The sequence below is a fragment of the Acetobacterium sp. genome (genome assembly GCF_030652775.1).
GTDB lineage: Bacteria > Bacillota > Clostridia > Eubacteriales > Eubacteriaceae > Acetobacterium.
Window position 1 is genome coordinate 1 of record NZ_JAUSPS010000052.1, and the last position, 57,671, is coordinate 57,671.

Genomic DNA, 57,671 nt, shown 5'->3' on the forward strand with positions numbered 1-57,671 from the left:
TGTTTTTGCGCTTTTTTTCTCATCTTCTGCAACATTTTCTTCGCTTTGTTGTTCGTTTCCCTTCTGACTTCATGAAGTCTGTCTGTTTCTTACCGCCGAATTCTCTGTGCTCTAAATCTTTTTCATTTCGCAATTACCTAATTTAATTTATAATAATTTTAAACTAAAGCTGTCCAATAATCAAGTACTATTACCTAATGTTTATGTAAAAACCTCAACTTTCCCAGCTTAATTGACCGAATAAAGCCTTTATAAAAAAGGCCTGAGAGTCAATCCATTGCCGGAGTTGATTTTTTAACAGTGTAGACTTTCTAGATCCTACCGAATTCAATTGTTCAACAAATAAGCTCATCAAACTTTGAAGAGCGGTTGAGAGTGCCATATCCTGGATGTCATCACAAAGCCTGAAGAATAATTCGCACAAGGTTTTATCATCATTTTCGTTTCTGCGAAGCCATTCCAGCAGGATGTATCGGGTAAAAACAATGGTGGTGTGGCTGATCATCTTGTCATAGCTTCGCCCCTGAAATTCGGTGCCAAGCTTCATCAGGGACTTGGTGGATTTGAAGAAAACTTCAATGCTCCATCGATTCCCATAAATGCGGATGATTTCTTCATCCGACAAGGATAAATCGGTACTGAGCACCGTCAGCCAATCCCTTTTATTATTGCGGTTTCTGACAAAAACAAGTTTAACCGGGATCCCATTTTTGGTTGTTACAATAATGGAACCAAACTGATTCCCGGCTGAATATTCCGGTAACAGTCGTCGCAGTTGCGGGAGGGTATAAAATCCCCCGTTGTAGTTATAACGTTGTTTTAACTGTTTGACCATCCCAATGACATCCAGTTCTTCATCAAGAATAGCACGAATCATCGGTTCATGAATAAACCAGGTATCCATTAAGACATAATCTGCTAGGATACCCTGTTTTAGAGCGTTACGGATCATTTGGACAGCGACGTCGGTTTTCTTTCTCACGGCTTCACTTCGCCGTTTGTAACCACTGGTGCGTTTGTCAATTGCTTCTGAAACTTCCTGTATCCGATTTTTGGGGCTGGCGGAGGACATCATCGCAAAATCGATTGGAACAAAACTGTAACCATCGGTCCAGCCAAGCGCCAGCATGGTAAAGCCTTTGATAAAACGATGATTGGCGTGATCATAGAGATTTGCCAGCAATTCGACATGTTTACTCCGGTTCCGGCTGATGACCGAATCATCGAGAACAAAAACCTTAATCCGATCCGGACGAGTCAACCGGCTGAATGACGAAATGACTTTAGCAGACAGCGAGGTCAGAAACCGCCGCCAGTTGTAAGTTGCGGTATTCAAAAAACGATAGTAAGTATTTTTGGATGCCGCTGTTTCCTGATATTTTGAATCCAGGTAGCGATACAGATTTTTTCCCTGAAACGCAAGCAGTAACAGTAATTCGAAAACTTCGGATACTTTTATCCCTTGTGCTTTGCGGATCCCGGAATCTCTGAGTAACCCCGCCAGTTTCAATGTCTTAAAAGCTTTTAAAAATGCAATTTTTGTCTGTTCAGATGGGTTGTTTTGGTTTATCATAGTGGTATGCACCTTTCCTGTCTGATTTTTGTTAGTTTGCATTTTCATTATATCAGATGTTAGGTGCATTTTTCTGTCAACTTCCGTTTTTTAGAAGCTGCAGCGTGTGTTGTTGTAAAGTCTCAGCTGATTTTTAGAGCTGGGAAAGTTGAGTAATAAAGAAATTAAAACGCCACTGAATAATTGAAGCGGCAAGACAATATGAAAAAAACAATAGGCAAAAGTGAAAGGGAACACCATGAGCAACGAATATAAAACAAAAATAGGAACATTGGTTGACAGCATTTCAGAAAGTTATAAAAAGGAGTGCTATATTGCCCCCCATGATTTAGGCTTTTTACCAAACCGAACCGTAATTATTGATACAACCAAAGCTTTGCGACAGCTTGTTTTTCCCAGTTATTTCGGGAGAACTAATTTTCGCCGAGAAATTCAGGACTATCACATTGGCGAGTTACTGGTTTGCATCATCGAAAGTCTGACCAAACAGTTTACCCTGGCGCTAAAACATCAGGCTGGTAAATCCAAAGATTTGGGTGAAGACGATTGTCAACAGGAAGCAGAAAGAATTTGTTATGAATTTATGAGTAAAATTCCCCAAATCCGGGAGTATCTGGCAACCGATGTGATTGCCGCCTTTGATGGCGACCCGGCGGCAAAGAGTAAAGATGAGATTATTTTTTGCTATCCCGGCGTTTTTGCCATCAGTATTCACCGGTTGGCCCATGAACTTTACAAGCTTTCAGTGCCGCTGATACCCCGAATCATGAGCGAATATGCCCATAATATTACCGGTATTGATATCCATCCCGGAGCCACCATCGGTAAGTATTTTTTTATTGACCATGGTACCGGAGTCGTTATTGGGGAAACCGCTGTTATTGGTGAGCATGTCAAAATTTACCAGGGGGTGACCCTGGGGGCGCTGTCCACCAGAGGCGGACAGAAACTCAGAGGGGTACGGCGTCATCCCTGTCTGGAAGACGAGGTAACGGTTTATTCCGGAGCATCTATCTTAGGCGGAGAAACGGTTGTGGGAAAAGGTGTTGTCATTGGTAGTAATGTATTTATTACAAAGTCGGTACCAGAGGGGACAAAAGTCAGTATTAAAACCCCGGAACTCCAATTTTCTGGTCATGCCACAAAGGAAGTTTCTATGGAAGCTTTTGATTGGGTGATTTAAATTGGCTAATCAATGATTGTGGTAGTTATTACCGGCTGAAACTGCAAGGATTGCCTGGGTTGATAAAATCCAGGTAAATATAAGGTGCAAAGTTTCAGAATCCGTTTGGATTCTGAAACTTTGTTGTTTAGCCCGTGTAACAAAGGGAATTACTGCAAAAATTGATCCAGACTTTAACAATTGGCAATGGGGTAGCAATGATTATTTAAAATCAACGCCATATAAAAACTTCAGCATATCATTTTTTATTTTTTCAAGATCAATCGTTGTGAATTCATCAGGATATAAAGATTTTGCCAAAAACTGAATCGAATACATATACTTGACAGTCCACAGGTCACAATAAAAGGGGTGAGGCAATTCAAAAACCTGTTTATTTTGAATGGCTTTGATCCCGGCCCACGGTGCATCATCATAATAGCTTTGCGGAGTAAGCTCCGGCAGATACCACATCAGCATGGTATCGGGGTTCCAATCCACGATATCTTCCATATTTGCGACAAAATGCTCTTCACGGACGCTGTCAGCCGCATTTTTCCCACCAGCCTTTTCAATAATACTGTCACCAGTACTGTTATTCCCGGCCAGATCAAATTTTGACGGCCCCCAGACAAACAGCGACGACAGTTTTTTGCTTTCATTTATTCCCGAAATGATATCCGTAACACTTTTGAGCTGTTTTCTCGTGTATGTGACAATTTCTGCGGCTCGATCTTCTTTTCCTGAAATTTTACCAAGAATATTGAGTTTTGTATAGACATCTTCAAAATTATCAACCTGAATACCGACAACTTTGATGCCATTATCTTCAAGCACTTTGATATCTTCAGCCTGATCTGCCCAGATTACAACAACATCCGGATTCATTGCGACGACGTCTTCAATATTGCGATCAATTGCTGGCAAGGTTTTATTCTTTACCCGTTCATCGATTTGAGCGGTGAAATCATACACTTCTTTTGTATCATAGGTCCACTGATCAATGGCGATGACCTGATCTTTCGCTCCCAACATATACAGATCATTGAGGGCGCTGTTTAACAGGCACACAATTTTTTGAGCAGGGTAATTAACCTCAACTTCGTTCCCTCTTGAATCGATAACTTTCACTGTTTCCTGAGTTTTTGATTTGTCTCCTGCAACCGTGGCCTTGTTGCAACCGGCAACCAGGGGGCATAACATCGCCACCATCAGAATTAACACAACAATTCTTTTCATTTTTTCTCCTCCAGGTTTTTCGATTAGGCAGTTACAAAACTTAGATACAATGAACAAAGCTTAGAATAATATATAATTACCCACTTTTCTTTGATATAAATAGTTGTCGAGAAAAATCGCCATCATTTATTTGTGTTTAAATGTTATTAAAGGTGGTATTATGGTTATAATCAGGTTGACTTTGTAAATTGTCCTTACAGATTATAAAAAATACAAAAAATAGATTTATAATTCAAGCCGATTAGGCAAAAAAGGCTCTGAGGAGGGAACGATGAGCACAAAGATATTGATTGTGGATGATTCAACCACCGATCGTCTGATTATCAGCACCATGTTAGCAGACTATCAGACGCTGACCGCCTGCGATGGATGTGATGCGATGGAATTGATCGCCAGAAATCCGGACATAGATCTGGTCATTCTTGACTTAAACATGCCCAGAATGAATGGCTTTGAGGTGCTTGAGGCGCTGCAGAAGAATCAAGAATATCGCAAGATTCGCACGATTATTCTGACCAATTATGATGAAATCGATAATGAGGTCAAAGGCCTGGAATTAGGGGCGGTGGATTATATCAGGAAGCCACTCAATATTCAATCACTGCTGATCCGGATCAATATTCATATTAAATTAAAACGGATCCAAAATATGATCGAACAAGATAATCAACGGCTGGATGCGATGGTGTTAAAGAAAACCAGAGAAGTGGCAGCCACCAGGGATATTACCATCCAGGCTTTAGTCGGTCTGCTGGAAGTCCGTAATGTAGAATCGTCAAAACATACCATTCGCACCCAATTGATTATGAAAATTTTGTGTGCTCATTTAAGAACAAAAGTCAAGTATCAAGACATTCTGACAGAAGCCTATGTCCAGGAGCTGGTGACCACCACCCCGCTTCATGATATCGGCAAGGTCGGTATTCCTGATAATATCTTATTAAAACCAGGCAGACTCACAGTCGATGAATTCGTTATTATGAAAAAACATGTGAAGTATGGGGTCAATGCCCTGGAAAACGAAATCTACTGCGATGAGGACGTGCCCAGCTTTATCAAAACGGCGATGGAAATTGTCGGTGCGCATCACGAAAAATATGATGGCAGTGGTTATCCGCAAGGATTAAGCGGCGAAGATATTCCGCTACCGGGGCGTCTGATGGCGATAATTGATGTTTATGATGCTCTGACCAGTAAGCGGGTCTATAAGCCGGCCTATGATTTTGATTATAGCATCGATCTGATTAAAAGTGAAAGCGGCAAGCATTTTGATCCGGATATTGTGACGGGATTTTTGGAAATCAAGGAAAATGTCATTGAGATTTCCCGTAAATTTCTACAGGAGACCGATGAAACGGAGGCACAGTGATGAAAAGACTGACCCGGTTAATCATTTTATTAGTTTTTATTCTGGGATGGCCTTCTTTTTGTTATGCCCGCGATGACACCATCGACTGGACCCCGGAAGAACTGACCTTTATGGAAGAACATCCGGTGATTCGTCTGGGGGTTGATCCCAAGTTTGTGCCGTTTGAGTTTTTTGATGAGGATGGCACCTATCAGGGTATTGCCTCTGACTATCTGGAAATAATAAGCGAAAAAACGGGATTAGAGATGCAAGTAATCCCGGGACTGACCTGGACCGAAGCCTATGAAAAAGCGCTTCAAGGTGAAGTTGATATGCTCCCGGCAGTTTCTAAAACGCCAGCCCGAGAACAGAATTTTTTATTCTCAGAAGCCTATTATTACTTTAAACGCGTGATTGTCGTTCGGGATTCCACCCAAGGCATCAACAGCATTGAAGATCTGTATGGACAAACAGTGGCAGTTCAAAGAAACAGTTCCCACCAAGGTTACCTGGAACAATATCCCCAGATTAATCTGAGTCTGTACGACTCGGCAGAAGCTGCGATAACGGCTGTTGCCAATGGAACGGAAACGGTTTGTGTGGGAAATCTGGCCACGAGTAATTTTATCATTCAATCAACGGGTATGACCAATCTGAAGTATGTCGCCTTTGAAGCTGAAAATCAGCAGGGGTTATATTTTGCCGTGCGTAAAGACTGGCCAGTGCTGATTGATATCACGAATAAAGTGTTGGCAACGATCACCAAGGAAGAACGGATTGCAATTAATAGCAAGTGGATTGGGGTTGATGTAGAACCAAACTACGAACCCATTTATCAGGTGGTTATCGTTATCAGCGGGGTGATTATTCTGATCTGGCTGGTCTCCATTTACTGGATTTTGCGGCTCCGTCGGGAAATCGACAAGCGCAAGAAAATTCAGAATGACCTGGAGTTGGCCAAATTGGAAGCCGAAGCGGCCAATAATATTAAATCCAGTTTTCTGGCGCGGATGTCCCATGAAATCAGAACCCCCCTCAATGCTATTACCGGGATGGCCTATCTGGTCAAAAAAACCCAGGTGACGCTGACCCAGAAGATGTATCTGGACCGCATTACCCAATCGGCTAATACGATGCTTAGTATCATTAATGACATTCTCGATTTTTCCAAAATTGAAGCTGGGAAAATCGAGCTGGAACGGGTTTCTTTTAATCTGGATCTGGTGATTCAGGATGTCATCAATATTGTTTCCTATAAAATTGAAGAGCAGCGGATCGGCTTTAAGCTGAGCAAAGACCCCAAAATACCAAACTGTTATTTTGGTGATGCTAAACGAATTGAACAGATCTTACTGAACCTGATTAATAATGCCACCAAATTTACCAATGCCGGGGAAGTCGCCCTTGATATCCGACTGGTGGCCAAGGAATCCAATTGTTACCATCTGGCTTTTACCGTCAGGGATACGGGAATCGGCATGTCTGACGAGCAGATAAAAAATCTTTTCGAGCCCTTTGCCCAGGGGGATGCCAGCATTAACCGGCGCTTTGGCGGAACCGGGCTGGGACTTTCGATCGTTAAAAGTCTGGTGGAAATGATGAATGGCGAGATTCAGGTTTACAGCACCGTCGGCGAAGGATCAACCTTTATTGTCGAATTGTCGCTGGAAAAAGATCAGCAAAAAGAACAGGAATATCAGCAACAGGTCTCGTCACTGTATTTTAATGACATCAAGACGCTGGTACTGGAAAAAACCGGATCAAACATGAATATTATTGGCAGTTATTTAGGAGCCTTTGGGATGCATTGCGAATTGACAACTTCCCCAAGCAGTGCTGTCAATATGCTGGAACTGGAGAATGGCAAGTTTTCAGAGCCCTTTGATCTGCTGATCCTGGATTACAATACCCCCGCTGGCGGGGGCTTTAAATTTATTGAAATGATCCAGGAAAATAAGAAAATCCTGAAAAAACCCCGGGTCATTATGCTGTTGCCAATGATGCGGGAGGACTTATTTGACCAACTGGATACCCAGGGGGTTGATATCGGCATCGGAAAACCGATTATCCCATCGGTTTTATACAACGGTATTCTGGAAATCTTCAGGACCAAAGCGATCGTTGCCAATCAGGAGTTTAAACAGGAAGATATTGATAAGGAGATAATGGAAAGTAATTATGGCATTTTGGTGGTGGAAGACAACAAAACCAATCAACTGATTGCAAAATCACTACTGGAACCGGTAGGATTTCAGATTTGGCTGGGTAATGACGGGCAGGAGGGAATTGATCTGTTTAAGGCTCACCGTAGCGATATTGATTTAATTCTGATGGATCTGCACATGCCAGTGCTCAACGGTTATGAAGCGGCGGAGCAAATCAGAGCGCTTTCGGTGGATATTCCGATTGTCGCCATGACGGCTGACGTCATCGAGGGGGTCAAGGAAAAATGCGAATCCAGCGGTATTCATCACTATATCAGCAAACCCTTTGATCCCGAACAATTTGTAGAAACCATCAGCAACATTGTGAGTGCCGAAACAAGGAACAAAAAAGAATCGCACAGCCAGAGCGATGATCAGAAAAATGAAGACGTAGAGGATGACATGATCTTGGATCGCGAAGAAGGACTCCGATATATGGGAAACAATACGGCTCTCTATCAGAATGTTCTGGAAGCTTATTTCAACGAAAACCAGGGTGTGGCTGAAAACCTGGATCTTGACATCAAAGCCCGGCGCTATCAGGAAGCCGCTCAGACGGTGCATAAGGTTAAAAGCAGCTCTGGCAGCATTGGTGCAAAGCAAATTTTTGAGATCGCAAAGCAGTTGCAAAAAGCCCTTGAATTCAGTGCAGAAAAGGAAATAGCCAGTCTTCATCCGCAATTTGCGGAGGCCATGAAGCAATTGCTGGCGGCGATAAAGGGCGATTAATAACTAAAAGGACAATGCGATTGAGTCAGCATCGGTGGCGGTGCTGAGTGTCAAATACAAACAAATTCTCCGAATTCGTACCGGGATTTTGTAGCAAAAAAAAATAGGTGTGCTATAATAATCACAAGTTAAAGTATGATGAGGAGGGTAACATGTTAAATATTGCTTCGCGGATTGACCAGCTGCCGATGACCCCGATGTTAAAGAAGGTTTTGCTGTTAACCGGGATCGGATGGATGTTTGATGCGATGGATCAGGGGATGGTTTCCGGTGTGATGGCAGCCATTGGTAAAGAATGGGCCTTAGATCCCGGTCAGCTGGGTTTGCTGGGCAGCATCGGGATGCTGGGGATGGCTTTGGGCGCCGGATTATCCGGCATGGCCGCTGACAAATGGGGCCGCCGGACGGTGATTATGTGGACTCTGGTTATTTATGGAGTCTCCAGTGCGCTTTCCGGTTTTGCGGTGAATTTTACGATGCTGCTGGCGTTAAGATTTTGCACCGGTTTTGGCCTGGGCGGAGAACTGCCGGCGGCATCGACCCTGGTCAGTGAGTTTTCGCCGACCCGAATGCGGGGTCGAAATGTAATTATTCTAGAAAGTTTCTGGGCCTGGGGATGGCTCATTGCGGCCTTCGTAGCGTACTTGTTTATTCCTGTATACGGTTGGCGGATGGCTTTTTTAGTGGGTGGAATACCAGCCCTGTTTGCGGCTTTCTTTCGCATGGCGGTGCCCGAATCGCCCCGTTATCTGGAATCAGTGGGTAAAATCAGTGAAGCTGAAGATCTGCTGATGACCATGGAAAAACAGGCCAATATCACCAGCCAGGCGAAAGCTGCTGAGTCAGCAAGCGATAAGTTCAGCCATATAAAGGCATCGTTTCTGGATTTATGGGGCAAAGAATACATCCGTTCCACCATCGTTTTATGGGTGATCTGGTTTGGTATCAACTTTGGTTATTACGGCTTTGTGTTATGGACCCCAACCCTGTTAGTAGCCAAGGGCTTTACCCTGACCAAAAGTTTTGAGTTTACCCTGATTATGTGTCTGGCTCAGCTACCGGGATACTTCAGTGCCGCCTACCTGATCGAAAAGGTGGGGCGAAAAAAAGTACTGGCCATTTATTTTGCCGGAACGGCGCTGGCGGCCTGGCTGTTTGGCCATGCGGGCAGTGTGGAACAAATTCTGATCTATGGTTCGATGCTTTATTTCTTTAGTCTGGGCGCCTGGGGCTGCGTTTATGCCTATACCCCAGAAGTCTATCCAACATTTTTCCGGGCTACCGGTTCCGGCTGGGCAGCAGCATTTGGTCGCATTGGAGCCTTTTCAGCACCCTTTGTTGTGCCGGTGATCTATAATTATTATGGCACCGAAATCGGCTATACCAATGTGTTTATAACCCTGACGCTGGTATTTGCGGTGGTGGCTATTGTGGTGGCGGTGTTCGGCAAGGAAACGATGGGGAAAACCCTGGAAGAGATTAATACGACACAAGTGTAATTTCAATAAAAAAACCTGCTGTCCATTATTGGGCAACAGGTTTTTTGTCAGCTAGCGAGTAGTATGGTTAAATACCGGAGCCTAGTCGGGGGCATTATTTTCATTATTGGGATAAGGCGTTTTCAATGGCTTTGAGATAGGCTTTGCTTGATACAGTGGCGCCGCTGACGGTATCGACGGTGGTATTCTGCTTCTTAATGACACTATTGATGATCGTGCTGGTCATTTCCGGAGATTCGATGGTGACGGTCTTGACCACATCGATGTTTGAAATTTGATGATCCGCCACGTTGACGGCGACCTCATTGGTCCAACGGCCAGCTTTGTAAACACCGGCATAGGTGCCGTCTTCAATCTTGGTCAGATCGACGGGGTTGATCGCCAGGTTTTCACCGGCCTCCAGGCCGTTGGTGATGTAAAAAACGCCACCGGCACCGACCAGTACCAGTACGCCCAGAATGCTGAGAATAATAATCATTGCTTTTTTCATGTGTTTTTCCTCCTGTTATTTTGATTCCTGATCCATTTTTTCCAGGTTTATCAGCAATTTTTCCAGTGCTGATCGGGTCATTGCCATTTCTTCTGCCGAAATATTTTTAAATAAATTTTTGGTGAAGCGTTCTGATTTTTCCAAAATTTCTTGTCCAAAAGAATCAACTGCAGCGGTTAGTTTAATCCGGGTGATCCGGGCATCATGGGAATCTTTTTCCATCACGACGAAACCTTTTTGTTCTAATTTAAGTGCTACTTGCTTGATATTCTGATGGGAACTGCCCATTCCTTTGGCTACTTCTTTAATGGTTGGATCGTGGTCAAAAATATTCTGCACCACAATGGTCAGTAACCATTGCTTGGTTGTCAAATTGTGTTCTTTCAGTTCCCGCTCCAGCATCGTATCCATCTGGTTGGCAACAACTTGAACACCGCCAAAGATGAATTTTTGATCGGGCATTGAATCGATAGTATCCAAATAATAACCTCCAATTATCTATTAAGGTAATGTGTTACATTAATAGATAATACATTACCTTTTTATGTCTGTCAATACATTTCAGGAAAATTAATTTGTTTTAGATAAAAGTTATCGGCTATATAAATTTGAAAGGGTTTGCAGTCATTTAAGAGGAAGAAATATTCAAATTTATGTTATTATAGATAGGCACTAGAAAGAGGAGACGTTTATGCCAAAAATAGGAATGCGCATTTTAAAAACATTTATAGCGGTCTATCTTTGTTTTTTAATCTATTTATTAAGAGGCGAGCAAGGTTCTCCTTTCTATTCAGCGATTGCGGCGATTTTGTGTATGCAGCCCTATGTTTCAAATAGTTTTAAGGTAGCGATGAACCGAACCCTGGGAACCTTTATCGGCGGCGCTATGGGGTTGGTTCTGCTTATCTTCGAGCGGCAGTTTATACCGGTGAATATGCCGGCACTACAGTATTTAATTGTATCACTGTCTGTCATCCCACTGATTTACTTTACGGTCAGCATCAAAAAACCGACTGCATCCTATATTACCTGTGTAGTTTTTTTAAGTATTACGGTGACCCATGGAGCAGATGTGAATCCCCTGATCTTTACGATTGATCGAATCATGGATACGCTGATTGGGATCTTTGTGTCTTTGGGTGTGAATGCCTTTCGTCTGCCCCGGCGAAAAAACCAAAAGACATTATTTGTTACCAATCTGGATGGGTCGCTGCTAAATTCTCAGGGTGAAATTAGCAGTTATTCCCGGATTAAATTAAATACAATGACCAAGCAGGGCGCTCTGATTACCATTGCGACGACAAGAAGTGTGGAGACCCTGTTGCCTTTATTAGACGGGGTAGAAATGAACGTTCCAATTATCATTATGAATGGGGCAGCCCAGTATGATTTAAAAAAGAGAACCTATCTGGCATGCAAAAAAATGAAGGCCAATACGGCAAGGCAGATCATTGATGTTTTTGAAAAGCGTGATCTTAATTGTTTTACCCATACCATCATCAATGATGTTCTGCATGTTTACTATACCAGACTCATTAATCCAGTTGAGGAAAAAATCTATCACTCAAAAAAGCGACTCCCGGAACAGAGCTATGTGTGCGGGGTAGTGCCAAATGATCAAAGTGTTTTGTCGATTATGGCGGTGGATTTGTTGGATACCATCCGGCCGGTGAAAGATGCCATCATGAGCCTGGCAATCGCCCCCGCCATTAATGTTGAGACTTACCCGGACGACGAACATGCGGGCTATTACTTTATCGAAATAACCAGTCGTGGAGCCTCAGTAAAAAATGCCATCGTGGACATGAAAGCGCAATATGCGATTGACAAAGTGGTTGCCTTTGGCAATGATATCCGGAATTCAGCGATGCTGGCGGCCGCCGATTTTTCTTATCTGGTGGGAAATGCAGCGGATGGGCTTGAAAAAATGGACGGGACGAGTATTGGCAGCAATGACAGTGATGCGGTGGTTAAGACCATCATCCGGCATTTTTATGTCAAATCTTTTGAGCCTAAATAATGATGAGCGTTTGCAGATAAGAACCAGTTTGACACCACATCTTGTATGTGGTAATATAGATATAACAAAATAAGATAGTAATGGTGCTGCGCTAGCCGGTGCAGTTTAAGGAGAAGCAGGTGTAAATCCCGCACGGTCCCGCCGCTGTAAGGGGGAGATTTTTAGCAGAATGCAAACAGATAAACCTGTGAGTTTTCATAAAATCAAACCTAAGTCAGATTACCCACCTTTATTAGACCGATCAGACTCTACGCGTGATAGAGGGTGTTCGAGCCAAGCAAATCTTATGCCTCTTGACCACGCCGTCGAGGGGTTTTTCAATGCCCATTATAATAAACAAACAAGTAAAAAGATTAGCAGGAAAGAAGGAAATAAACCAGCATGATTACTAAAATCAAGAAAAGAGACGGACGAGAAGCTCCTTTTAATATTGAAAAAATTGCCAATGCGATTTTTAAAGCGGCCAGTGAAATCGGCGGACAGAATTACCAGACAGCCATGGATCTGGCTGAAAAAGTTACCATCTATATCGAGCAGGAAATGAATACCAATGCGCCAACAGTGGAAGAAATTCAGGATGCGGTTGAAAAAATTCTCATCGAAACCGGACACGCTAAAACCGCCAAGAAATATATTCTCTACCGGGCCGAACGCACCCGAATCCGGGAAATGGATACCCGGCTGATGAAAATATATGAAGACCTAACCTTTAAAGAGGCCAAAGACAACGATGTAAAGCGGGAAAACGCCAACATTGACGGCGATACTGCCATGGGCACGATGCTGAAGTATGGATCTGAGGGCGCCAAGCAGTTTTATGAAATGTTTGTCCTGAATCCAAAACATTCAGCAGCCCATAAAGCTGGCGAAATCCACATCCATGATATGGACTTTCTGACCCTGACCACTACCTGCTGTCAGATTGATTTAGAACGGCTGTTCAAAAATGGTTTTTCCACCGGCCACGGCCATCTGCGCGAACCCAATGATATCCAGAGTTATTCAGCCCTGGCCTGCATTGCCATCCAGTCGAATCAAAACGATCAGCATGGCGGTCAGAGTATTCCCAATTTTGAATATGCCATGGTTCCCGGGGTGAAAAAAACCTTTATCCGGCTTTATCGGGAGAATCTTGCCAAGGCCTTAACCTTATTGACCGATACACAAAACGCTTTAGTCAAGGTAAAGGCCATCAGTGAAGATATCGAAAAGAAACTGGGCTTGAGTCCCGAGCTGAATCAGCCCCAAAACTACCAGGAAGCAGAAGCCCGGAGTCTGACCCAGTGGATTCCCGATGCCAACATCATCAGTCGGGTTCAGAACTTTGCTACAGAAAATGCCGAACGGGAGATCGACCGTAGCGTGTATCAAGCGATGGAAGCTTTTGTCCATAATCTGAATACCATGCACAGCCGGGCTGGGGCTCAAATCCCCTTTAGTTCGATCAATTACGGCATGGATACCTCCACCGAAGGGCGGTTGGTGATTAAAAACCTGCTGCTTGCTACTGAGGCCGGGTTGGGAAATGGCGAAACCCCAATCTTTCCGATCCATATTTTCAAGGTTAAGGAAGGCGTGAATTACAATCCCTGGGATCCCAACTATGATTTATTTAAATTGGCCTGCCGGGTCAGTGCCAAGCGCCTGTTCCCCAATTTCTCCTTTCTGGATGCGCCCTATAACCTGAAATATTACAAGGAAGGCCAGCCGGAAACCGAAATAGCTTATATGGGCTGCCGTACCCGGGTGATTGGCAATGTTCACGATACCAATCGGGAAATTACCTATGGTCGCGGCAACCTGAGTTTTACCACCATTAATCTGCCCCGCATTGCCTTAAACAGTAAGGGAAACAAAGAACAGTTTTTGGCGGAGTTGGATCAGAAAATTGATCTGGTTATTGAGCAGCTACTGGAGCGGTTTGAAATTCAGGCTCATAAAAAAGTTAAGAATTTTCCATTTCTGATGGGTCAAGGGGTCTGGATTGACTCGGATGATCTTACGGCCGAGATGGATATCCGGGAAGTGCTGAAACATGGCACTCTGAGCATGGGCTTTATCGGACTGGCGGAATGTTTGACCGTCTTAACCGGAAAACACCATGGCGAAGCGGTCGAAGTTCAGGAACTGGGTCTGGAAATTATTGGCCAGATGCGAAAACGAATGGACGCAACCAGCGAGGAGTACCAGCTGAATTTCACTCTGCTGGGTACCCCCGCCGAAGGCACCGCCGGACGATTTGTCAAGCTGGATAAAGAGGTGTTTGGAGAAATCCCCGGCGTAACCGACCGGGAATACTACACCAATTCTTTTCACATTCCCGTTTACTATGCGACCAGTGCCTATCAAAAAATCACGCTGGAAGCCCCCTATCATGAGCTCACCAATGCCGGACACATCACCTACGTGGAAATGGATGGGGATCCTCTCGATAATCTGGAAGCCTTTGAGAAAGTGGTTCGGACCATGAAGGAAGCGGGCATCGGCTATGGCTCCATCAACCACCCGGTGGATCGGGATCCGGTTTGCGGCTATACCGGAATCATTGGCGATGCGTGTCCCAACTGCGGACGTTCAGAAGGGGATGTTCAATTTGAGCGGATTCGTCGGATCACCGGTTATCTGGTGGGCACTCTGGATCGCTTCAATGATGCCAAAAAAGCTGAGGTAAAAGATCGAATCAAGCACTTCAATGCCGATGGGCAAATGGATACCAGGAACCTGATGGAGCAATTGCAATGAGTGAAAAGATAAGAATTGCCGGAGTGGTTAAAGAATCGATTGTCGATGGCCCGGGAATCCGCTTTGTGGTTTTTGCCCAGGGCTGTCAGCATCATTGCGACGGTTGCCATAACCCGGCCACCCATGACTTTAATGGCGGTAACCTGGTTGATATCGAAACCATCATCACTGAAATGAAAAAGAACCCTCTGCTGGACGGCATTACCTTCAGCGGCGGGGAACCCTTTGAACAGCCGGAGGCCTTTTGTGAACTGGCCAAGCGGTCAAAGGCGCTGGGTTATCATGTCATGGCCTATACCGGCTACACCTATGAAACCCTGATGGCGAAAAAGGATCAGCGGCGGCTACGGCTGCTGGAAAACACCGATCTGCTGGTCGATGGGAAATTTGAAGTGGCGAAAAAGAGCCTGATGCTGAAATTTCGGGGCTCGCAGAATCAGCGGATTATTGATGTGAATAAGTCGCATCGGGAAAATCGGCTGATGCTTAGCGAAATCGGCTAGAAATAATGAATAATCAATCAAAAAGCAATCGGGGGTTACCGGTTGCTTTTTGATTTAAGTAATTTTCATCGTTCAAGGAATAATCCAATTAAAAAAAATAGTAGTGGAAAAAAATATTAAAACGGTTAAAATAGTAAGGGTGCGAATTTGTTTGGGACTCGCGGACAAAACAAGCGAGCGAGACGCTCAAAAAAGAAAATTGAAATAGAAACGGTTGGAGGAATTGGTGTGGATAAACGCAGTGAATTTTCAAGTAAGATAGGGTTTGTGTTGGCAGCTGCCGGATCGGCAGTGGGGCTGGGAAATATCTGGCGGTTTCCCTATTTGGCAGCAAAATATGGGGGCGGTCTCTTTTTGGTGATCTACCTTATTTTTGTGGTAACCCTGGGGTTTGCTATTATGATGGCAGAATTAGCCATTGGTCGAAAAACCCAGCTTAGTCCGGTGGGTGCCTATCGGGCATTGGACAAACGCTTCAGTTTTGTAGGAATTATTTCTTCATTAGTGGCTTTTTTGATTCTTCCCTATTATAGTGTTATTGGGGGCTGGGTGATTAAATATTTTGTCGTTTTTGTGACGGGTGGCGGCATGGCAACAGCTGGTGCAGATTATTTTTCAGGCTATATATCAAGATCTGTTGAACCAATTGTATGGCAGTCTATTTTTGTTCTAGCCACAACTTTTGTGGTGATCAGAGGGGTCAAGGACGGCATTGAGAAAGCCAGTAAAATACTAATGCCGATTTTGATTGTGATGTCAGTTTTTCTGTCGATCTATTCGATCATGCAGCCCGGCGCCATGGCCGGGGTTTGGTACTTCCTGTACCCGGATTTGGCAAATTTCAGCTTTCAGGCAGTTTTGGCGGCCATGGGACAGATGTTTTACTCGTTATCGCTGGCGATGGGGATCATGGTAACCTATGGTTCTTATCTTAGCAAAAAAGATGATCTGGAAACTTCGGTCAAGCAAATTGAATGCTTTGATGCCGGCATTGCAATATTAGCGGGATTTATGATCATCCCCGCCGTTTTTGCCTTTTCCGGTGGGGATCCCACAGCGCTCAACAAGGGACCCGGTTTGATGTTTGTGACCTTGCCCAAGGTGTTTGAAACGATGGCGTTTGGAAATGTGATGGGCGGCGCCTTTTTTTTGCTGGTTTTATTTGCTGCGCTGACATCTTCTATTTCGCTGATGGAAGCAGTGGTGGCAACCGCTTGTGATCAGTTTAAATGGGAACGAAAAAAAGGGGTGCTAATTATCGCAGTTCTGGCAATTTTGGTGGGGATACCATCTACATTGGGTCAAGGGATATGGAGTAATGTGCACATTTTTGGGTTCAATTTCCTAGATTTCTTCGATTTTATCACGAACTCCATTTTGATGCCAGTAGGTGCCTTTTTCACCTGCATCCTTGTTGGTCATGTTCTGGAAACAAAGATCATTACCGACGAGGTCAAACTGTCCTCACCCTTTAAACGGGAAAAACTTTTTATCATTATGATCAAATATATTGCCCCGCTATGTATTATTGGGATCCTTATCAGTTCAATCTTAGAGGCGCTGGGGGTGATTAAATTTTGATCGTGCGGGGAAGCGTATTGCAGACGAAACGCCTCTGTATAGATGTTAGTGCTGAACACTCAAAACAAAGTATGGATAATTAATTTTCTGCTGTTAAAACGAAACAAATAAATAAAAAGAGGAAAAATCGATGGAAAACGGATATTGTTATCAAACCCAATTGGGGAAAATTGTTCTGACTGAGAATGGCACCGCCATTACCCGGCTGATTTTTAGCGAATCCTTGCCTGAAGGGGTTAGTTGCAGAGAGACGCCTCTTCTCAAATGTGGACATCAGGAAATCATCGAATATCTGGACGGAAAACGAAGAAGTTTTGATCTGCCCCTATCCCCCCAGGGCACCGACTTTCAGCTAAAGGTCTGGAAGGCGCTCCGGGATATTCCCTATGGAGCAGTTTGCAGCTATAAAGAGATCGCCCAGGCTATCGGCAATGAAAAAGCCTGCCGAGCCGTTGGCGGTGCCAATAATAAGAACCCTATTTCCATCATCATTCCCTGTCACCGGGTGATTGGTGCCGATGGCAGTTTAGTGGGGTATGGCGGCGGGTTGGAAATAAAAAAACAGCTGCTGAAATTGGAAAAACAATTGAAGGATAAGGTTTGAGCAACTAAAAACAAGCGGATTGATGCATTAAAACAGGCCTTTCAAGACAGCGAAACCATAATGAATTGTTATTTAAGAAGTGTTGATTGCCGCTTAACACAATTTTAACGGTTTCTTATCTCAAAAGTTTACCGGGAGTGTCTTTTAAACATAGTGATAATCCGGGTACAATAGTATTAATAACTAATTAATATGATCAATCCCGATGATAAAGGATGTCAAGCAACGGCAGCCTGCTTTATTGCCTCGGCCTGGAAAAGAACTTCGGACGCTTTAGAAAAGGTACATGCCGAGAACACGGTTGGCTATATACTGGAAACGAAGATTGGCTACTGTTTTGATGATGATTTCGATGGCCCGGTTGTTATCCCGGTGGATGCTTTGAAAGGTGCCAGGCCATTGAAAGAAATTTTTGAGGATGAAACACCTGAGTACTGACGCATCCCGGTATCATAAAAGAGCAACCGCCGAATCATGGGGGTGCTTTTTTATTTGCGAAAGGGTAAGAATTTTGGTGAAGTTTAACAAAAAAAGGTTTACAATAATAAAAGTATGACAAATGAGCGGGTAAGAAATGGAGGATGACAGCCTATGAAACGGATTTTTACAGAATACTTAAAGCCATTTTATGGCCGAATGGCCTTTGGGGTTTTCTTTAAATTTACCGGCTCGATCATGGATTTAATTATTCCCTCGATTCTTGCTTATATTATTGACAATGTGATTCCCCTAAATGAAACCGCCCCAATTTTCTATTGGGGCGGCGTTATGGCGGCATGTGCCAGTCTGGGAATGATTTTTAATATTATTGCCAACCGCATGGCGGCGAGAGTAGCCAGCGATGTGACCGAGGTCATCCGTCATGATTTGTTTGCCAAGGTGATGTATTTTTCCAGCCATCAAATGGATACGCTGACCAAGCCATCGCTGATTTCCCGGTTAACATCCGATACTTATATTATTCACCTGATCATCATCCGCATTCAAAGGCTGGGAGTTCGGGCTCCAATTATGCTTTTTGGCGGCATCATTATCACCATGACCCTGGATCCGCTTTTGGCAACCGTGATGATTGCAATTATGCCCATCATGGCGGTGATTATTATGTGGGTTTCTAAAAAAAGCATGCCGATTTTTGCCGGACTGCAACAGACTGTTGACAGTTTTGTTCGGCTCGTCAGAGAGGATATCAATGGGATCCGGGTAATTAAGGCGTTATCAAAAACTGATTATGAGAAAAGGCGGTTTGATGCTATCAATACCGATGTAGTCAATCGGGAGAAAAAAGCCCGGATGACAGTAGCGGTGATTTCGCCGGCCATGAATATCTGTCTGAATCTGGGTTTGGTCGGAGTAGTGGTGGTTGGAGCCTATGGTGTCAACAATGGGACATCGGAAGTGGGGATTATTCTGGCTTTTATGACTTACTTTACCATCATTCTCCATGCCGTTTTGGCTATTTCCAGGATGTTTGAGATGTGGCCGAAAGCCACGGCATCGGCAGATCGGATCATGCAAGTGCTGGAATCGGTGGATCGATTGGAAATACAGGAATTAAAAGCAGCAATGGACAATGAGCGCAGCGATACCGCTTTAGAATTCCGCCATGTCACCTTTTCCTATAATAAAGAAGACCCCGATTTGAGCAACATTTCGTTTGCGTTGAAAAAGGGTGAAACCCTGGGGATCATTGGTGAAACCGGCGCAGGGAAAACGACGTTGTTAAATTTACTGATGCGACTTTATGATGCGGACAAGGGGACGATCACCATTGATGGTCGTGATATCAGATCCCTGGATCCCCGGGAATTGCATAAAAAGTTTGGGGTGGCCTTTCAAAATGATATGATTTTTGAAGCCACCATTGAGGAAAATATTGATCTGGGCAGAAATCTGTCCCAAGAGGCCATTGCGGCGGCGATTGACTGTGCCGGCGCCAAAGGATTTGTGGATGAAAAATCTGCTAAATCTGCGGAGCAGCTGACCATTAAAGGGGCCAACCTCAGCGGAGGTCAAAAACAGCGGATCCTGATTGCCAGGGCGCTGGCTTCCCGCCCGGAAATACTGGTGCTCGATGACACCTCCAGTGCCCTCGACTATAAAACGGATGCGACCTTTCGTAAAGCGATTAAAGAAAATTTTGACAAGACCACCATTGTCATTGTAGCACAGCGGGTGAGCTCGATCAGGCATGCCGATCACATACTGGTGCTTGAAAATGGAGTCGTTATTGGTTTAGGCAAGCACAAGCACTTGCTCAAGACCTGCGAAGTCTACCGGGAAATCAGCCATTCCCAGATGGGGGTATCCTGAGATGCGACGATCACAAAAATTTGAAAAACCGCAAAACCGGAAAGGCACGCTTCGTCAATTGGGCGGCTATCTGATGCGCTATAAATGGCGATTGTTTGCGGCCATTGTTTTAACGATCGGCAGCAACCTCCTGGCATTGGTGGGTCCATTGCTTTCTGGTTACGCCATTGATGCCATTGAACTGGGAACCGGCCAGGTCAATTTTTCACAGGTGTTTTATTATGCCTGCTGGATGGTTGCTTTTTATATTGGTTCAGCCGGGTTGAGCTATGTTCTGGAAGTGCTGATGATTCGGGTGAGCCGGCAGGTTACCTATGCCATGCGCAAGGATGTGTTTAATAAACTGCTGGATTTGCCCGTGGGGTATTTTGATGTGCACCAGACCGGCGATATCATCAGCCGGATTACCTACGATGTTGATACCGTCAACAGTTCAATTTCCAGTGACCTGATCCAGGTATCCTCGGCAGTGATCACGGTACTGGGCTCATTTTTGATGATGCTGACGATCTCGCCCAAACTGGTGCTTATTTTTGCGTTTACCGTACCGGCATCGATTTTGATGTCCCGCTATCTGGTTAAAAAGACCCGTCCGCTTTTTAGTCGGCGCTCTCGAAAACTGGGAGAACTCAATGGTTTTGTGGAAGAAATGGTGTCGGGCCAAAAAACCCTGAAAATTTATGATCAGGAAGAAAATACGATTGGCAGCTTTAATATCAAGAATAAAGAGGCGGTGGATGCCTATTATCAAGCCGAATATTATGGCAGTATGATTTTTCCGACGATTAACTTTATTAACAATATGTCGCTGGCCTGCATCAGTGTCTTTGGGGCGCTGTTATATTTGGCGGGATCGATGTCGATCGGGCAGATTTCCTCCTTTGTGCTGTACTCAAGAAAGTTCTCCGGGCCGATTAATGAAATGGCCAATATCATGAACGATCTGCAATCCTCTCTGGCGGCGGCTGAGCGGGTCTTCGCCTTGCTGAATGAATTGTCTGAGGCTAAAGATACTGAAAAGATGATGGAGCTGACCAATGTGAATGGTGATATCGTTCTGGAAAATGTCCGGTTTAGCTATGATGCTAATCAGGTGATCATTGAAAACCTCAGTCTGCAGGTTGAGGCGGGCAAGCTGATTGCCATTGTCGGTCCCACTGGTGCTGGAAAAACAACCATTATTAATCTGCTGATGCGCTTTTACGATACCGACGCCGGGAATATTTATATTGATGGCAATGATGTTCAAGAGCTGACCCGGGATAGCCTGAGAAAGTCCTTTGCCATGGTTCTTCAGGATACCTGGATTTTTCATGGCAGTGTCTATGAGAATTTGACCTATGGAAGAGAAAATGTCACCATGGAAGAGGTGGTGCAGGCGGCCAAGGCAGCTCGAATCCATTCCTTTATTGAGCATCTGCCCCATGGCTATGAAACCATCTTAAAAGGTGAAGGGACCAATATTTCCAAAGGTCAGAAGCAGCTCTTAACCATTGCCCGGGCGATGCTGTTAGATGCCAAAATGCTGATCCTCGATGAAGCCACCTCCAATGTGGATACCCGTACGGAGAAAAAGATCCAGGCGGCCATGCGTCAGTTGATGAAAGATAAAACCTGTTTTGTCATCGCCCACCGGCTTTCCACCATTCAGAACGCCGATTTGATTCTGGTGGTGGAACGGGGGAATGTGGTGGAACAGGGAACCCATGAGGAACTGATGGAAAACGGTGGCAGTTACTGGCAGATGTATCAGGCGCAGTTTGAGTGAGGTGCTTGACAGTGATCGGGCGGCCGTTCTTGGTTAAAGATACCGACATCATTGATAACCGTTTGAACAAAATAAAACGACAAAAACGATTATATTTCGATAAAACGAAATAAATAAACAAAAATCGTCTATAAATATTTGCTTGCAGATGAAAGCGTTGTTGATCGAGAGTTTGGCGCATATGAATCGGTTAAGGATAATTATCCCAAATATGTATTGTCTTTAGACAAGTTTGATTTTTCAAGGAATGAAATAAAGCATCTTAATATTATTGATTTTCTGTTGGATGAGGCTTAAAGAAACTGTACTTGATGCTAGCTTATATAGCAAGAGTAAATCTGTATAAAAAGCAATTACACAAAACTCATATATACGTTCATACATTGAAAGTTTATTTAAAGTAGTTATTAAAAAACACGTATATACAACTATTGACAAGTATAGATATATATAGTATCATATTGAAGATTCGCAGATAGGCAACGATTACACTGCGAACAAAAATTGAATACGTATAATTTAGCCGTGAAGGTTGATCACCCCGCAGTAGTGGGGATCAATTTTCACGGTTTTTTTTGCAAAAAATTGTGTAGGAGGATTGTTTATTAGAGAATTGCATAATGTTGTCAAGTGGGTGAAGTTTAAAAAACAAAAAATGTTGAAAATTTGAGGAGTAATATGAAGTTTGGAATGAAAAGTTTATTGTGTTTTTGTCTGGCTGCTTTGATGATGGTTGGTTTTGTTGGCTGTAGCAACGTTGGGGCAAGTAGTAAGACCGAACAAACAGAACTGAAGGTTGCCTATGGTAAAGATACCGGAGTTGCTTCAGAAAAAGGAAATGGTGACATGCTGTTGACCATTTTTGCTGGTGAACGGCTGGTTGAGGTTGTCGACGGCGAGGTAGTACCGAGCATTGCCGAGAGCTGGGAAGTAAAAGATTCAGGCAAGACTATTTCGTTTAAAATAAAAGAGGGTTTGAAATTTTCTGATGGCAGCGATTTAACGGCGAAAGATGTTAAATTAAAATTCGATCGGAACATTGCAACCAAAAATACGAGCTGGACTGAAGTTGATCGCATTGAAAAAATTGAAGTAGCGGATGATTATACCATCAATTTTTATTATAAGGATGGCATGGATGGCTATGTTGCGCTGGCAGGATTTGCGGAATATGGAAACACCATTGTTAGTCCAAACTCGTTTCAAACACCGGGAGATCCCACAACACCAATGGTAAAATTCATTGGATCTGGACCATGGAAGGTTGCCGATTATGTAAAAGACCAATACACAACCTTTGTCCCCAATGAAAATTATTCAGGCGATCCGGTGAAACTTGAAAAAATTACGGTCAGCATGATCAAAGATGACGAAGCCAGAGTATTGGCAATTCAATCTGGCGATGTGGATGCCGTTGTTGACTATTACCATGGTGGTTCTGCCTATACCCCAAGAAACCTGTTGAGCTCACTCAAAGAAGAAGGTTTTCAGGTGTTGAAGCAGGAAATGCCGATGACAACAGTATTGGCATTTAACTATACAAACAACGAAGCATGGAAGAATCTTAAACTGAGACAAGCTCTGAATTATGCTATCAATAAAGATGAGATATCTGGGCTGTTTGATGGCTGGATCAGTCCGGCAAATGACGCTTACTTCTCGGACTGCTCACCCTATACTACGGCACTTGGCAAACAAAGCTACAAATACAACCCGGAAAAAGCGAAGAGCTTATTAACAGAAGCTGGAATAACTGGTTTTTCTCCCAAGATGATCGTCAATAGCGAAAATGCTGATGAAGTAAAATTAGCGGAATTACTACAGTCGATGTTAAAGGAATCCGATATCAATCTTCAACTGGATGTGATGGATGCAACAAAATATGCCGAAGTCAAGAAAACGGCTGACTGGGATCTATGCTCTTATTATATCGGCGGACCAGAGCGACGGATTTACTCAAGAAATGAAGGCAGATTTGACAAGACCGCTCCCGAGTTCGGTAGTTCTGGCTGTTTCACATCCGACACAATTGCGGCCTCTGTTCAAAAGGCAGTCGATCCATTTGATGAAAAAGAACGAAAAGCTGGTTTTAAAGAGTTTTATGCGGCAATCGATGCTGAAACTGCCTGTGTGCCTCTTTACTATGATGCCGTATTTGTTGTCGCCAATGAAGGCGTCGAAGGGGTTGAATTTATCGGGTCAGAACCACGATTTGATCAGGTAACTTATAAAAAATAATTAAAATTTTGTAGGCAACCTCAGATACACGAAGGTATTTGAGGTTGCCTGCGAATCAGGTGAAAAGTCAAGACCCAGTAATCAATTCTATTTACTTTAATAGTTATTGAGTTTAGTGGTTAGAAAATCAAAAAAATAATTACTTAATGGCTTATTATATGCAAGCAGTGCATTTCAACTGCAAGAGGTGAAGGATTGATAAAGTACATTTTCAGGAGATTAATCTACTTAATACCGGTGATGATCATAACATCATTTATCGCCTATATGTTAGTATATCTGTCGCCGAGTTCACCAGCACAGATTATTCTAAAAGCGCGCTATACATCGGAACCGACCCAAGAACAAGTAGAAGATTTTAATGAAGAGTATGGTTTTGACAAACCCATACTGGTTCAATATACAAGCTGGTTAAATAAAGCAATGCACGGTGATTTGGGGAAATCATTAACGGATGGATCAGATGTTCTGGAAGATTTCATCTACAGTTTTATAGCAAGTGCAAAATTGTATTTTTCCAGTCAACTATTAGCGTTACTAATTGCTTTGCCAATTGGTGTGTATTCAGCATTTAAGGCTAATTCATTGTTTGACCGGTTCAGCCGGGCTTATTCACTGGTTGGTATATCCCTTCCTGACTTTTGGTTGGGGATGGTGCTGGTCTATATTTTTTCAATTATGCTTAATATTCTGCCCTCATTTGGTTATACTTCACCCAAAAACTTAATTTTACCGATGCTGGCACTGGGACTATCCAGTTCATTCTCCTTGATCAGGCTGGTGCGAACCAGTGTGCTGGAAGTGCTGCATTTGAATTACATCAGAACAGCAAGGTCAAAAGGGTTAGGTGAAGGGCAGATCATGATGAAACATGCTCTCAGAAACGCAATGATTCCAATTGTCACGGTACTGGGAATTCATTTAACCCATTTTATTGGGGGCGCAGTGGCCATTGAATCCATGTTTGCCTGGCCGGGACTTGGAAATTTTTTTGCAAAAGCAGCGAGCAGCCAGGATATCCCGGTGATTCAGGGGTTTGTATTATTAAGTGCGATTTTCTTTATTATAGCAAATTTGATTATTGATATTATCTGTAAACAACTGGATCCAAGAATCGATTTTCATAATGAAAGTGGAAAAAACAATGGGTAATAATTTAAAAACAGGGCTAGTTTTGATTTTTGTGCTGGCAGCAATTGTCTTTGCCGGACCATTAATCGCGCCGTATGATCCCTTTGAGGTTGATATGAGCGTCAGATTGCAGGGGATTAGTTTAGCCCACATCATGGGCACCGACCAATTAGGCCGAGATCTATTCAGTCGCTTGATTTATGCAACCGGCACATCGGTAAAGATATCGCTGGTTGTGGTTGCGGCTTCAATGACTATTGGCTTTATTTTTGGTAGTGTGGCAGCCTTTTTAGGCGGGGCAGTGGATGAATTCTTAATGCGGATTATTGACGTATTCATGGCCTTTCCGACCAAGATATTCACCATTGCTATTGCCGGAGTCTTAGGTGCATCGGCCTTTAATATTACTCTGGCCTTAATCTTCACTTCATGGGCATCCTATGCCAGAATGGTTCGGGGGTGCGTACTAACCGCCAAGCAATTGCCATTTATTGATGCATCAGTTGCACTGGGGGCTAATCGCCGCTATACAATTGTTAAGCATGTCCTGCCCAGTGTTTTTCAGCCGCTGTCAACCTTTGCCTTTCAACGAATCGCCCATACCATGATGATGATTGTAGGGCTTAGCTTTATTGGACTCGGTGTCCAACCGCCAACCCCGGAACTGGGTGCGATGATTAATGAGTCGAAGAATTTCATGACCACGGCTCCGCATCTGTTTGTTTTTCCGGGGCTATTAATCAGCTATGTGGTATTCAGCTTCAATATTTTAGATGACAGTTTGAGGGATTACTGGGATCCGCGAATAAAAAGTGAGTTGGTGTTATGAAAAAAGAAAAGCTCTTAGAAGTTGAACAATTAAATATTAAATTCACCACCAGTATTGGTGATGTGAATGTCTCGGACAATATCAACTTTACCCTCAATAAAGGGGAGACTTTCTGTATTGTTGGTGAGAGTGGCTGCGGAAAAAGTGTGGTGGCATTATCATTGACACGCTTGTTGCCGGAGAATGCTGTAATTAACGGTTCGGTAAAATTTGAGGGATTCACGATTTCAGATCTGGATGATAAGGAATTCGCAAAAATTAGAGGTCAAAAAATTGCCACTATTTTTGAACAGCCGATGAGCTGTATCAATCCGGTTATGCGAATTGGCGAGCAAATTGCCGAAACCTATCGGGCGAATTTTAAGTGCTCAAAAAAAGAAGCCAAGCTTCAGGCACTTAAAAAACTGGAAGAGGTAAAACTCCCGGCTAACCGCTATAATGCTTACCCTCATGAGCTTAGTGGGGGGATGCAACAACGGGTGATGATTGCGATTGCGCTGGCCTGCAATCCCCAGCTATTAATTGCCGACGAGCCCACAACATCCCTCGATGTGACGGTGCAATATCAGATACTGGAATTACTCCAGGAACTTAAAGAAAAATATCATATGACCATTTTGATGATCACCCATGATATGGGCGTTGTCCACGATATGGCCGATCGAATTGGGGTAATGTATGCCGGCAACATGATGGAGATTGCAGAAAGGGATGCTTTTTTCAAGCAGCCGCTTCATCCTTACGCGCAAGAGCTCCTGAACGTCGTCAAGGATCCCTGTCATTACACAATACCAGGTACAGTACCAAATCTGATGGAGATCTTTAGCGGGTGTCCCTTTGAACCACGGTGTCAGAAAGCAACCGAAATGTGTAAAACCTATAAGCCTGAAAATAGTGTCAGGGATGAAAGAATGGTGAGATGTTTAAATGTCATACCTAATTGAAGCGAAGCATTTGTCGAAAGTTTTCAAGGACAAAGAGTCCACAGTATTCAAAAAAAAAGAAATTATCGCCGTGGATGATGTTTCATTGACGATTAACCGTGGCGAAAGCGTCGGGATTGTCGGTGAAAGCGGTTGTGGCAAATCGATGCTGGGGAAGATGTTAGTTGGATTGACTTTGCCCACAAAAGGAAGTGTGAATTATGATGGCAACGAGATCTCAAAACTACCCTATAGTGAGATAAAAAAACTGCGACCCCGATTGCAGCCGATTTTTCAGGATGCTGATAGCACCTTGAATCCTAAGTTTACGGTCAAAAAGCTGATCGAAGAACCATTTGTCATTAATGATATTTCAAAAAGCGATGCCAATCAGCGGATTGACGAATTGCTGTCCTATGTTAATTTGGGGAAAGAGCTTTATGGTCGATACCCCCATGAAATTTCCGGTGGCCAAAGACAACGGCTGGGATTAGCCCGTGCCTTGTCACTAAAACCGGATTTTATTGTGGCGGATGAACCAGCAGCATCTCTGGACAGTTCGGTTCAGGCCCAAATTCTGCAGTTGTTAAATCAGATGAAATCCAATCATGGCCTGGGTCTGGTCTATGTTTCGCATAATCTAAGAATCGTCAGTATGATGACCGAAAAGGTCAATGTCATGTATCTGGGCAGCTTTGTGGAAACCGGTGATACCCAAGACGTTTTTGATAATCCCGTCCATCCCTATACAAAAATGTTAATTGGTTCAGTTTTAACCATCGATGGCGATAAACGAAAACTGGGGAAAACCAAGGTATTCGGAGAACCACCAGATCCAAAGAATCGCGCAACGGGCTGCGCATTTCATCCAAGATGTGATTGTTGCACCCAAATCTGTAAAGAAGAACGGCCCATCCTGAAAAAAGTTGGTGATAAAAACCGCTTTGTGGCCTGTCACAATATGTAAATACTCATAGTATAAGCTAATAACATGAAATACACCGATATGTATGGTTGTAATATTCGAAAAATAAATTTGAATAATTAGATAGAGTAGGAGAAAGAAATGAATAATATGATACAAGCGGTTGAGGAGCGGTGGGACGTTAATGCACAGAAGTATGATAACCGTCATCAGGTGAATACGACCCCCGAAGATAAAGAATACTGGATGGAAGCATTGGCAGAAAATATCGGCCCAGACAAAAATATTAAGCTGATGGATGTGGGAGCCGGAACCGGCTTTATTACCTTAATGGCAGCGGAGTTGGGATATCAATGCCATGCTGTTGATATCTCAAGTGGGATGCTGGAAGTGGCCAGAAACCATGCTAACAATAAAGGGTTGAGGATTGATTTTATCAAAAGCAATGTCGAAAATATACCTTGTGACGATGCCAGTATGGATGTAATCGTCAACAGACACGTGATGTGGACCTTGTTAAATCCGGCTGAAGCATGTAAAGAATGGTTTCGGGTATTGAAAAATGGTGGGAAGCTATTATGCATTGTTACCATTGGTTCAATGGGAGATTCGTGTAATCATTATAGTCAGGATATTGAAGACCAACTGCCCTTAAAGGGTGCCGATGGAAATAAACTCATTGATACGCTTATTGAAGCCGGGTTCTCCAACGTTGAAGCTATTAAACTTGATAAAATCCGCAATATGAGTGATGATAAATCATGGTATATCATAAAGGGCGTAAAAGGCGTAACGACACCGGCACTGTTGGAACGAATTGAAAATCGCTGGAACGTTAATGCGGGTAGATATAATGACAATCATGGCAAGAATGAAAATTTGGAGCAATGGAAAATTGAAATAAAAATGCTTTTAGGCGATGATCTCACAAAAAAAGTTATCGATGTTGGCACCGGAACCGGATTTGTATCCTTGATCGAAGCGACAATTGGTTACCAGACAACCGGACTGGATTTATCGGTGGGCATGTTGGATTATGCCAAACAGGATGCTGATACGAGAAATTTGAAAATCAATTTTATCAAAAGTTGTGTTGAAACGATTCCATTTACCGATGAAAGTTTTGATATCGTCACTAATAAATCACTGATGTGGACCTTAACAGAGCCATTAAAAGCAGTTGTCGAGTGGCATCGATTGTTGGTTCCCGGCGGAAAGCTGTTTTGCTTTGTCCATATTAAGGATGGCCCGGTTCACAGCAGTCATTATGAACAGGACATTGAGGATTCATTACCGCTGAAAGGGGCACCCGTTTCCGCGTTTATCGATGTGATCAAATCGGCCGGGTTTTCACACGTTGAAGGGATTCCATTAATGAATCTGCCGCCAATGCATGGAGCAGAGGCAACTGAGGGCAATTGCTGGTATGTGTTTAAGGGCGAAAAATAAAAACTGGCATCAAATAAATAGGGAAAGGAACGTAAATAATGATCAACAAAACAATTAACTACTGTTTTCGCATACAGATATAACGATATTTAGTGCTACACAGAATAATATAAAATAAACTGAAACCGTGAAGGTTGATTGTCCTACTGCAGTAGGACTCAGCTTTTGCGGTTTCTTTAGATAAAAAATAATTTGTTGGAGGAAACTTTATGAAAAAGGGAGTAAGGGCATTAGCCCTACTGGTTATTGTGGCAGTTTTGGTAACAGGATTTACAGGGTGCACAGGAGCGAAGGCAAAGGATAAAGCTTCGGCTACGGAACAAACACTGGTAGTTGGGGCGGCCAAAGATTTTAAAAATGGCAGCGAGCCAAAAACGTTGATATTCGACTCATTGACAGATTCATTGGAAGATATGTCAAGTGGCCCACGGTTAGTAACTGAGTGGGAAAAGAATGCAGATTTTACTGAATATACGTTAAAACTCAAAGAGGGTGTAACCTTTTCGAACGGGGAAAAGTTCAATGCACAAGTAGCAAAATTCAACATCGAATATTGGCCGGTGTACAGAGATTGCGGTTATATTAAAAAGCTTAAAAGCATTGAAGTAATTGATGATAAAAATTTAAAGGTCAGTTTTAATGAAAGCTATGGGAACTTTATTGATGAATTATCAAAAATCTGGGTAACGCTTCCCAACGCAGTTGATGCCAAAGGAAATATTACGGATTGGACAGGAACAGGTCCCTATGTTTTAAAGGATTATCAGGCGGATATGAGCGCCACTTTGATTAGAAATGAAACCTATTGGAGAACTGACAAAATGCCGGGGATCACAAAAATTGACTACAAAGTCATCACTGATGAAAACTCCCGGGTTATGGCAGTTAAAAGTGGCGACGTGGATGTGATTGGATTAACCGAGCACTATACCGTTATGCCATTTGCCGATGTCCCGGATTTACAGGCAAATAAAGATCTGCAAGTCAGTATTTGCGAGGATTACGGAACCATCACTACTTATAGTTTAAACTGGGCGAAAGGTGTCTGTATGGATCAGAATGTCAGAAAGGCAATTGCGCTTGGAATTGATCGTGACATGCTCTGTAGCACGGTTCTTTATGGCGTAGCAGAACCAACATCGCGATTTGTGTTGCCAACGTATAAATTCTCACAACAAGAAGAAGGACTGAAATACGATCTTACCAAAGCGAAAGCGGCTCTTGAAGCATCAGGTTATAAAGACGGCGACGGTGATGGTTATGTTGAAAAAGATGGCCAAAAGTTGTCTTTGAAAATGGTCGTGAGCGATACTCAAGTCAACAGAAGTGTCGGCGTATTTTTACAGGATGCCCTTAAAAAAATCGGGATTGCTGTTGATCTACAAGTATTTGATGCAACTACAACAAAAACAATGTTAAAAGCTGGTGATTTTGATCTATCGACGTCCCATCCTTGGACAGGGACTGTGGTATCGTATCTATACTGGCGAGGGAATTTAAACACATACGATGATTATGGAATCGGTTATGGTGTGAATGATGAAATGAACACGCTGACTGAAACGGTTAGTGTAACTGGCGACGATAAAGTAAGAGAAGAAGCCTTTAATAAAATTTGGGACATCCAAAATGATTTTGTAGCCGGGGTTCCGCTCTATTTCTCGCAACGAATATTTGTTGCCCAATCAAATATTGAAGGTTTGAAATTCTGTCCGAATACAGCAGAAGTTGATTTAAGTGAAGTCGTGATTAAATAGCGAAAAGATCATAATTTAAGTCGGCGGAGTGTAGAACTCCACCGACTTAAAGTCATGTATCGAAATAAAAATAGAACAGGTTAATATTTTAGATTGGAGATAAAATGAAAAAGATAATTATTAACCGGGTACTGATGATTTTACCAACTGTTATTACGATTGCTTTTCTGGCCTTTAGCATCATGTATTTTTCCCCGGGGAACCCGGCAGAAATATTAATGCGGTATCGTAATCCGGAGGGTGGCACAGATCCGGCAGCTTTGGCGCACTATGAAGAAATGCTTGGGATTAATGATCCTTTTTTAACGCAATTTGAGAATTGGGGTGCTGGGATACTGACTGGGGATTTTGGAGAATCCTTCAAAACAGGGAATCCAGTAACGGAAGAGTTTTTTTATCGTATCGGTTACACCCTGATGTTGTCTTTTACGGGATTGGCGTTTTCACTCGTGATCGGTATTACCTTAGGATTTCTTTCGGCAGAGTTTAAAGATTCGTGGCTCGATAATTTACTAAGGTTCACCCAATCGCTTAAGATGTCTATTCCCAGTTTCTGGCTGGCGCTGTTTTTCATCTATATTTTCTCAACCCAATTGAGATGGTTTAGTGCTTTTGGATACAATAGTCCCAAAGATCTGATCCTACCAGGGCTTGTGTTGGGGTTAAGCAATTCCAGTAGGATGGTAAGACTGGTTCGAACCTGTATCCTGGAAGAAAAGGGCAGTGGCTATGTGTACACGGCCAGGGTTAAAGGGTTAAGTGAAATTCAGATTTTTTTCAAACACATTCTTAAGAATATTACCTTGCCCATTATTACCCTAACAGGAGTCAGTCTGGTTAGTATGATTGGCGGCAGTCTTATTATTGAAAATATTTTTGGCCTTCCAGGAATCGGGACCTATCTGGTATCGGCTATTGTTGCCAAGGACTATCCTGTTTCAATGGGTTTTCTTTTTGCGTATGGGGTGATCATTGTGTTCATCAATTTGTTTATCGATATTGTATACCAGTTTGTTGATCCAAGAGTGAGGGATTGTGCCAATGCGGAAATATAAAGTCAAAACAAAAAAGCAGCAAAAAAATCTCATCTGGATATGGAGCGGCCTATTATTGATACTGCTTATTCTTATTGTTTTCTCGCCCTATATTTTCCCTGATTCCAATACCATCAATTACGAACTGCAATTGCAGAAACCCAGTTTTCAGCATTGGTTTGGAACGGATGAATTTGGACGGGATTTGTTTTCCCGGGTTTTTAATGGCATGCGGACTTCACTGATGTATTCATTAATTATTGAAGCTATTGCGTTAACCATCGGTCTGGCAATCGGACTCTTATCGGGTTATCTGGGGGGAAAGGTGGATGGTTTCTTCAATTATATCATGAATGTTTTTCAGGCCTTTCCAACGACTATTGCAGCCATTGCGCTGATTGCAGTGCTGGGTACCGGGGATCTTACCTTGATTATTGTATTGTCGGTGATGGGCTGGGTTGCTTATGCCAGAATTGTCAGAAGCGAAACACTGATCTTTAAAGAACGCGATTTTGTACTAGGTGCCCGTGCTGCGGGGGGCAGCAGCGCTTATATTTTAGGAAAACATATTTTCCCAAATGTCTTATTGCCGGTTTTACCGCTGGCTACCCTGATGATTGGTCATGGCATTATGGCCATTGCCAGTCTGAGCTTTCTGGGCTTTGGTGTGCAGCCACCAAATGCAGAAATCGGTTTGATGTTAAAAGATTCAGCCACCTTTATCAGTCGGGCCCCCTGGCTGTTAGTGGGGCCGGGGATTGTCCTGGCGATGGTGGTAGCATTAATCAATGCATTGGGGGATGCCATCAGAGATAAGATGGATCCCCAGAAACAAATGATGGAAATTTAGAGGTGAACCATGCAAGACGATGCAGTTCTCAAAATAACAAATTTGAATACCTACTTTCAGACCCCGGACGGAAATGTTTCGGCCGTATGTGATGTCGATATTGAAATTAAAAAAGGCGAAATTGTCGGTTTGATTGGAGAAACCGGATGCGGCAAATCGGTTTTGGGAGAATCAGTACTAAAAGTTCTTCCTTATAATGCCATCGCAAACGGAAGCATTCTGTTTGAAAATAGTGAATTGATGGGGTATCAACAAAAACAAATGCGCCAAATACGGGGGCGAAAAATCGCCGTGATTCCCCAAAACCCATCAGAAGCTTTGAATCCCCTGATTAAAAACAAGAAGCAGATTTATGAAGCCATTGACCATAATGACAAAGTAAAGGGTACGGAAAAAAAGAAACAGGCGCTCCGACTGCTTCAAAAGATGCATTTTAAAGAACCGGAAAAAGTGCTGGATTCCTATCCCCATCGACTAAGTGGTGGTATGAAACAGCGGATCCTGGCGGCAATGGGCTTATGCGGCAATCCCAGTTTGCTGATTGCCGATGAACCAACAAAAGGGTTGGATGCTATTGTTCGCAGTCAGGTTATTGAAACCCTGATGCTGTTTAAGGAAAACACCGGAACGGCGATGATGCTGATTACCCATGATTTGAATTTTGCTATCAAGGTTTGTGATCGGATCGCAGTGATGTATGCGGGCGAGTTAATCGAGGTAGGAAGCAGCGACGAGATTTTCAACAATCCGTTGCACCCCTATCTGATGGGTTTGTTTTTAGCCCAGCCAGAAAATGGCTTGATTCCGATCGAGGGTGCAAGTCCCAGTTTGATTAACCTTCCCCCAGGCTGCCGTTTTCATGATCGTTGTGAAAAAGCGTCAGAGAAATGCGAGCGGTTTCATCCAGAAATGAAAAAAACAACATTAACCCACGAAGTGAGGTGCTGGAATTTATGATTGCATTAGAAAACATATCCAAATCATATCGGAAGAATATTTTCGGCAATCAACGGACAGATATTGTAAAAGATGTGACGTTTAACATTCAGAAAGGAGAAACCCTGGGATTAATTGGGGCCAGTGGTTGTGGCAAGACGACATTGGCAAAAATTGCCACCCGATTAATGAAACCAACGACTGGCCAAATCGAATTTGATGGCAATGATATTACGGCAGTCAGCGAAACAGAAATGCGAAAAATGCGCCAACAGATCCAGATTATGTTTCAAAATCCTGAGTCGGCACTTAATCCCAGAATTAAAATCTACGACAGCATTGCCGAAATTATGCGGATTCATAAAATTCACAAAAAAAATACGGCTGATGAAAAACGCAAGGTCAAGGAGTTAATCGATATTGTCGGATTACAGGAAGAGCATTTACTGCGCTATCCGGGGGAACTCAGCGGCGGGCAGGTACAACGGGCAGTTTTAGCCAGAGTTTTATCGGTCGAACCTAAATTTATTGTCGCAGATGAACCGACATCAATGCTTGACGTTTCTGTGCAGGCGCAAATTTTAAAAATTCTCAAAGATGCTCAAAAAGAATATCAATTTGCCTGTCTTTTTATTTCCCACAATATTGGCGTGGTTAAAGCGGTCAGTGACCGAATTGCGATAATGAATGAGGGAATGATTTTGGAAGAGGGCGAGGTAAATAGCATCATTGATGCTCCGAAAACCGAGTTTGGGAAAGCATTGATGGATAATTATTATGCCGATTTCTATGTCGAGTTAGATCGGGTTGCAAACTAGATTTCTTTTTTAAAAACATAAAAACACAAAAACGATTAAAGAGGTGAACAGAGTGTTATTAATCAACAGAAAACTAATCGAGCTTGCCAAGCCGTCGGAAAAATGGATTTTTTCAATGGTCTTTGTCAAGCTGGCCTTGTTATTCACGGTGATGTATATTTTTAGCATTACCGGAAAAGTACAAGGCTTGCTCTATTCAGAAGAGTTAACACCCCAAATACTGATCAATGCAGTTTTGGTGATGTCACTCATTGCCCTGGTTCGATTCATCGGCAATTTAATTGATGGTGAACTGGCCTATAAATGTTCAGCAGATCTGCGGATTGATTTAAGGCATAAGATTTATAAAAAAATGCTGGAGCTTGGTATTGGCTACTCAGAAAGCATGGGAACATCCAATGCGGTAACCGCCAGTGTTGATGGGATTGAAGCGCTGGAAACTTATTTCAGCAAGTATTTGCCGGCATTGATATACTGCTTTATTGCCCCCTTTATTCTTTTTACCAGAATAATCGGTCCGGCACCAGAGGCCGCCTGGGTGCTTTTGGTGGCATCGCTGATTGTGCTTCCCATCAACCAGTTATTTAGAAAAGTTGTCAGACTACTTAAAGGCGAATACTGGTCGAAATTTGCTAACTTGAATACCTACTATTATGACAGTCTGGAAGGGTTAAACACCTTTGTTCTCTACGATTCAGACGAAAAGCGGCGAGAAGATCTAAGTAAAAAATGCTGGGATTTCAGAAACATCACCATGAAAGTGCTCCGCCTGAATTTCAATTCGGTGATTATTTCCGAGATGATTATTTATATCAGTAGCGCCATTGCCATTATTTTTATTTCCCAGAATTTTGTCGTTGGCGGCTTTGGCTTTGGTCGGGCGATATTCTTGCTGCTACTGGCAGACACTTTTTTTGCTCCGGTTCGGGATCTGATGAGTACCGGTCACTCGGCAATGAACGGGGTAGCGGCAGCGGAGAATGTTTTCGGTTTGCTGAAACTAAAATCAGACCGCGAAAATCTGCCGGTGATTGACAATACTGAGAATGCAAAAGAAGCTGGATTTAATCTGATCGACGTCAGTTTTCAATACAATGCGGAACGAAAAATTTTAAAGAATATTTCGATGGCGATCGAAAAAGGCAAGGTAACGGCCATTGTCGGCCAGTCCGGCTGTGGAAAAAGCACCATTGCCAATCTGCTGATGCGGTTTTATGATGCCGAAAGTGGCAAGATCTCCCTGGCAGGACAGGATATCCGAACTCGGGACCCTCAGGAGATCCATCAGAAGGTCTGTATTGTGCCCCAAAATACCTATATTTTTACGGGTTCCATTGTCGATAACTTAAAAATGGCCAAACGGGATGCGACCGTTGAAGAAATGATGAAAGCCCTTGATATGGTTAATCTCTCAGGCTTTGTCAAGGAACAACCAGAAGGCCTGGATACCAATATCGGCGAAGGCGGTTGTAAACTTTCCGGTGGACAGAAACAAAAACTGGGGATAGCCAGAGCGATTCTGATGAGTGCCGATTTTTATATCTTTGATGAGGCAACCTCTAATGTGGATGTCGAAAGTGAAGATGATATCTGGAATTGCATCGGGAAATTGGCCAAACAAAATACCCTGGTGGTGATTTCGCATCGGCTTTCAACGATAAAGAAAGCGGATTATATTTATGTTATGGAGCAGGGCGAGATCAAGGAAAAGGGCAACCATGAAGGATTAATGAAAAAACAGGGGCTATATTACTTGATGGTCACCGAGCAGGAGTCCTTGGAGGGCTTGTTTAGAGGAGGTGAACTCTGTGTCAGTTGATAAGCAAACAAATAAAATGAGTGGCTTTAAAATTATGAAACGGTTGGCAAAAGAAATCAAACCGGTTTCAGGGTATATGGGTCTTTGTATCACCGGGGGAATTCTGGGGCAACTGACGATTCTGGGAACCCTCGTTGCCGGGGTCGGAATTATCTGCACCTATGCAGGCATTGATATGATGCTGAGTATCGGTCAATGGCTGGTGGCACTGTTTATTTGTGCCGTATTAAGAGGTCCCAGCCGCTATCTGGAACAGTATTTTGGTCATCATGTCGCGTATAAGTTACTGGCAATCATGCGGGTGAAAATTTATGACAATTTGAGAAAATTGTCTCCGGCCAAAATGCTGGATAAAAAAAATGGCGATGTGGTTTCGACCGCCATCTCAGATATTGAGTGTATCGAAATTTTCTTTGCTCATACCGTTGCACCGATTGCTATCGCAGTTGTGATCACCATTTTGTCACTGATCCTTTGTGCAGTGATTTGGCCAATGATTGCATTGGTCATGCTTCCTTTTTATCTGATTATTGGCATTGTTATTCCGATCTTTTCGGCTCGGTCTGGTCGTGACACCGGCAGAGCCTACCGATCATTGCTGGGCGATTTAAAATCCTATCTGATTGACAGCTTAAAAGGAATTAAAGAAATTATTGTGTTTGGAAAAGGATTAGAACGCTTGTCAAACATTGACAAAAAGGGCAATGAGATTAACGGCGTCCTCCATAAACTGATCCGGCACCGTAATTTTGTTATGGCTCTGCCGGATCTGGGAAGAACGCTGGCACGGGTGGCTGTAATGGCGATCTGTTCCTATGGGATGATGATCGGCGAAGTCGGTATCGGTGGTGCCGCCGTTCTGATGGTTGTTTTGGCATCATCCTTTACTCCGGTTATTGCCATCAGTGGCCTGTCAGGCAGTCTGCTTCAGACCTTTGCTGCCGCAGAACGAGTTTTTGCTCTGGAAGATGAGAAACCCCAGGTTGCCGACCCGGTTAATCCTAAAAAAATGGGTGTGAACTCAGGAGAGATCTGTTTCAATAATATTGGCTTCACTTATCCAACACGCCCCAATGTCGTGATCGACGATTTTAATATGACGGCACAAAAGGGCGAAAAGATTGCATTTGTCGGCGAGAGTGGTAGCGGTAAATCAACGGCTTTGCGATTGCTACTGCGTTATTGGGATCCGAACGAAGGAGAGATTCTTGTTGGTGGCACAAATATCAAAGACTTGACCTTAAAAGATTGCCGCAATAACTTTGCGATGTTGTCGCAGGACACCTGGTTGATGAATGACACGATTGAAGAAAATATCAGAATTGGGAATCCCAATGCCACCCATGAAGAGGTGGTGGAAGCTGCTAAACGGGCATGCATTCATGAATTTATTGAGAACTTACCAGATGGATATCAAAGTAATGCCGGTGAAATGGGCTCACGTCTTTCTGGTGGCGAACGGCAACGGATTGGCATCGCCAGGGTCTGTCTCAGAAATACGCCAATCATGATACTGGATGAACCGACGAGTTCATTGGATACCTTAAATGAAAAGAGTATTCTAAAAACCTTGTATACGGAATTTAAAGATCGTACCATTATTACTGTGTCGCATCGAGCCTCGACGGTTGCCGGATGTGACCGGGTTTATAGACTGGATACCAATTAACTGACAGAGGGATAGACGAATCTCACATCATCTATTTGAATAATGAGTTAAATCACCGGGGGTATGATGTCTATGTGGGATCCCCCCCAAAATATGTATTGTCTTTAAACAAGTTTGATTTTTCAAGGAATGGAATAAAGCATCTTAATATTATTGATTTTCTGTTGGCGGAGGCTTAAAGAAACCGTACTTGACGCTAACTTATATAGCAAGAAAAAACGGTGTAAAAAGTAATTACAGAAACTCGTATATACAGATATTGACAAGTTTAAACAAATATAGTATTATGTTGAAGATCCTTACACAGAGATCGATTGCAAAGCGAATTGCATAACTGAATTAATAATTTAACCGTGAAGGTTGATATGCCTGTTGTAGCAGGTATCAGCTTTTGCGGTTTTTTATTTGCAAAATAATCTAGAGACAAGAAGAAATTTCAAAAGAGGAGAGAGGGTTTATGATTAAAAATAATTTAAAAAAAGGAATAGCATTGCTGCTGGCCGTGGTGATGTTGTCAATCTTGCCGGGCTGCAGTAGCAGTACCGGAAAGTCGGACAGTGAGGAAAAAAATAGTCTGGCCAATCAGAAACAGGTTGAAGTGATAAAGCTGGCCGGTGGGGATTGGGGTTATCCCACCCCCTACGGGATCTACCCGCGGGGACCGGGTTCCCGAAAAATGGCACTGATCTTTGATACCCTGCTGACCACGGATGCCGATAGCAATCCAGCGGCAAAGCTGGCCACCGAATGGGAAAAAAGTGAGGATGGCTTAACCTATACATTAAAAATTCGTCCTGAAGTGAAATGGAATGATGGCGAAGCCTTTACCGCTGAGGATGTGGTGTTTACTTATAATTATTTCAAAACCATTCCCCCGGTGAATGCCGTAGATTTTTCGAAGGTGGCCACCATGGAAGTAGTGGATGCCCAGACCGTCAAGGTTACCTTGACTGAGGCAGATCCTAAATTTTTGTCAAATATGACTAGCTTTTATGTCATCCCCAAACATGTCTGGGAATCGGTAGCCGATCCGGTAAATTATCTGGATCCCAAGGCGGTCGTAGGAACCGGACCTTATAAACTGACGGAGTACAGCAAAGAACATGGTACCTATCGTTATGTCATCAATGAAGCGTATTGGGGCAGCGAACCCAAGGTAAAAGAACTGCAGTTTATTCCGGTCAGTGAAGAAATTTTAGCCTTTGAACAGGGGGATGTTGACCGCATCAGTATTACGCCGGATGTGATGGAACGGTTCGAAAGCAATGATGAATATGAAATTATGCAGTATGTCACCTCCTGGGCTTATCGACTGTACTACAACATGAACACCCAGCCGGAATTTGCCAACACCACCTTCCGACAGGCAGTGGCCTATGCGATTAACCGGGATCAGTTGGTTGAAAAAATTGAGCGAGGTTCAGCGGTAGCCGGTAATCCGGGGGTACTGCACCCCACCAACAAACAATATAACAGTGCGGTTGAACAATACGCCAATGATCCCAAGAAGGCCGAAGAGCTGCTCGACAGTATCGGCTTTAAAGATACTGACGGCGATAAGATTCGGGAAAACGCCAGTGGTGAAAAACTGAGTTTTACCCTGCTGGCAGATGAAGGCAGCACCCGAGTGGCCGAACTGATCAAACAGGATTTGTCGCTGGTGGGTATTGAAATCAATGTTCAGACCACCGATACTAAAACAAGAGATGCCCGTTTTGCAGCGGGAGATTTTGAGATGATCATCAATGGTAGTGGCGGTGGAGAAGATTTAGCAGAAGTAACCAATACCAAAAAATCAGCCAAGGCCACCTCAACCACGGCGGCAGTAGTTGGCTATAATAATCCCCAGGTGGATCAATTATATACCAGTTTACAAAAAGCCACCGATCCGGCCGAACAGCTTAAAATCAGTGGTGAGCTGCAGGCACTGCTGGCTCAGGAGCTGCCAAAGCTGACCCTGTATTACAAAAACACCATCAATGTCCATCGACCAAAAGTATATGACGGTTGGAGTCCGGATATCTATCATAATGATTCCCGGGCAAACTTTGTTGCCGAATAAGATTCGGGCCGAATAAGATTCAGTAAGTAAGGAAATGACGGCGGGTTTGGATCTGACCGTCATTTCTGGTTTAAATAGCAGTTTTTAAAGGGGAAAGATGAGCAAAAGAAGAAGTTTGAAAATATTTGAATATGTGTTGACGATCTGGATTATCATCACCCTGAATTTCCTTCTGCCCCGATTTTTACCCGGCGATCCATTTCTGCTGCTGTCATCAGATAGCCCGGATAACGAAGAAATCGTCATGACTCAGGAACAGCAGGATTATTACAAGAGCTATTATGGTCTGGATAAATCAATGGGCGAACAATATGCCACCTATCTGAATCAGTTGCTTCATGGGGATCTGGGTTACAGCATCTATTATAAGGTACCGGTCAGTCAGCTGATTTGGGGTCGACTGGGCTGGACAATCTTTATGGTGATTTCTGCGATGGTCATCAGCACCGGAATCGGGGTGATTCTGGGCAGTATTTCGGCCTGGAACCGGGATCAATGGTCGGACAAAATGCTTTATTTTCAGTTGATTCTGATCTCGGAGATACCGGTTTTTCTGATCGGTCTGATGATCCTGATTGTCTTTTCGGCCTGGCTGCGACTCTTTCCCTTGTCTGGAGCGATGACTCATTTTGAAGATTACAGCAGTTGGTGGGAACAATTGGGTGATATTCTCAGCCATGCGTTTCTGCCCATTATGGTTTTGTCGATCTCTCAATTAGGCGGTATGTATCTGCTGGTGCGAAACAGCATGATCACGGTGTTGTCAAAAGACTATCTGAGAACCGCCAGAGCCAAGGGGCTGACCCAGCAACGGATTGTTTTTCATCATGCCTTGAGAAATGCCCTGTTGCCGGTGGTCACCCGTATTTTTCTGAGCCTGGGCGGCCTGGTCGGCGGTGCCATTCTGGTGGAGAACGTTTTTGCCTATCCGGGATTGGGACGTTTGATGCGGGAGTGCATTAAGGTTCAGGACTATCAGGTCGTTCAGGGGATTTTTCTGGTCGTGACGATCCTGGTTTTACTGGCCAATTTTATCGCTGATCGGGTCTATAAAAAATTGGATCCCCGGGTTAACGACAACATGAAATTTCAGGAGGGATGAAGATGACCGTCATTGCGAAAAAAATAAAAGCGGCCTGGATGCTGGTGAAGGATTTTTCATTCCAGGGAAAACTGAGCACGGTCATTCTGATTCTGATCATATTGATGGCTATTTTCGCAACCAGTCTATCGCCTTATCCCTATAATTTTACCTCGGGGGATGCGTTGATACCGCCGGACAGCGAACATATTATGGGAACTGATGATCTGGGCATCGATCTCTGGGCGCAGATTTGTTATGGTGCCCGGATCAGTCTGATTATCGGGTTTGGAACCGCCTTGCTGGCAGCGGTCGGCGGTGGTTTGATTGGCATGTTTTCCGGTTATGTGGGTGGCATCCCGGATAAGATCATCATGCGGACGATTGATGTTTTGATTGTTATTCCGGATTTTCCGTTGATGGTTTTATTGGCAGCCCTGCTTGGACCCAGTTTGCTCAATGTGGTCATTGTACTGACCCTGTTTGCCTGGGTGACGCCGGCTCGAATTGTCCGCTCCCAGGTGTTGATGTTAAAAGAACAAACCTATATCAAAGCGGCTGAAACCTATGGGGCAGGCAGCGGATATCTGATTGGCCGTCATTTTTTACCGGCGGTCTTTCCGATTCTGGCGGTGAATATTATTCGTCTGACGGGCAGAGCCATTATCTCAGAAGCAGGCTTATCCTTTTTGGGACTGGGCGATCCGACATCTAAAAGCTGGGGCTTGATTATCCACTATGCCACCAGTTTTAAGGGTATTTATTATACCAATTTTTGGAAATGGTGGCTGGTTTTCCCGTGGCTGATGCTGACCATGGTGGTTATGGCGCTGGCCTTTTTAAGCCGGGAAATGGAACGGGTGCTGGATCCGCAAATTAGAATCAGAGTGTAATAAGCGATTAGTGAGGAGGAAATCAATTGAGTGGTGAGGGACAGTGTTTATTGGAATTGAAAAACTTTTCCGTGGAATATGGCGGTATCGAACCACCGGTTAAAGCCGTCGATGATCTGAACATCCGACTGCATAAAAACGACACCCTGGGAATCATCGGCGAATCGGGTTGTGGCAAAAGTTCCATGGCGCTGGGCGTGATGGGATTGCTCGATAATGCCAAAGTTGGCGGCGAAGTCTTTTATAAAGGGCAGTCATTACAAGGGCTGTCGGAAAAAGAAATGCGCAAATACCGCTGGCAGGAAATCGCCCTGGTCTTTCAGAATTCATTGGAAGTTTTAAATCCGGTATTGACGATCGGTGAGCAGATTGGTGAGCCCATCAAAACCCATTACTCCGAATCAAAGACCGCAATCGAGAATCGGGTCGTTGATCTGATGGGAAAAGTGGGACTCGAGCTGAAGTGGCGGCAGGCCTATCCCCATCAGCTATCAGGCGGGATGCGTCAACGGGTACTGGTGGCTATGGCCTTATCCTGCGAACCGGAATTGCTGATTGTCGATGAACCTACCACTGCCCTGGACGTGCTCAGCAAAAATGAGATTCTGAAACTGCTTCATAAACTGCAGAAGGAACAGGGCTTTGCGATGATTATCATTTCCCATGACCTGAGCGTTATTAAAAAGTTGACCAGCCGGGTGGCAGCCATGTACTGCGGGAGAATTATCGAAAAGGGGCTGACATCGGAGATTATCAAAAATCCGCTCCATTGTTATACTCGGGGGCTGTTGAATTCGTCTCCCAATCTTTTCAAGTATAAAGATTTATGGGGGATTGAAGGTGAGGCTGGTTCAGGCGTGGGCACAACTGGCTGCGCTTTTTATCCGCGTTGCTGTCAGCATGAAGAAACCTGCCAGAAAGATAAACCAGCATTGGCATACGTGGGGTTGGAGCATATGGTCGCCTGTCATAAAGGGGGCATCGAAACCTTCCTGAGGGCGGTCGAAATAAGAAAAACCCATCAGGTCAAAGACCATAAAATTATAGCCGTGAACGACGTAAGTATAGAAATAAAAAGCGGCGAAATTGTCGCCCTGGTAGGAGAATCGGGATCCGGAAAATCGACGCTAGCTCAGGTTCTGGCGGGGGTCTGGAAAGCCGACAGCGGGGAAGCGTATTTTCAGAAAAAGAAGCTGGAAGGCCATTGGGCAACAGCGATGATGGGTGGGATGCAGATTGTTTTTCAGGATCCTTTTTCAGCCACCAGCCATCGGTTGAAGGTTTTGGATGTTGTCAAAGAGCCGCTGGATATTATGAAATGGGGAACCCGGGAAGAACGGGATGAGGCCGGAAAAAAGGCTCTGGCAGCGGTCCAGTTGCCAGTAACGGAAGCGTTTTTAACCCGGAACTGCCAAGCCCTCAGCGGCGGGCAACGGCAGCGTCTGGCGATTGCCAGAGCCTTGGTGACAAAACCGAAGCTATTGATAGCCGATGAGGTCACCTCAATGCTGGATCCTTCGACCCAGGCCAATTTGCTCCGGGAACTAAAAGGCCTGCAGAATCGTCATGGTTTTGCGATGCTCTATATCACCCATGATCTTCATCTGGCCCGAAAGGTGGCCGATAAGGTTTATGTGATGTATCAGGGAAAAATTGTGGAACACGGGGTTTCCGGTGATGTTTTTCGGAATCCGGAGCATGTTTATACCAAACAATTGCTAAAAGAATCATTCAGCGACCTGGTATAAAAGTAATTAATTGTGAAAATGTATGGATTAAAAGATTGAATAGCTTAGAAAGGTATAAAAAAATGGAAGAGATATTAAAATTAAGAGAAGCATCGTATTGGGAAACGGTTTGGGACAAGGCCAAGCTTTACGGCAAAAACCCCGGCAGTGAAGGACCAGTTCATAGTGTTGAGCTGTGGGAAAAACGGGCTGAAAAGTTTAAAAACAATGTTAAGGGTGAGCGGGGGAAAAAAAGAACCGGTGATGTGATTAAATGGTTTGAAAATCAGGGGCTGTCCCTTGAAGGGATGACCATTCTGGATATTGGTGCCGGGCCGGGGGCTTTTTCCTGTGCCTTTGCAGAAAAGAAGGCTCGGGTAACCGCGCTGGAACCAACCCTGGGGATGTCGTCAACCATCCGAGAACGCATTGAAACAGAAGCAATCACAGGGTTGGAAGTTGTTCAAATGCCCTGGGAAGAAGTGGATGTAAAAAAGATGGGCTGGCAGGAGAATTTTGACATGGTATTTATTTCCATGTGCCCTGGGGTTCATAATGCCGAGCTTTTTAAAAAAGCGATGAGCTGCGCAAAAAAATATGTTTATTATAGCGGTTGGGCGGGACGACGGGACAGCGAAGCCTTCAGTGAACTCTGGAAAGAACTTTACGGCGAGGAAATGCCCATCTGGCGCAGCGATATTATTTATAATCTCAACTGGCTTTATGCCCAGGGGTATAGTCTGGCTTTTGAAGTGCAACAGGATGTGCATCGGGAAGAATCCGCAGTTGAAGATGCCGTGGAAGAGCTGATGTCCCGATTGAGTTTTCTGGGTAAGGATACCACTGGGTTAAAAGAACAGGTAGCAACCTTTGTCAGCGAACAGGCTGAAGCAGGGGTTTTCACAACAAATGCGGTATCGCGGCGGGGGAAAATTCTCGTCAAACTATAAGTAACGGTCATTTGATCGACAATCTGGACACCGAATCGGAAATTTTATTCTCAATTCGGTGTCTTTTTAATTGAGCAGTTCACCGGGCAAAGAGATTCAAAATAATGATTGACAGAAGTAGAAGGTCTTGATGAATCTGTCAAACATGTTATAATAACACCAAAGATAAAAACACGGTTCTGGTTGGTAGTCCAGACGCGGTTGATGCCGTCAGTAACCTGCCTCCTAAGGTTGTCCGTTCTTTGTCACTATTTCTAGGAGGAATTGAATATGGACAAAGTAACAGTTAAATTAACGGTTTTTTTTGACGACCCCTTTTGGGTTGGCGTCTTTGAAAGCACAGATGGTGGGATGCTGAAAGTTGCCAAGGTAACCTTCGGCTCGGAACCCAAGGATGGGGAAATCTACGATTTTCTGCTTAAAAATTACAACCGGCTCCAATTCAGCCAGCCGATTACCGATGAAAAAGCGCCGGAAAAGCGGATTAACCCCAAACGGATGAGGCGGGATATCAATCGGCAAATGGCTGCGAAAAGCATTGGAACCAAGGCGCAACAGGCCTTAAAGGAAGAACAGGAAAACAAAAAGATAAGCCGGAAAGCGTTTAACCGGGAGAAAACGGAAGCGGAAAAACAACAGCAATTTGAACTGCGGCAGGAGAAGAAAAAGAAAAAACATCGGGGGCATTAATCAGGTGCTGGCCTAGTTAAGTAACTTAAAAAAATCTGAAACTCTGTGATCAAGTTACGGATTATTAATCCGAAATGGTTATAATAAAGATATACAAATTAACGATTAAGGAGATTAAAGATATGAGTGCAGTAACAATCACCAAAGATAATTTTCAACAGGAAGTAATTAACTCTGATAAACCGGTATTACTGGATTTTTGGGCACCCTGGTGTGGTCCCTGTAAAATGGTATCGCCGATCATCGATGAAATTGCCGATGAGGTGTTCACTTTGAAAGTCGGGAAAATAAACGTCGACGAACAACAGGAACTGGCCGCTGAATTTAAGGTCATGAGCATCCCCACGTTGGCAGTCGTCAAGGGCGGCGTCGTCGTGAAAAAAGCCGTAGGAGCAAAATCCAAAGCCGATATTTTAGATTTAGTAGCTGAATAACAACAAAAATAGGAGTAGTCGCGAAGGTGATTGCTCTTTTTTTATTGCGGTAAGATCATGACATCCGGCATCAGATATGATTGCAAACTATAATTTTGATGTAGTTTGATGATGAAAAATCGTAACATAGACCAACATCACTTGATTTGTTGAGGAAATAAGCTATGATAAGTGGTAAAGGAGGAGGCTAAGTGAAAATAAAACTGACCCAACAAAAAGAACAAAATGAGATAGAAGTTGAAATAAAATATTGTGAAATGAACAATATGGTGAATCATCTGGTGAAGCGACTGGAAAACTATTGTTATCATATTTGCGGTAATGACAATGGTCGAATCTATAAAATTGACGTTGACGATATTTTTTATATTGAAAGTGTCGATCGAAAAACCTTTATATATTCGACCAAGCAGGTTTTTCGAACCGAAAAAAAGTTATATCAAATATTGGAAGAATTAAAATCTCACGATTTTGTGCAAATAAACAAGTCTGTTATTGTAAACATAAATGTGCTTGAAAGCATGGAAATGTTAGCCAATAGCAGAATTCAGGTAACCCTGCAAAACGGAGAAAAATTAAATGCCACAAGAACATACATTCCCAATATAAAAAAAGCATTCAATAAGGAGGAAAACAATTGAAAAATTTCATTAAACAGTGCCTTTTAATTTTTTCACTGATTATCATTGCCGCATTTTTAGTTCCGGCGATTGTGTCTAACAAATGGGATGATTTCATCGTTATTTTAGAATTCTTATTGATAACGGTTATCGCACGCTCAGGACTTTTACTGATCAATAAATATCTCAATGTCCATCGTTTTTTAGAAATCGGACTGGAGCTGTTGATGCTGCTGACCGTCGTTTTTTCCTTTGGATGGGTGTTTAAATGGTACACGCTGGAATATATTTGGATCATACCGGCGATGGTCATTCCGGCATATCTCGTCGGAAATGTGTTGGATATTATAAAAATGAGACAGGATGTAGCATTTATCAATCAACAAATCCAGTTTAGAAAGGAACGGTTAAACGTTAAACGAGACAAGGTCGAACAATATGAAGTTACAAAGAAGTAAATATCAGTTGTGTTTTTTGATTGTTTTATGTTTGACAGCGTCGTTAATACCAGGCAGCGTCATTGCTAAAGACAGTTCAGACCCGGAGCAACTGGTAGAAATAAATAGTATGGTAAAAGATGTGATGGAAAAATCCAGGATTCCCAGTGCCGCTATTGCAATGGTTCGTGGGGCTGAGATAGAATATTTGTCTTTTGGTTTTGAAGATGAAAGTAATCATGTGAAAATAAATGAGCAGTCCTTGTTTCAGCTTGGATCGACTACCAAAGCCTTTACGGGGCTGGGAATCCTGCTATTGGAAGATGAAGGCAAACTATCGTTAAGTGATCCGGTGAGCAGCTATATTCCCTGGTTTACAGCAACTTATCAGGGCGAAACCATTGCGGCTGAAGACTTGACAATTGCTGACTGTCTGTATCAGACAACGGGATATACCAATGACGAAAGAAAATATCCCAGTGCAACAGCTGAAATGACCTTAGCGGAGAACATTCGAAATTTGAGTAATCGTGAATTGGCATCAGCGCCAGGGCAGCAATTTTCTTATGCCAATACAAACTATAATTTATTGGGTCTGATTATCGAAACAGTTGCCAAACAGGATTACCAGAGTTTTATGAAGGAACGGATCTTACAACCCATGGGGTTAATCCATACGGACTGCTATACTAACGAGGTAAAGGAAAGCAAGGTATTGGTACCTGGGCGCAAACTATCTTTTGGGAATACCTATTTACTTGAGACACCGGCAATAGAAGGACTTGTTCCTTCAGGATATATGATATCGAACACATCTGATATGGGGCGGTGGCTTCAAATACAAATGGGTATCATTGAAATATCACCGCAGTTTACTAGAATCATTGAAAAGTCCCACATCGCCAATCCAGCCAGTGTTGTTGATGAGAAAACCTGTTATGCCAGTGGTTGGTTTATCGATGACTTAAACGGCGTCATCTATCACTCGGGCGGGACGCCAAATTATTCCACGAAAATAGCCATGAAATTTAGTGATGGGATCGGGGTATGTGTATTAACCAATCTGAATGCTTCAGCCAATACAAACTATCTTGCGGATAATATATTACTGATGCTTGAAGATAAAGAAACCACTCCCTATCAGCATGATATCTGGTTCATCATTGACACTATTTTTTCGACGATTACATTTATTTGCACGCTGCTGACATGCTTTCTGATTGTCAGGCTGATAGTAATAAGCAGACAGATAAAAAATAACGATCGAAAAAAAACACCGATAAACCGAAAGCGATTGATAGGAAATATCATTCCCGGGCTGCTTTTGATAATCACGGCTGCAGTTATCGTAGTATTACCGACAATTTTCAAGAGTGATTGGCTAGCAATGTGGCTTTGGGCACCTGTCAGTCTCTATTGCGGGATCTTTATGCTGAGTGTTTTTTCACTGTTATTGTTGATCACAACTATAATTATCAGTAAATATCCCTTACAAACATCTGCCTGAATCGTATTTTTTTTGGCTGCACCAAAAGACAAATCGCCACAGCGCCGCAATTTTTGAGAGAAATGTTCATATGATGATATTGCCATCGTTTCGTTACAAGGGCAGTGAGTTATATAATTTCCTTTAATTGAACCTTATCAATCACTTCAATTTTACCCCGGGACAGGTTGACGTAACCTTCGTTTTCAAAATATTTCAGCATGCGGGAAACCACTTCTCGGGCGGAACCGACATATTTGGCAATTTGCTCATGGGTCATTACAATCGTGTTGGAACCGGTTCGGGCAACCTCATCCAGCAGGAAGATGGTCAGCCGTTTATCAAAACTCATAAAGAGAATCTGTTGCATCGCCCACATCACATCCGAAAAACGATCGATCATCGATTTATAAGAAAAATTCTCGGCATAGATGTTTTCATTGCAGATCTGCTGAAAGACCGAGGACTTGAGCAGGAGCACCTCACAATCTTTTTCGGCATCAATATGCACATCAAAGGTAATATTTTCCAGGATGCAGGAAGCGGATAAGATGCAGATCTCATCGGGCCCCAGTCGATAAAGGGTGATATCCCGGCCGTCTTCGGATAAAATATAGGTGCGCAATTCGCCGCTTTTGATTAAGAGTACGCCGACACAGTCGTTTTCGCCGCGGTGAACATTTTCACCACGTTTATATTTTACCGGCATGGCATTTTCCAAAAGCATGGTTTTCTGATGTTGATTTAAGTGATCCCAAAAGGTCAGGACCGTTTGGATAAAGGTAAGATCGGCTTCTTTTAACATTTTTATACCTCGTCTACAGTTTAGGTAATAGTATAGCATAATTGTTTTGATTCTACTTTAAAAATTAGGGTATTAAGTGGTACTATAAAGCATCGATATAAGGAGAGTTTTATGAATAAAGAAATTAGAAAAGATCTGGAACTAAGGCGGCTGGAAGCCAAAGACTTAACCCAGTTTAATGATATTTTGAGGTACGCTTTTCAGGTGACCGATGAGCAGCTGTTAAAAGTGGGGTGGAAACACGATGAGATTAAGCGGTCGAAATTTCCGATTTTGGAAAAAGCCGAGGTCATCGGCTGGTTTGAGGATGAGCGACTGGCCGCTCAGATCGCCGTTTATCCGCTGCAGGTCAACATCAGCGGCAGTATCTATGAGATGGGTTATATTACCGGAGTGGCCACCTATCCAGAATACATGGGTTTGGGTCTGATGTCCGGGCTGATGAAAAAAAGTCTGGAAACGATGTACGGACGAAATCAGTGTATTTCATTTTTATTTCCCTATTCACACCCACTTTATCGTCATAAGGGCTGGGAGGTCGTCTCGGATAAAATGACCTTTCGTATCCGCGATAATCAACTGCCCCGGGATATTGACGTACCGGGACGGGTAAAACGGGTCAAAGAGAACAGTCCGGATCTGATCGCCCTTCATGACACCTTTGCCAGACAAACCCATGGCTGTCTGGTTCGCAATGAACTGGTCTGGGAGGAATACTGGCGCTGGGATGTGGAAGATGTCACGGCCGCCATTTATTATGGCGAAGATGATAAGCCGCGGGGGTATCTGGTTTATCTGATAGAGAATGATGTCTTTCATGTTAAAGAGATGGTCTACATGAATCAGGAAGCCCGCAAAGGACTATGGGGTTATATCGCTGCCCATGAATCAATGATCAATGAGGTGGTCGGCAATAATTACAATAACCATACGATCTCGTTTCTGTTCGGCGATAGCGATATGAAAGAAACAATCCGTCCCTATATCATGGCGCGGATTGTGGATTTTGAAGGGTTTTTCAAACAGTATCAATTTTCCAACACTGCAATCAATGAGTCGGTGACCTTTGACATTGTCGACACCGTGCTGGAGTGGAATAATCGCAGCTTCACGGTCAAGTTCAGCCCGAGTGAGGCCCCGGTTTTAGTTGATGAACCCTCGGAAAACCGGGTCAAACTGGAAATTGGGATTTTGACCTGTATGCTACTTGGTTATAAGCGACCCACCTACCTCCAGCAAATAGAACGGCTGGAGGCCAGCAAAAAAACGGTGGCCATTCTGGAGAGTGTCATCGCCAATGAAAAAATTTATTTCTCGGATTATATTTAGGCAAAAAAATTGACGTGAAAATTAATCGATCAGACTGTCAAACAAGATAACCCAGTACCGACAATTGTTACATCATGTTGTACGCATCGGAGCGGACACGGCAAAGCCTGTCCGATTCCGCGGCGAACAACAGATTAACAATTGGTCGGTACGGTAGTTTATCGACAACCCTAACGGTTGATATGATCATCAATCGTTTTTTTTGATTGCTTCGATGCCGGACCGCAGGGTGGCTTCATCAATAGCGCCACGATAGCCGCTGACAATTTTACCCGCGGGGTTAATAAACAGGGTGGTGGGAATCGATGAGACACCGTAGGTGGTGCTGCCTTCCAGTTCGGTATCAAAATAAACGGGGAAGTCGAAGCCCTGATCGGCGACGTATTGAAGACCCTTTGCTTTGGTTTCACGCTGTCCGTCGGTTTGATCGATCATCAGAAAGACCACCTCATCTTTTTGATCATGATAGACGGTGTTGAAATGGGGCATTTCGCTTTTACAGGGGGGGCACCAGGAGGCCCAGAAGTTGAGGACCACCGGTTTACCAACAAAATCAGACAGTTTCACGGGATTTCCGGCCTGATCAAAGACCGTGAAATCAGGAGCCGTCTGGAGCTCATTGGTCTGCGCTGAGTCGCTACTATTTGCGGCCGGTGTTTGCGGATTAAAGGTTTGCGACAAGGCACTGTAGCCCCAATAAACAATGGCCAAAAAGGCCGCAAAGACGAAGACAACGATAATAGTTTTGGTTTGTTTAGTCATGGTATACTCCTTAAAAAGTTAAAAGTGACAGAAAATATCCCAGTAGTCCGGTGGCCATCAGCAGTCCGATGACAACCAGCAGTCCGCCGGCGATACGATGGATAACCTGATAATTCCGCTTAATAAAATCGAAGGTGGATTTCATCCGATCAATCAAAATGGCCGAAACCACAAAGGGAATCCCCAGGCCGAGAGAAAATGATAACAGCATCAAAATACCCTTTAGTGTATCGCCGCTAGAGGCCGCCATCATCAGCGCTGAGCCCAGAAAAGCACCCACACAGGGCGTCCAGCCGATCGAAAAGACAATCCCAAAGAGCATTGCCGAAAAGAAACCGGGATGCGAATGATCGAGGTTCATCTGACGGTTGGTATTCAGAAAAGGGATGTTCAGCACATCCATAAAATTCAAGCCAAAAAGGATGATAATGATGCCGCCGACGACATTGACAATGGTGTTATACTTGATCAAGAAGCTACCGATACTGCCGGCAAAGGCTCCGAGCAAAACGAAGATCACCGTAAAGCCGAGAACAAAACCTAAAGCATTGATGACCGCAGTGTACTTATTGTCGTGATGGGTTTGCCCGGCAAAATAGGAGATATAAATGGGCAGCATCGGCAAGAGACAGGGTGAAATAAAGGTGATAATTCCTTCCAGAAATGCGATAAAATAATCCATATAGCCTCCTCTTTTAGGATCAGGATCAGAGAAACCTTAATGAAATAAATCAATTAAGGTTTTTTTATTGTACCAAAATATCATTTTTAAATCTGTGATCAGATCACATTAGTTATATTATGACAATGGAATATTGATTTTGGAAGAAAACTGAAAGCATAAAAAAAACAGCCAGTCCGGATGACTGCGCTGTTTTTTTATATTAGGAATGAAAAGAAAAAGAGGAGATGTTTATCTCTTGTCTTTATCTTAGGCCTTGAACCTTTAGCAAAACTTTGAAAGAGGTTAAGTTTAAGTTAAATTAAGATTATGACACGAACCAATTCAGAACTAAATCCCGTTGACAAAAATCGGGCGGTATGATAATCTTTATCACAATTAAATAGTTGGGGAGCTTATGCATATAGGCTGAGAGGAAGTAAATCGCTGCTTCGACCCATGCACCTGATACGGATAATGCCGGCGTAGGGAAACCATGTAAATCTACTGTGCATTCGTGCTCAGTTTTTTTTGTTTAAAAACTGGGACCGAGCAGAAACACCAACAGTGAACTGATTTATTCCGCAAGCGTTTAAAATGTAAGGGGTGCAGTCTTAAAACGAAAGGAATAAAATATGCAAAATGAAAACAAACTGTCAAACCGAAGTCTGAGTCTGTTATGGTTTGGAGCGGCTATTTCCATTGCCGAGGTCATGACAGGAACGCTGATTGCCCCATTGGGACTTAAGGACGGGATGATGGCCATTATCGTTGGCCACATCATCGGAACGGTGATTCTTTTTCTGGCTGGGTTTATTGGTTCGCAAAGCAAGTTGGCATCGATTGAGTCATCCCGTATTTCTTTTGGGAAATACGGATCTTACTTTTTTTCGGTGATGAATATTCTCCAGCTGATCGGGTGGACGGCAGTGATGGTGATTACCGCGGCAAAAGCCATCGATGGGGTAGCGCTCAATGTTTTTAATTATCAAAACACGATGCTCTGGTGCCTTATCATTGGAATTGTCATCGCCGGGTGGGTACTGGCCGGATTTAAAAATATCGAAAAACTCAATTTTGTCGCAGTGGGACTGCTCTTTGTGGGCTCCATTATCTTGAGTTTTCAGATTTTTGGTGGGTCGGCCAGCAGCTCGGTAGTTGAAGGAACGATGACATTTGGGGGTGCGGTCGAGCTCAGTGCCATCATGCCGATATCCTGGTTGCCGCTGATTGCCGATTATACACGGTTTTCCGAGCAGAAAAAGTCAGGCGTCGTGGTCAGCTCGATTAGCTACTTTATCGGCAGCTGCTGGATGTATATCATCGGTTTGGGTGCTGCCCTTTATGTCGGCACCACCGATATCTTTGTCTTATTAACGGCTATGGGGCTTGGGGTAGTGGCTCTGATTATCATTCTTTTTTCCACCGTCACGACGGCCTTTCTGGATGTTTATTCGGCCGGAATCAGCTTTATCAACATCACTTCAAAGGTTAAAGAAAAAACCGTGGTTCTGGCAACCTGTGTGATCGGGGTTATTCTGGCGATTATCACCCCGATTGAGCAATATCAGGATTTTTTATATTTGATTGGTTCGGTTTTTGTGCCGCTGTTTGCAATTCTATTGACGGATTATTTTATCTTTAAACAGGTCAGCACCGATGAAAAGAAGTTAATTGATCTAAAAAATGCCATAATCTGGATCGCAGGCGTGTTTATTTATCGCTATCTGATGGGATTTGACTTTCCTATTGGAGTCACCCTGCCGGCCATGGTTCTGATTGGCATCTTGTGCATATTAGTAGAAAAAGGGAGAGTGTTATGTTCGAAAAAATCTTAGAAAATGTCAGTAATCAGCCGCCGCTGGTTCATTCCATCACCAACTATGTGACCGTGAACGACTGCGCCAACATCGTACTGGCCTGCGGTGGGGCACCGATTATGGCCGACGATATCAATGAGGTGGAAGAAATTATTGCCATTTGCAATGCCCTCGTCATCAATATCGGGACCCTCAACGAACGGACTGTGGCAGCGATGATTAAGGCCGGAAAAAAAGCCAATAGTCTTGGTCGACCGGTGATTCTGGATCCGGTCGGTGCCGGCGCCTCTGCGCTGCGAACCAACACGGTTTTCAAGCTGTTAAAAGAAGTACAGTTCAGCGTGATCCGCGGCAATGTCTCAGAAATCAAGACCATCGATTCTGGCAGCGGCACCACCAAAGGGGTCGATGCCGATATCAGTGATGCCATCAGTGAAAAAACATTGGATCAGATGATTGTTTTTGCTAAAGCCCTCAGCGCCAAAACCGGTGCCGTCATTGCCATTACCGGTGCCATCGACATTGTTGCTGACAGCCAGAAAGCCCTGGTAATTCGCAATGGCCACCCGATGATGTCGCGGATTACCGGCACCGGCTGCATGCTCACCACGGTTATTGGCAGTTATTGTGGAGCCAATCCCGATCAGTTGCTGTTGGCTACTGCTGCCGCAGTAAGTTGTCTGGGCTTGTGCGGCGAGCTGGCCTATAAAAAGGTTCAGATCGATGAGGCCGGAACGGCATCCTTTCGCACCTACCTGATCGATGCCATGAGTTTGATGAATGCTCAAACATTAGAAGGAGGGATGAAGGTTGAAACTCGATAAAAATGATATGCTGCTTTATGCGGTGACTGATCGAACCTGGCTGGGTGACCGAACCCTCACCGATCAGGTCGAAGACGCCTTAAAAGGGGGAGCGACCTTTATCCAGCTGCGGGAAAAGGATCTTGATTTTGATGACTTTGTCAAAGAAGCCTGCGCAATTAAGAAATTAACCGATGCCTACAAGATCCCTTTTGTCATTAATGACGCTGTCGAGGTGGCGCTGGCGGTCGATGCCGATGGGGTTCATGTCGGTCAGGACGATATGGATGCCGGGGAGCTGCGAAAGCGAATCGGTGCAAAAATTATCGGTGTTTCGGCTGACACAGTGGCACTGGCCTTAAAAGCCGAAGCGGACGGTGCCGATTATATCGGGGTGGGGGCCATCTATGCTACCGCCACCAAAACCGAGGCCGAGGTAGTGACTTTTGAAACAATTTCCGAAATCTGCAAGGCGGTATCCATTCCAGTGGTGGCCATCGGCGGTCTGAACGAAACCAATATTCATACCTTAAAAGGAACCGGAGTGGACGGGGTAGCGCTGGTATCGGCCATCTTTGCTAAAGCGGATATCATCAGATCGACCCAGGAGCTGCGAAGTCTTTCTGAGGCGATGACAAAATCATGAACCAGGCAATTATGAATGTGGCGGGGATGATCTTTGATCTCGATGGTACTCTGATTGATTCGATGCCGGCCTGGCAAAACATCGGCAGTGATTTTCTAAAAAAACACGGGATCAATCCTCCGGATGATTTAAATGAGACTATTAAAACCATGAGTTTTGCCGAATCGGCTCGCTATTTTATCGACTATTACGGGGTAGCCATGACGGAAGCACAGGTTGGCGATGAAATAAACGGCATGATCCGGGAAAACTACGCTAAACACATTCTTTTAAAACCCTTTGTCAAGGAAACCCTGGATCAGTATTTGAGCCAGGGGATAAAAATGGGCATCTTAACCGCTACCCACAAGACCCTGACCGAATTGGCGTTGCGGCGCTTTGGCCTGCTGGATCATTTTGAGTTTATTCTCACTTCCGGGATGACCGGTCTGCCCAAAAGTCAGCCGGAGATTTATCATCAGGCGGTGGCACAGCTGGAATTGCCGGCTCAGCAGATCGCTATTTTTGAAGATGCCTTGTATTGCATCCGGGCTGCCAGAGAGTCGGGCTGTCATATCGTCGGTGTCTTTGATGAATCGTCAAAAGATGACTGGGAAGCGATCAAAAACAGTTCAGATTATGCCATTACGAGTTTTAAGGAGTTGCTACGATGAAAAAAGTTTTGTCCATAGCCGGGTCAGATTCCAGCGGCGGAGCCGGTATTCAGGCTGATATTAAGACCATAATCGCCCATGGCAGCTACGCAATGACCGTGATCACCGTGTTAACGGCCCAAAACACCACCGGGGTTTATGGGATCGCTGAAGTTGCGCCTGAATTTGTGGAAAATCAGCTGGATTGTGTCTTTACCGATATTTTTCCCGATGCGGTTAAAATCGGCATGGTCTACAACGCTACGATTATTGGCAGCATCACCCAAAAACTAAAACAGTACCAGGCCAGAAACATTGTCCTGGATCCGGTGATGGTGGCCACTAGCGGCGGTCGGCTGTTGAGCGATGATAGCATCGAAAGTTTAAAAACAGAGCTGATGCCGCTGGCCGATTTGATCACCCCCAATATTCCCGAGGCCGAATGTCTTTGTGGATTTGGGGTTCATTCCCGGTTGGATATGGTCAGAGCGGCAAAAAAAATCGCCGAAACCTATGCCGGGAGTATTCTGATAAAGGGTGGGCATCTTTTTGAAAGCGCTGATGATTTTCTGCTGATTCAAAATCAAAAGGGTAACGAAGAAGTTTGGTTTCCTGGCGTAAAAATTGATAATCCCAATACCCATGGCACCGGTTGCACCCTTTCCTCGGCGATCGCCTGCAATCTGGCCGCCGGCGATGAGATGAAAGTGGCCGTAAAAAAGGCCAAAGATTACGTGTCTGGGGCGCTGTTGAGCAATCTGGATCTGGGACATGGCAGCGGGCCGCTGGATCATGGGTTTCAACTAACCCGAGGATAAGAAAAAAAGAAAACCCAAAGGCAGCGCTGATTTCAATCAGCAGTGTCGATTAGAAAAGCCAATTGCTTTGCCAACGCTTAAAACACAGAGTTGGTGAGCAATTGGCTTTTTAAGATTGCGGCCATTCTTGCTGCAGCACTTTTTCAACAAAGAGCTGAGCCAGATTTTCATCAAATTGAAGGCCGGAGCATTTTTTAATCTCATTTATGGCTTCGGCTTCGGTCAAGGCCCGGCAGTAAGGGCGCTCCGTGGTCATGGTGCAATAGGCATCGGCAATAGCGATAATCCGACCCTGCAGGGATATTTCATCAGCTTTCAGACCTTTGGGATAGCCACACCCATCCCAGCGCTCATGGTGTTCGAGGACAAATTTGGCAATTTCCGCCAGTTCATTCACAGAGCGGAGAATATGGTAGCCGATTTCGGGATGACGCTTGATTTCCGCCCATTCGGTTTCGCTTAAATTTTCAGACTTGGTTAAAATCGCTTCATCAATGGCAATTTCGCCAATATCATGCCGCAAACCGGCCAGTCCGAGCTGGTTGATGGCTTCAGCTTCAAAGCCTAGCTCCCGGGCGATGGCTTGGCAGTATTCACTGACTGATTGGGAATGAATCACCTCCAGGTGATTGCGTTCGTAAATGGAATTGACAATTAAGTCAATGGTGGCTCTTTTAATACTGGGACTGATCATCAGCTTATGCTGATACATGGCATCTTCGGCTTGTTTGAAAACATCGTTCAGGTCATCCATAGGATCTTCTTTGAGGGCAAATCCCATCGAAACAGATAAAATAGTGTGGTTAATCCGGACATTGGAGATGGCGGCATTAAGCCGTTTAATTATGTTTTCAACACTTTT

49 protein-coding genes and 2 riboswitches (1 of these 51 running past the window's edge) are annotated in these 57,671 nt (G+C 43.8%); of the genes, 41 read left to right on the forward strand and 8 right to left on the reverse strand.

From position 1 onward, the window contains the following. Positions 1 to 214: 214 nt before the first annotated feature. Complete coding sequence (locus tag Q7J41_RS08850; RefSeq protein ID WP_304887242.1) at positions 215 to 1,573, reverse strand: transposase; 1,359 nt, start codon at positions 1,571 to 1,573, stop codon at positions 215 to 217. A 238-nt stretch (positions 1,574 to 1,811) separates the two neighbouring features. Here Q7J41_RS08850 and epsC point away from each other — a divergent pair, with 238 nt between their 5' ends. Beyond that, complete coding sequence (epsC, locus tag Q7J41_RS08855; RefSeq protein ID WP_304887244.1) at positions 1,812 to 2,756, forward strand: serine O-acetyltransferase EpsC; 945 nt, start codon at positions 1,812 to 1,814, stop codon at positions 2,754 to 2,756. Between the two features lie 201 nt (positions 2,757 to 2,957). Here epsC and Q7J41_RS08860 read toward each other — a convergent pair whose 3' ends face one another. Next, positions 2,958 to 3,974 carry an ABC transporter substrate-binding protein gene (locus tag Q7J41_RS08860; protein WP_304887246.1) on the reverse strand — a complete coding sequence of 339 codons (1,017 nt, stop codon included), beginning with the start codon at positions 3,972 to 3,974 and terminating at the stop codon, positions 2,958 to 2,960. Between the two features lie 271 nt (positions 3,975 to 4,245). On the opposite strand from Q7J41_RS08860, the gene Q7J41_RS08865 reads away from it, so the two are divergent. The 3 genes from Q7J41_RS08865 (at position 4,246) to Q7J41_RS08875 (ending at position 9,754) form a co-directional block, all read left to right on the forward strand. After that, positions 4,246 to 5,343, forward strand: a complete 1,098-nt coding sequence (locus Q7J41_RS08865) for an HD-GYP domain-containing protein (protein ID WP_304887248.1) — start codon at positions 4,246 to 4,248, stop codon at positions 5,341 to 5,343. Further along, on the forward strand, positions 5,343 to 8,255 hold the full coding sequence (locus Q7J41_RS08870; RefSeq protein WP_304887250.1) for a transporter substrate-binding domain-containing protein: 2,913 nt from the start codon (positions 5,343 to 5,345) through the stop codon (positions 8,253 to 8,255). The genes Q7J41_RS08865 and Q7J41_RS08870 overlap by 1 nt, the downstream gene beginning before the upstream one ends. Positions 8,256 to 8,407: 152 nt before the next feature. Then, a complete protein-coding gene (locus Q7J41_RS08875; protein ID WP_304887252.1) occupies positions 8,408 to 9,754 on the forward strand; it encodes an MFS transporter in 1,347 nt (448 codons plus the stop codon). Positions 9,755 to 9,857: 103 nt separating this feature from the next. Here the strand turns inward: Q7J41_RS08875 and Q7J41_RS08880 are convergent, their stop codons facing one another. Then, positions 9,858 to 10,244, reverse strand: coding sequence for an FMN-binding protein (locus Q7J41_RS08880; RefSeq protein WP_304887255.1), 387 nt, complete (start codon positions 10,242 to 10,244; stop codon positions 9,858 to 9,860). 15 nt (positions 10,245 to 10,259) lie between these two features. Further along, positions 10,260 to 10,724 carry a MarR family winged helix-turn-helix transcriptional regulator gene (locus tag Q7J41_RS08885; RefSeq protein ID WP_304887257.1) on the reverse strand — a complete coding sequence of 155 codons (465 nt, stop codon included), beginning with the start codon at positions 10,722 to 10,724 and terminating at the stop codon, positions 10,260 to 10,262. A 211-nt stretch (positions 10,725 to 10,935) separates the two neighbouring features. Between Q7J41_RS08885 and Q7J41_RS08890 the strand changes: the two genes are divergently transcribed. From Q7J41_RS08890 to Q7J41_RS09050, 31 genes are all read left to right on the forward strand, one after another. Further along, positions 10,936 to 12,264 carry an HAD hydrolase family protein gene (locus Q7J41_RS08890; RefSeq protein WP_304887259.1) on the forward strand — a complete coding sequence of 443 codons (1,329 nt, stop codon included), beginning with the start codon at positions 10,936 to 10,938 and terminating at the stop codon, positions 12,262 to 12,264. 64 nt (positions 12,265 to 12,328) lie between these two features. Then, positions 12,329 to 12,510: riboswitch (cobalamin riboswitch) on the forward strand. 135 nt (positions 12,511 to 12,645) lie between these two features. Then, the gene (locus Q7J41_RS08895; RefSeq protein ID WP_304887261.1) at positions 12,646 to 15,006 is read left to right on the forward strand and encodes an anaerobic ribonucleoside triphosphate reductase; all 2,361 of its coding nucleotides are present in this window, start codon (positions 12,646 to 12,648) and stop codon (positions 15,004 to 15,006) included. Continuing rightward, positions 15,003 to 15,509, forward strand: coding sequence for an anaerobic ribonucleoside-triphosphate reductase activating protein (gene nrdG / locus Q7J41_RS08900; protein WP_304887263.1), 507 nt, complete (start codon positions 15,003 to 15,005; stop codon positions 15,507 to 15,509). The genes Q7J41_RS08895 and nrdG overlap by 4 nt, the downstream gene beginning before the upstream one ends. 228 nt (positions 15,510 to 15,737) lie before the next feature. Continuing rightward, complete coding sequence (locus tag Q7J41_RS08905) at positions 15,738 to 17,090, forward strand: sodium-dependent transporter (protein WP_304887265.1); 1,353 nt, start codon at positions 15,738 to 15,740, stop codon at positions 17,088 to 17,090. Between the two features lie 130 nt (positions 17,091 to 17,220). After that, on the forward strand, positions 17,221 to 17,694 hold the full coding sequence (locus Q7J41_RS08910) for a methylated-DNA--[protein]-cysteine S-methyltransferase (protein ID WP_304887268.1): 474 nt from the start codon (positions 17,221 to 17,223) through the stop codon (positions 17,692 to 17,694). A gap of 192 nt (positions 17,695 to 17,886) precedes the next feature. Further along, entirely contained in the window at positions 17,887 to 18,132 is a 246-nt protein-coding gene (locus Q7J41_RS08915) for a hypothetical protein (RefSeq protein WP_304887270.1), read from the forward strand. Positions 18,133 to 18,285: 153 nt separating this feature from the next. Continuing rightward, positions 18,286 to 20,007, forward strand: coding sequence for an ABC transporter ATP-binding protein (locus tag Q7J41_RS08920; protein WP_304887272.1), 1,722 nt, complete (start codon positions 18,286 to 18,288; stop codon positions 20,005 to 20,007). A gap of 1 nt (position 20,008) precedes the next feature. Beyond that, positions 20,009 to 21,775, forward strand: a complete 1,767-nt coding sequence (locus Q7J41_RS08925; protein ID WP_304887273.1) for an ABC transporter ATP-binding protein — start codon at positions 20,009 to 20,011, stop codon at positions 21,773 to 21,775. Between the two features lie 678 nt (positions 21,776 to 22,453). Next, a complete protein-coding gene (locus Q7J41_RS08935; protein WP_304887275.1) occupies positions 22,454 to 24,013 on the forward strand; it encodes an ABC transporter substrate-binding protein in 1,560 nt (519 codons plus the stop codon). Positions 24,014 to 24,208: 195 nt separating this feature from the next. Then, positions 24,209 to 25,165: an ABC transporter permease gene (locus Q7J41_RS08940; protein WP_304887276.1), complete on the forward strand. Its 957-nt coding sequence runs from the start codon at positions 24,209 to 24,211 to the stop codon at positions 25,163 to 25,165. Then, complete coding sequence (locus Q7J41_RS08945) at positions 25,158 to 25,973, forward strand: ABC transporter permease (RefSeq protein WP_304887278.1); 816 nt, start codon at positions 25,158 to 25,160, stop codon at positions 25,971 to 25,973. The genes Q7J41_RS08940 and Q7J41_RS08945 overlap by 8 nt, the downstream gene beginning before the upstream one ends. Then, positions 25,970 to 26,917, forward strand: a complete 948-nt coding sequence (locus Q7J41_RS08950) for an ABC transporter ATP-binding protein (protein WP_304887280.1) — start codon at positions 25,970 to 25,972, stop codon at positions 26,915 to 26,917. The genes Q7J41_RS08945 and Q7J41_RS08950 overlap by 4 nt, the downstream gene beginning before the upstream one ends. Then, positions 26,901 to 27,863: an ABC transporter ATP-binding protein gene (locus Q7J41_RS08955; RefSeq protein WP_304887281.1), complete on the forward strand. Its 963-nt coding sequence runs from the start codon at positions 26,901 to 26,903 to the stop codon at positions 27,861 to 27,863. Before Q7J41_RS08950 ends, Q7J41_RS08955 begins: the two co-directional genes overlap by 17 nt. 99 nt (positions 27,864 to 27,962) lie before the next feature. Then, the gene (locus Q7J41_RS08960; RefSeq protein WP_304887283.1) at positions 27,963 to 29,270 is read left to right on the forward strand and encodes a class I SAM-dependent methyltransferase; all 1,308 of its coding nucleotides are present in this window, start codon (positions 27,963 to 27,965) and stop codon (positions 29,268 to 29,270) included. Positions 29,271 to 29,479: 209 nt separating this feature from the next. Beyond that, positions 29,480 to 31,027 (forward strand): ABC transporter substrate-binding protein, encoded by a 1,548-nt coding sequence (locus Q7J41_RS08965; protein ID WP_304887285.1) that lies wholly within the window; start codon positions 29,480 to 29,482, stop codon positions 31,025 to 31,027. A 104-nt stretch (positions 31,028 to 31,131) separates the two neighbouring features. Next, the gene (locus tag Q7J41_RS08970; RefSeq protein ID WP_304887287.1) at positions 31,132 to 32,082 is read left to right on the forward strand and encodes an ABC transporter permease; all 951 of its coding nucleotides are present in this window, start codon (positions 31,132 to 31,134) and stop codon (positions 32,080 to 32,082) included. A 55-nt stretch (positions 32,083 to 32,137) separates the two neighbouring features. Continuing rightward, positions 32,138 to 32,911, forward strand: a complete 774-nt coding sequence (locus Q7J41_RS08975; RefSeq protein WP_304887289.1) for an ABC transporter permease — start codon at positions 32,138 to 32,140, stop codon at positions 32,909 to 32,911. A gap of 9 nt (positions 32,912 to 32,920) precedes the next feature. Continuing rightward, entirely contained in the window at positions 32,921 to 33,868 is a 948-nt protein-coding gene (locus Q7J41_RS08980) for an ABC transporter ATP-binding protein (RefSeq protein ID WP_304887291.1), read from the forward strand. Continuing rightward, complete coding sequence (locus Q7J41_RS08985; protein WP_304887293.1) at positions 33,865 to 34,665, forward strand: ABC transporter ATP-binding protein; 801 nt, start codon at positions 33,865 to 33,867, stop codon at positions 34,663 to 34,665. Before Q7J41_RS08980 ends, Q7J41_RS08985 begins: the two co-directional genes overlap by 4 nt. 52 nt (positions 34,666 to 34,717) lie before the next feature. Further along, complete coding sequence (locus tag Q7J41_RS08990; protein WP_304887295.1) at positions 34,718 to 36,484, forward strand: ABC transporter ATP-binding protein/permease; 1,767 nt, start codon at positions 34,718 to 34,720, stop codon at positions 36,482 to 36,484. Then, on the forward strand, positions 36,474 to 38,153 hold the full coding sequence (locus Q7J41_RS08995) for an ABC transporter ATP-binding protein (RefSeq protein ID WP_304887298.1): 1,680 nt from the start codon (positions 36,474 to 36,476) through the stop codon (positions 38,151 to 38,153). Before Q7J41_RS08990 ends, Q7J41_RS08995 begins: the two co-directional genes overlap by 11 nt. Before the next feature lie 457 nt (positions 38,154 to 38,610). After that, on the forward strand, positions 38,611 to 40,215 hold the full coding sequence (locus Q7J41_RS09005; protein WP_304887299.1) for an ABC transporter substrate-binding protein: 1,605 nt from the start codon (positions 38,611 to 38,613) through the stop codon (positions 40,213 to 40,215). Between the two features lie 97 nt (positions 40,216 to 40,312). Then, a complete protein-coding gene (locus tag Q7J41_RS09010) occupies positions 40,313 to 41,317 on the forward strand; it encodes an ABC transporter permease (protein WP_304887301.1) in 1,005 nt (334 codons plus the stop codon). 2 nt (positions 41,318 to 41,319) lie between these two features. Then, positions 41,320 to 42,189, forward strand: coding sequence for an ABC transporter permease (locus Q7J41_RS09015; RefSeq protein WP_304887303.1), 870 nt, complete (start codon positions 41,320 to 41,322; stop codon positions 42,187 to 42,189). 26 nt (positions 42,190 to 42,215) lie between these two features. Further along, positions 42,216 to 43,937: an ABC transporter ATP-binding protein gene (locus Q7J41_RS09020; protein WP_304887305.1), complete on the forward strand. Its 1,722-nt coding sequence runs from the start codon at positions 42,216 to 42,218 to the stop codon at positions 43,935 to 43,937. Between the two features lie 62 nt (positions 43,938 to 43,999). Then, positions 44,000 to 44,866 (forward strand): class I SAM-dependent methyltransferase, encoded by an 867-nt coding sequence (locus Q7J41_RS09025; RefSeq protein WP_304887306.1) that lies wholly within the window; start codon positions 44,000 to 44,002, stop codon positions 44,864 to 44,866. A 270-nt stretch (positions 44,867 to 45,136) separates the two neighbouring features. Next, on the forward strand, positions 45,137 to 45,556 hold the full coding sequence (locus Q7J41_RS09030) for a YjdF family protein (RefSeq protein ID WP_304887308.1): 420 nt from the start codon (positions 45,137 to 45,139) through the stop codon (positions 45,554 to 45,556). Positions 45,557 to 45,678: 122 nt separating this feature from the next. Next, on the forward strand, positions 45,679 to 45,990 hold the full coding sequence (trxA, locus tag Q7J41_RS09035; protein WP_026394195.1) for a thioredoxin: 312 nt from the start codon (positions 45,679 to 45,681) through the stop codon (positions 45,988 to 45,990). 191 nt (positions 45,991 to 46,181) lie between these two features. Beyond that, the gene (locus tag Q7J41_RS09040) at positions 46,182 to 46,631 is read left to right on the forward strand and encodes a LytTR family DNA-binding domain-containing protein (RefSeq protein ID WP_304887313.1); all 450 of its coding nucleotides are present in this window, start codon (positions 46,182 to 46,184) and stop codon (positions 46,629 to 46,631) included. Then, a complete protein-coding gene (locus Q7J41_RS09045) occupies positions 46,628 to 47,068 on the forward strand; it encodes a hypothetical protein (RefSeq protein ID WP_304887315.1) in 441 nt (146 codons plus the stop codon). The genes Q7J41_RS09040 and Q7J41_RS09045 overlap by 4 nt, the downstream gene beginning before the upstream one ends. Beyond that, positions 47,049 to 48,554, forward strand: a complete 1,506-nt coding sequence (locus tag Q7J41_RS09050) for a serine hydrolase (RefSeq protein WP_304887316.1) — start codon at positions 47,049 to 47,051, stop codon at positions 48,552 to 48,554. Before Q7J41_RS09045 ends, Q7J41_RS09050 begins: the two co-directional genes overlap by 20 nt. Positions 48,555 to 48,663: 109 nt before the next feature. On the opposite strand, the gene Q7J41_RS09055 is transcribed toward Q7J41_RS09050, so the two are convergent. After that, positions 48,664 to 49,338: a Crp/Fnr family transcriptional regulator gene (locus Q7J41_RS09055; protein ID WP_304887318.1), complete on the reverse strand. Its 675-nt coding sequence runs from the start codon at positions 49,336 to 49,338 to the stop codon at positions 48,664 to 48,666. A gap of 111 nt (positions 49,339 to 49,449) precedes the next feature. Here Q7J41_RS09055 and eis point away from each other — a divergent pair, with 111 nt between their 5' ends. Further along, complete coding sequence (gene eis, locus Q7J41_RS09060) at positions 49,450 to 50,667, forward strand: enhanced intracellular survival protein Eis (RefSeq protein ID WP_304887320.1); 1,218 nt, start codon at positions 49,450 to 49,452, stop codon at positions 50,665 to 50,667. 189 nt (positions 50,668 to 50,856) lie between these two features. Here eis and Q7J41_RS09065 read toward each other — a convergent pair whose 3' ends face one another. Both Q7J41_RS09065 and Q7J41_RS09070 read right to left on the reverse strand, forming a co-directional pair. Beyond that, the gene (locus tag Q7J41_RS09065) at positions 50,857 to 51,429 is read right to left on the reverse strand and encodes a TlpA disulfide reductase family protein (protein ID WP_304887321.1); all 573 of its coding nucleotides are present in this window, start codon (positions 51,427 to 51,429) and stop codon (positions 50,857 to 50,859) included. A gap of 10 nt (positions 51,430 to 51,439) precedes the next feature. Then, positions 51,440 to 52,111 (reverse strand): cytochrome c biogenesis CcdA family protein, encoded by a 672-nt coding sequence (locus Q7J41_RS09070; RefSeq protein WP_304887324.1) that lies wholly within the window; start codon positions 52,109 to 52,111, stop codon positions 51,440 to 51,442. A 377-nt stretch (positions 52,112 to 52,488) separates the two neighbouring features. After that, positions 52,489 to 52,600, forward strand: a riboswitch (TPP riboswitch). 125 nt (positions 52,601 to 52,725) lie between these two features. On the opposite strand from Q7J41_RS09070, the gene cytX reads away from it, so the two are divergent. Genes cytX through thiD form a run of 5 tightly spaced genes read left to right on the forward strand, consistent with a single transcriptional unit; the run spans position 52,726 to position 56,809 of the window. Continuing rightward, entirely contained in the window at positions 52,726 to 53,928 is a 1,203-nt protein-coding gene (cytX, locus tag Q7J41_RS09075; protein ID WP_304887326.1) for a putative hydroxymethylpyrimidine transporter CytX, read from the forward strand. Further along, positions 53,910 to 54,734: a hydroxyethylthiazole kinase gene (gene thiM / locus Q7J41_RS09080; RefSeq protein WP_304887328.1), complete on the forward strand. Its 825-nt coding sequence runs from the start codon at positions 53,910 to 53,912 to the stop codon at positions 54,732 to 54,734. Before cytX ends, thiM begins: the two co-directional genes overlap by 19 nt. Then, on the forward strand, positions 54,721 to 55,359 hold the full coding sequence (gene thiE / locus Q7J41_RS09085) for a thiamine phosphate synthase (protein WP_304887330.1): 639 nt from the start codon (positions 54,721 to 54,723) through the stop codon (positions 55,357 to 55,359). Before thiM ends, thiE begins: the two co-directional genes overlap by 14 nt. Next, on the forward strand, positions 55,356 to 56,012 hold the full coding sequence (locus Q7J41_RS09090) for an HAD family phosphatase (protein ID WP_304887332.1): 657 nt from the start codon (positions 55,356 to 55,358) through the stop codon (positions 56,010 to 56,012). Before thiE ends, Q7J41_RS09090 begins: the two co-directional genes overlap by 4 nt. Next, entirely contained in the window at positions 56,009 to 56,809 is an 801-nt protein-coding gene (thiD, locus tag Q7J41_RS09095; protein ID WP_304887334.1) for a bifunctional hydroxymethylpyrimidine kinase/phosphomethylpyrimidine kinase, read from the forward strand. Before Q7J41_RS09090 ends, thiD begins: the two co-directional genes overlap by 4 nt. Positions 56,810 to 56,918: 109 nt before the next feature. Here thiD and Q7J41_RS09100 read toward each other — a convergent pair whose 3' ends face one another. Next, positions 56,919 to 57,671, reverse strand: partial view of an HD domain-containing phosphohydrolase gene (locus tag Q7J41_RS09100; RefSeq protein ID WP_304887336.1) — the final stretch only. It continues 1,143 nt past the right edge of the window; the window shows 753 of its 1,896 coding nt (coding positions 1,144–1,896); its start codon lies beyond the right edge, outside the window; its stop codon occupies positions 56,919 to 56,921.

Bases quoted from the DNA above. Each gene is read 5' to 3' on its own strand.
- Q7J41_RS08850 (WP_304887242.1), bottom strand. From the start codon at position 1,573: ATGATAAACCAAAACAACCCATCTGAACAGACAAAAATTGCATTTTTA.
- epsC (WP_304887244.1), top strand. From the start codon at position 1,812: ATGAGCAACGAATATAAAACAAAAATAGGAACATTGGTTGACAGCATT.
- Q7J41_RS08860 (WP_304887246.1), bottom strand. From the start codon at position 3,974: ATGAAAAGAATTGTTGTGTTAATTCTGATGGTGGCGATGTTATGCCCC.
- Q7J41_RS08865 (WP_304887248.1), top strand. From the start codon at position 4,246: ATGAGCACAAAGATATTGATTGTGGATGATTCAACCACCGATCGTCTG.
- Q7J41_RS08870 (WP_304887250.1), top strand. From the start codon at position 5,343: ATGAAAAGACTGACCCGGTTAATCATTTTATTAGTTTTTATTCTGGGA.
- Q7J41_RS08875 (WP_304887252.1), top strand. From the start codon at position 8,408: ATGTTAAATATTGCTTCGCGGATTGACCAGCTGCCGATGACCCCGATG.
- Q7J41_RS08880 (WP_304887255.1), bottom strand. From the start codon at position 10,244: ATGAAAAAAGCAATGATTATTATTCTCAGCATTCTGGGCGTACTGGTA.
- Q7J41_RS08890 (WP_304887259.1), top strand. From the start codon at position 10,936: ATGCCAAAAATAGGAATGCGCATTTTAAAAACATTTATAGCGGTCTAT.
- Q7J41_RS08895 (WP_304887261.1), top strand. From the start codon at position 12,646: ATGATTACTAAAATCAAGAAAAGAGACGGACGAGAAGCTCCTTTTAAT.
- nrdG (WP_304887263.1), top strand. From the start codon at position 15,003: ATGAGTGAAAAGATAAGAATTGCCGGAGTGGTTAAAGAATCGATTGTC.
- Q7J41_RS08910 (WP_304887268.1), top strand. From the start codon at position 17,221: ATGGAAAACGGATATTGTTATCAAACCCAATTGGGGAAAATTGTTCTG.
- Q7J41_RS08915 (WP_304887270.1), top strand. From the start codon at position 17,887: ATGATCAATCCCGATGATAAAGGATGTCAAGCAACGGCAGCCTGCTTT.
- Q7J41_RS08920 (WP_304887272.1), top strand. From the start codon at position 18,286: ATGAAACGGATTTTTACAGAATACTTAAAGCCATTTTATGGCCGAATG.
- Q7J41_RS08925 (WP_304887273.1), top strand. From the start codon at position 20,009: ATGCGACGATCACAAAAATTTGAAAAACCGCAAAACCGGAAAGGCACG.
- Q7J41_RS08935 (WP_304887275.1), top strand. From the start codon at position 22,454: ATGAAGTTTGGAATGAAAAGTTTATTGTGTTTTTGTCTGGCTGCTTTG.
- Q7J41_RS08945 (WP_304887278.1), top strand. From the start codon at position 25,158: ATGGGTAATAATTTAAAAACAGGGCTAGTTTTGATTTTTGTGCTGGCA.
- Q7J41_RS08950 (WP_304887280.1), top strand. From the start codon at position 25,970: ATGAAAAAAGAAAAGCTCTTAGAAGTTGAACAATTAAATATTAAATTC.
- Q7J41_RS08955 (WP_304887281.1), top strand. From the start codon at position 26,901: ATGTCATACCTAATTGAAGCGAAGCATTTGTCGAAAGTTTTCAAGGAC.
- Q7J41_RS08960 (WP_304887283.1), top strand. From the start codon at position 27,963: ATGAATAATATGATACAAGCGGTTGAGGAGCGGTGGGACGTTAATGCA.
- Q7J41_RS08965 (WP_304887285.1), top strand. From the start codon at position 29,480: ATGAAAAAGGGAGTAAGGGCATTAGCCCTACTGGTTATTGTGGCAGTT.
- Q7J41_RS08970 (WP_304887287.1), top strand. From the start codon at position 31,132: ATGAAAAAGATAATTATTAACCGGGTACTGATGATTTTACCAACTGTT.
- Q7J41_RS08980 (WP_304887291.1), top strand. From the start codon at position 32,921: ATGCAAGACGATGCAGTTCTCAAAATAACAAATTTGAATACCTACTTT.
- Q7J41_RS08985 (WP_304887293.1), top strand. From the start codon at position 33,865: ATGATTGCATTAGAAAACATATCCAAATCATATCGGAAGAATATTTTC.
- Q7J41_RS09005 (WP_304887299.1), top strand. From the start codon at position 38,611: ATGATTAAAAATAATTTAAAAAAAGGAATAGCATTGCTGCTGGCCGTG.
- Q7J41_RS09010 (WP_304887301.1), top strand. From the start codon at position 40,313: ATGAGCAAAAGAAGAAGTTTGAAAATATTTGAATATGTGTTGACGATC.
- Q7J41_RS09015 (WP_304887303.1), top strand. From the start codon at position 41,320: ATGACCGTCATTGCGAAAAAAATAAAAGCGGCCTGGATGCTGGTGAAG.
- Q7J41_RS09025 (WP_304887306.1), top strand. From the start codon at position 44,000: ATGGAAGAGATATTAAAATTAAGAGAAGCATCGTATTGGGAAACGGTT.
- Q7J41_RS09030 (WP_304887308.1), top strand. From the start codon at position 45,137: ATGGACAAAGTAACAGTTAAATTAACGGTTTTTTTTGACGACCCCTTT.
- trxA (WP_026394195.1), top strand. From the start codon at position 45,679: ATGAGTGCAGTAACAATCACCAAAGATAATTTTCAACAGGAAGTAATT.
- Q7J41_RS09050 (WP_304887316.1), top strand. From the start codon at position 47,049: ATGAAGTTACAAAGAAGTAAATATCAGTTGTGTTTTTTGATTGTTTTA.
- Q7J41_RS09055 (WP_304887318.1), bottom strand. From the start codon at position 49,338: ATGTTAAAAGAAGCCGATCTTACCTTTATCCAAACGGTCCTGACCTTT.
- eis (WP_304887320.1), top strand. From the start codon at position 49,450: ATGAATAAAGAAATTAGAAAAGATCTGGAACTAAGGCGGCTGGAAGCC.
- Q7J41_RS09065 (WP_304887321.1), bottom strand. From the start codon at position 51,429: ATGACTAAACAAACCAAAACTATTATCGTTGTCTTCGTCTTTGCGGCC.
- Q7J41_RS09070 (WP_304887324.1), bottom strand. From the start codon at position 52,111: ATGGATTATTTTATCGCATTTCTGGAAGGAATTATCACCTTTATTTCA.
- cytX (WP_304887326.1), top strand. From the start codon at position 52,726: ATGCAAAATGAAAACAAACTGTCAAACCGAAGTCTGAGTCTGTTATGG.
- thiM (WP_304887328.1), top strand. From the start codon at position 53,910: ATGTTCGAAAAAATCTTAGAAAATGTCAGTAATCAGCCGCCGCTGGTT.
- Q7J41_RS09090 (WP_304887332.1), top strand. From the start codon at position 55,356: ATGAACCAGGCAATTATGAATGTGGCGGGGATGATCTTTGATCTCGAT.
- thiD (WP_304887334.1), top strand. From the start codon at position 56,009: ATGAAAAAAGTTTTGTCCATAGCCGGGTCAGATTCCAGCGGCGGAGCC.